General features: G+C 72.5%; 53 protein-coding genes, 6 pseudogenes and 1 riboswitch (2 of these 60 cut by a window edge). Of the genes and pseudogenes, 32 read left to right on the forward strand and 27 right to left on the reverse strand.

The annotated features are described in order from the left end of the window. Positions 1 to 305, reverse strand: partial view of an aldehyde dehydrogenase gene (locus tag ACFWXC_RS23635; protein ID WP_384481643.1) — the 5' portion only. 1144 nt of this gene lie to the left of the window's left edge; 305 of the gene's 1449 nt are visible here — the first part of the coding sequence; it begins with the start codon at positions 303 to 305; the stop codon falls past the left edge of the window. Between the two features lie 185 nt (positions 306 to 490). On the opposite strand from ACFWXC_RS23635, the gene ACFWXC_RS23640 reads away from it, so the two are divergent. The 11 genes from ACFWXC_RS23640 (at position 491) to hypA (ending at position 8759) form a co-directional block, all read left to right on the forward strand. After that, entirely contained in the window at positions 491 to 979 is a 489-nt protein-coding gene (locus tag ACFWXC_RS23640; RefSeq protein WP_384481843.1) for a TetR/AcrR family transcriptional regulator, read from the forward strand. Between the two features lie 69 nt (positions 980 to 1048). Further along, positions 1049 to 1870: a maleylpyruvate isomerase family mycothiol-dependent enzyme gene (locus tag ACFWXC_RS23645; RefSeq protein WP_384481645.1), complete on the forward strand. Its 822-nt coding sequence runs from the start codon at positions 1049 to 1051 to the stop codon at positions 1868 to 1870. 216 nt (positions 1871 to 2086) lie between these two features. Continuing rightward, positions 2087 to 2224: a hypothetical protein gene (locus tag ACFWXC_RS23650; protein WP_384481646.1), complete on the forward strand. Its 138-nt coding sequence runs from the start codon at positions 2087 to 2089 to the stop codon at positions 2222 to 2224. A 123-nt stretch (positions 2225 to 2347) separates the two neighbouring features. Then, positions 2348 to 3838 carry a hypothetical protein gene (locus ACFWXC_RS23655; RefSeq protein ID WP_384481648.1) on the forward strand — a complete coding sequence of 497 codons (1491 nt, stop codon included), beginning with the start codon at positions 2348 to 2350 and terminating at the stop codon, positions 3836 to 3838. Between the two features lie 3 nt (positions 3839 to 3841). Then, positions 3842 to 4930: a hydrogenase expression protein HypE gene (locus tag ACFWXC_RS23660; RefSeq protein WP_384481649.1), complete on the forward strand. Its 1089-nt coding sequence runs from the start codon at positions 3842 to 3844 to the stop codon at positions 4928 to 4930. 62 nt (positions 4931 to 4992) lie between these two features. Further along, positions 4993 to 6786 (forward strand): nickel-dependent hydrogenase large subunit, encoded by a 1794-nt coding sequence (locus tag ACFWXC_RS23665; RefSeq protein WP_384481845.1) that lies wholly within the window; start codon positions 4993 to 4995, stop codon positions 6784 to 6786. Further along, positions 6779 to 7327 (forward strand): NifU family protein, encoded by a 549-nt coding sequence (locus tag ACFWXC_RS23670; RefSeq protein ID WP_384481651.1) that lies wholly within the window; start codon positions 6779 to 6781, stop codon positions 7325 to 7327. Before ACFWXC_RS23665 ends, ACFWXC_RS23670 begins: the two co-directional genes overlap by 8 nt. Continuing rightward, positions 7324 to 7947, forward strand: coding sequence for a DUF5947 family protein (locus tag ACFWXC_RS23675; protein ID WP_384481653.1), 624 nt, complete (start codon positions 7324 to 7326; stop codon positions 7945 to 7947). The genes ACFWXC_RS23670 and ACFWXC_RS23675 overlap by 4 nt, the downstream gene beginning before the upstream one ends. Positions 7948 to 7976: 29 nt before the next feature. Next, positions 7977 to 8183, forward strand: a complete 207-nt coding sequence (locus ACFWXC_RS23680) for a hypothetical protein (RefSeq protein ID WP_362564035.1) — start codon at positions 7977 to 7979, stop codon at positions 8181 to 8183. Between the two features lie 59 nt (positions 8184 to 8242). Then, positions 8243 to 8413, forward strand: coding sequence for a hypothetical protein (locus ACFWXC_RS23685; RefSeq protein ID WP_384481655.1), 171 nt, complete (start codon positions 8243 to 8245; stop codon positions 8411 to 8413). Positions 8414 to 8420: 7 nt separating this feature from the next. Next, positions 8421 to 8759 (forward strand): hydrogenase maturation nickel metallochaperone HypA, encoded by a 339-nt coding sequence (hypA, locus tag ACFWXC_RS23690; RefSeq protein ID WP_384481656.1) that lies wholly within the window; start codon positions 8421 to 8423, stop codon positions 8757 to 8759. 51 nt (positions 8760 to 8810) lie between these two features. Here hypA and hypE read toward each other — a convergent pair whose 3' ends face one another. The 8 genes from hypE to ACFWXC_RS23730 all read right to left on the reverse strand — a co-directional run bounded on the left by hypE (position 8811) and on the right by ACFWXC_RS23730 (position 17916). Next, entirely contained in the window at positions 8811 to 9800 is a 990-nt protein-coding gene (hypE, locus tag ACFWXC_RS23695) for a hydrogenase expression/formation protein HypE (RefSeq protein ID WP_384481847.1), read from the reverse strand. A 67-nt stretch (positions 9801 to 9867) separates the two neighbouring features. Beyond that, positions 9868 to 10995, reverse strand: a complete 1128-nt coding sequence (gene hypD, locus ACFWXC_RS23700; RefSeq protein WP_384481658.1) for a hydrogenase formation protein HypD — start codon at positions 10993 to 10995, stop codon at positions 9868 to 9870. Further along, positions 10992 to 11282: a HypC/HybG/HupF family hydrogenase formation chaperone gene (locus tag ACFWXC_RS23705; protein ID WP_362564027.1), complete on the reverse strand. Its 291-nt coding sequence runs from the start codon at positions 11280 to 11282 to the stop codon at positions 10992 to 10994. Before ACFWXC_RS23705 ends, hypD begins: the two co-directional genes overlap by 4 nt. Positions 11283 to 11285: 3 nt before the next feature. Beyond that, the gene (gene hypF, locus ACFWXC_RS23710; RefSeq protein ID WP_384481660.1) at positions 11286 to 13649 is read right to left on the reverse strand and encodes a carbamoyltransferase HypF; all 2364 of its coding nucleotides are present in this window, start codon (positions 13647 to 13649) and stop codon (positions 11286 to 11288) included. Next, positions 13646 to 14368, reverse strand: a complete 723-nt coding sequence (gene hypB, locus ACFWXC_RS23715) for a hydrogenase nickel incorporation protein HypB (protein ID WP_384481661.1) — start codon at positions 14366 to 14368, stop codon at positions 13646 to 13648. The genes hypF and hypB overlap by 4 nt, the downstream gene beginning before the upstream one ends. Before the next feature lie 64 nt (positions 14369 to 14432). Then, positions 14433 to 15014 (reverse strand): hydrogenase maturation protease, encoded by a 582-nt coding sequence (locus tag ACFWXC_RS23720; RefSeq protein WP_384481663.1) that lies wholly within the window; start codon positions 15012 to 15014, stop codon positions 14433 to 14435. Further along, entirely contained in the window at positions 15011 to 16681 is a 1671-nt protein-coding gene (locus ACFWXC_RS23725; protein WP_384481664.1) for a hydrogenase maturation protein, read from the reverse strand. Before ACFWXC_RS23725 ends, ACFWXC_RS23720 begins: the two co-directional genes overlap by 4 nt. A gap of 20 nt (positions 16682 to 16701) precedes the next feature. Then, on the reverse strand, positions 16702 to 17916 hold the full coding sequence (locus ACFWXC_RS23730; protein ID WP_384481666.1) for an acyltransferase family protein: 1215 nt from the start codon (positions 17914 to 17916) through the stop codon (positions 16702 to 16704). A gap of 224 nt (positions 17917 to 18140) precedes the next feature. Here ACFWXC_RS23730 and ACFWXC_RS23735 point away from each other — a divergent pair, with 224 nt between their 5' ends. The 6 genes from ACFWXC_RS23735 (at position 18141) to ACFWXC_RS23760 (ending at position 24706) form a co-directional block, all read left to right on the forward strand. Beyond that, positions 18141 to 19487: an FAD-binding protein gene (locus ACFWXC_RS23735; RefSeq protein WP_384481668.1), complete on the forward strand. Its 1347-nt coding sequence runs from the start codon at positions 18141 to 18143 to the stop codon at positions 19485 to 19487. Between the two features lie 84 nt (positions 19488 to 19571). Beyond that, a complete protein-coding gene (locus ACFWXC_RS23740) occupies positions 19572 to 20318 on the forward strand; it encodes a nuclear transport factor 2 family protein (protein ID WP_384481670.1) in 747 nt (248 codons plus the stop codon). Next, entirely contained in the window at positions 20315 to 20656 is a 342-nt protein-coding gene (locus ACFWXC_RS23745) for a YciI family protein (protein WP_351734416.1), read from the forward strand. The genes ACFWXC_RS23740 and ACFWXC_RS23745 overlap by 4 nt, the downstream gene beginning before the upstream one ends. Then, positions 20653 to 21912, forward strand: a complete 1260-nt coding sequence (locus ACFWXC_RS23750) for an RNA polymerase sigma factor (protein WP_384481672.1) — start codon at positions 20653 to 20655, stop codon at positions 21910 to 21912. The genes ACFWXC_RS23745 and ACFWXC_RS23750 overlap by 4 nt, the downstream gene beginning before the upstream one ends. A 104-nt stretch (positions 21913 to 22016) precedes the next feature. Further along, the gene (locus ACFWXC_RS23755) at positions 22017 to 23183 is read left to right on the forward strand and encodes a serine hydrolase domain-containing protein (protein WP_384481674.1); all 1167 of its coding nucleotides are present in this window, start codon (positions 22017 to 22019) and stop codon (positions 23181 to 23183) included. Then, positions 23180 to 24706 (forward strand): alpha/beta hydrolase, encoded by a 1527-nt coding sequence (locus tag ACFWXC_RS23760; RefSeq protein ID WP_384481675.1) that lies wholly within the window; start codon positions 23180 to 23182, stop codon positions 24704 to 24706. Before ACFWXC_RS23755 ends, ACFWXC_RS23760 begins: the two co-directional genes overlap by 4 nt. A gap of 52 nt (positions 24707 to 24758) precedes the next feature. Here the strand turns inward: ACFWXC_RS23760 and ACFWXC_RS23765 are convergent, their stop codons facing one another. After that, a complete protein-coding gene (locus ACFWXC_RS23765; RefSeq protein ID WP_384481677.1) occupies positions 24759 to 25688 on the reverse strand; it encodes a pyridoxamine 5'-phosphate oxidase family protein in 930 nt (309 codons plus the stop codon). Between the two features lie 4 nt (positions 25689 to 25692). Further along, positions 25693 to 26325 carry a hemerythrin domain-containing protein gene (locus ACFWXC_RS23770; protein ID WP_384481678.1) on the reverse strand — a complete coding sequence of 211 codons (633 nt, stop codon included), beginning with the start codon at positions 26323 to 26325 and terminating at the stop codon, positions 25693 to 25695. Between the two features lie 232 nt (positions 26326 to 26557). Between ACFWXC_RS23770 and ACFWXC_RS23775 the strand changes: the two genes are divergently transcribed. Continuing rightward, the gene (locus ACFWXC_RS23775; protein WP_384481680.1) at positions 26558 to 28555 is read left to right on the forward strand and encodes a BTAD domain-containing putative transcriptional regulator; all 1998 of its coding nucleotides are present in this window, start codon (positions 26558 to 26560) and stop codon (positions 28553 to 28555) included. 208 nt (positions 28556 to 28763) lie between these two features. Here ACFWXC_RS23775 and pgm read toward each other — a convergent pair whose 3' ends face one another. Next, a complete protein-coding gene (gene pgm, locus ACFWXC_RS23780; RefSeq protein ID WP_384481682.1) occupies positions 28764 to 30404 on the reverse strand; it encodes a phosphoglucomutase (alpha-D-glucose-1,6-bisphosphate-dependent) in 1641 nt (546 codons plus the stop codon). Between the two features lie 131 nt (positions 30405 to 30535). Further along, positions 30536 to 30637: pseudogene (locus ACFWXC_RS23785) on the reverse strand (barnase inhibitor); the annotation flags it as partial. A gap of 153 nt (positions 30638 to 30790) precedes the next feature. Between ACFWXC_RS23785 and ACFWXC_RS23790 the strand changes: the two are divergent. After that, the gene (locus ACFWXC_RS23790) at positions 30791 to 30958 is read left to right on the forward strand and encodes a hypothetical protein (RefSeq protein WP_384481686.1); all 168 of its coding nucleotides are present in this window, start codon (positions 30791 to 30793) and stop codon (positions 30956 to 30958) included. 184 nt (positions 30959 to 31142) lie between these two features. On the opposite strand, the gene ACFWXC_RS23795 is transcribed toward ACFWXC_RS23790, so the two are convergent. The 6 genes and pseudogenes from ACFWXC_RS23795 to ACFWXC_RS23820 form a co-directional block, all read right to left on the reverse strand. Further along, positions 31143 to 31517 carry a hypothetical protein gene (locus ACFWXC_RS23795; RefSeq protein ID WP_384481688.1) on the reverse strand — a complete coding sequence of 125 codons (375 nt, stop codon included), beginning with the start codon at positions 31515 to 31517 and terminating at the stop codon, positions 31143 to 31145. A 110-nt stretch (positions 31518 to 31627) separates the two neighbouring features. Continuing rightward, positions 31628 to 32380, reverse strand: coding sequence for a CbtA family protein (locus ACFWXC_RS23800; protein WP_384481690.1), 753 nt, complete (start codon positions 32378 to 32380; stop codon positions 31628 to 31630). 21 nt (positions 32381 to 32401) lie between these two features. Continuing rightward, the gene (locus ACFWXC_RS23805; protein ID WP_351696601.1) at positions 32402 to 32623 is read right to left on the reverse strand and encodes a CbtB-domain containing protein; all 222 of its coding nucleotides are present in this window, start codon (positions 32621 to 32623) and stop codon (positions 32402 to 32404) included. Between the two features lie 35 nt (positions 32624 to 32658). Further along, a riboswitch (cobalamin riboswitch) is annotated at positions 32659 to 32801 on the reverse strand. Between the two features lie 69 nt (positions 32802 to 32870). Continuing rightward, positions 32871 to 33167: pseudogene (locus ACFWXC_RS23810) on the reverse strand (enoyl-CoA hydratase-related protein); the annotation flags it as partial. Between the two features lie 25 nt (positions 33168 to 33192). After that, positions 33193 to 34257: an enoyl-CoA hydratase/isomerase family protein gene (locus ACFWXC_RS23815; RefSeq protein WP_384481692.1), complete on the reverse strand. Its 1065-nt coding sequence runs from the start codon at positions 34255 to 34257 to the stop codon at positions 33193 to 33195. Then, positions 34254 to 34448, reverse strand: a pseudogene (locus ACFWXC_RS23820) (acyl-CoA dehydrogenase family protein); the annotation flags it as partial. The gene ACFWXC_RS23815 and the pseudogene ACFWXC_RS23820, both read right to left, overlap by 4 nt. An 83-nt stretch (positions 34449 to 34531) precedes the next feature. Between ACFWXC_RS23820 and ACFWXC_RS23825 the strand changes: the two are divergent. From ACFWXC_RS23825 to sigJ, 3 genes are all read left to right on the forward strand, one after another. Beyond that, positions 34532 to 35011, forward strand: a complete 480-nt coding sequence (locus tag ACFWXC_RS23825) for a MarR family winged helix-turn-helix transcriptional regulator (protein ID WP_384481694.1) — start codon at positions 34532 to 34534, stop codon at positions 35009 to 35011. A 79-nt stretch (positions 35012 to 35090) separates the two neighbouring features. Continuing rightward, a complete protein-coding gene (locus ACFWXC_RS23830) occupies positions 35091 to 35651 on the forward strand; it encodes a carboxymuconolactone decarboxylase family protein (protein ID WP_384481696.1) in 561 nt (186 codons plus the stop codon). Next, on the forward strand, positions 35648 to 36514 hold the full coding sequence (sigJ, locus tag ACFWXC_RS23835; RefSeq protein WP_384481698.1) for an RNA polymerase sigma factor SigJ: 867 nt from the start codon (positions 35648 to 35650) through the stop codon (positions 36512 to 36514). The genes ACFWXC_RS23830 and sigJ overlap by 4 nt, the downstream gene beginning before the upstream one ends. A gap of 180 nt (positions 36515 to 36694) precedes the next feature. Here the strand turns inward: sigJ and ACFWXC_RS23840 are convergent, their stop codons facing one another. Then, on the reverse strand, positions 36695 to 37027 hold the full coding sequence (locus ACFWXC_RS23840) for a hypothetical protein (RefSeq protein WP_384481700.1): 333 nt from the start codon (positions 37025 to 37027) through the stop codon (positions 36695 to 36697). Positions 37028 to 37240: 213 nt separating this feature from the next. Here ACFWXC_RS23840 and ACFWXC_RS23845 point away from each other — a divergent pair, with 213 nt between their 5' ends. Continuing rightward, entirely contained in the window at positions 37241 to 37606 is a 366-nt protein-coding gene (locus ACFWXC_RS23845) for a MerR family transcriptional regulator (protein WP_384481702.1), read from the forward strand. Positions 37607 to 37701: 95 nt separating this feature from the next. Here the strand turns inward: ACFWXC_RS23845 and ACFWXC_RS23850 are convergent. Beyond that, positions 37702 to 38209: pseudogene (locus ACFWXC_RS23850) on the reverse strand (VOC family protein); the annotation flags it as partial. 2 nt (positions 38210 to 38211) lie between these two features. On the opposite strand from ACFWXC_RS23850, the pseudogene ACFWXC_RS23855 reads away from it, so the two are divergent. The 5 genes and pseudogenes from ACFWXC_RS23855 to phsA all read left to right on the forward strand — a co-directional run. Then, a pseudogene (locus ACFWXC_RS23855) lies at positions 38212 to 38643 on the forward strand (amidohydrolase family protein); the annotation flags it as partial. A 129-nt stretch (positions 38644 to 38772) separates the two neighbouring features. Continuing rightward, on the forward strand, positions 38773 to 39969 hold the full coding sequence (locus ACFWXC_RS23860; protein ID WP_384481703.1) for an EfeM/EfeO family lipoprotein: 1197 nt from the start codon (positions 38773 to 38775) through the stop codon (positions 39967 to 39969). Then, complete coding sequence (gene efeB / locus ACFWXC_RS23865) at positions 39966 to 41201, forward strand: iron uptake transporter deferrochelatase/peroxidase subunit (RefSeq protein ID WP_384481705.1); 1236 nt, start codon at positions 39966 to 39968, stop codon at positions 41199 to 41201. The genes ACFWXC_RS23860 and efeB overlap by 4 nt, the downstream gene beginning before the upstream one ends. Before the next feature lie 176 nt (positions 41202 to 41377). Further along, complete coding sequence (locus ACFWXC_RS23870) at positions 41378 to 43210, forward strand: phospholipase C (RefSeq protein ID WP_384481707.1); 1833 nt, start codon at positions 41378 to 41380, stop codon at positions 43208 to 43210. 183 nt (positions 43211 to 43393) lie between these two features. Next, on the forward strand, positions 43394 to 45268 hold the full coding sequence (phsA, locus tag ACFWXC_RS23875; RefSeq protein ID WP_384481709.1) for an O-aminophenol oxidase PhsA: 1875 nt from the start codon (positions 43394 to 43396) through the stop codon (positions 45266 to 45268). Positions 45269 to 45340: 72 nt separating this feature from the next. Here phsA and ACFWXC_RS23880 read toward each other — a convergent pair. After that, positions 45341 to 46145, reverse strand: a pseudogene (locus ACFWXC_RS23880) (helix-turn-helix domain-containing protein). Positions 46146 to 46457: 312 nt separating this feature from the next. On the opposite strand from ACFWXC_RS23880, the gene ACFWXC_RS23885 reads away from it, so the two are divergent. Then, positions 46458 to 47264, forward strand: a complete 807-nt coding sequence (locus tag ACFWXC_RS23885; RefSeq protein ID WP_384481711.1) for a thioesterase family protein — start codon at positions 46458 to 46460, stop codon at positions 47262 to 47264. 1 nt (position 47265) lies between these two features. Here ACFWXC_RS23885 and ACFWXC_RS23890 read toward each other — a convergent pair whose 3' ends face one another. From ACFWXC_RS23890 to ACFWXC_RS23900, 3 genes are read right to left on the reverse strand one after another with little or no spacing between them, the layout of a single operon-like run. Beyond that, entirely contained in the window at positions 47266 to 47964 is a 699-nt protein-coding gene (locus ACFWXC_RS23890; RefSeq protein ID WP_384481713.1) for a hypothetical protein, read from the reverse strand. After that, positions 47951 to 48436, reverse strand: coding sequence for a DUF6114 domain-containing protein (locus tag ACFWXC_RS23895; RefSeq protein WP_384481715.1), 486 nt, complete (start codon positions 48434 to 48436; stop codon positions 47951 to 47953). The genes ACFWXC_RS23890 and ACFWXC_RS23895 overlap by 14 nt, the downstream gene beginning before the upstream one ends. A 38-nt stretch (positions 48437 to 48474) precedes the next feature. Further along, positions 48475 to 49098 carry a DUF6230 family protein gene (locus ACFWXC_RS23900; RefSeq protein ID WP_384481717.1) on the reverse strand — a complete coding sequence of 208 codons (624 nt, stop codon included), beginning with the start codon at positions 49096 to 49098 and terminating at the stop codon, positions 48475 to 48477. Between the two features lie 220 nt (positions 49099 to 49318). Here ACFWXC_RS23900 and ACFWXC_RS23905 point away from each other — a divergent pair, with 220 nt between their 5' ends. The 3 genes from ACFWXC_RS23905 to ACFWXC_RS23915 all read left to right on the forward strand — a co-directional run bounded on the left by ACFWXC_RS23905 (position 49319) and on the right by ACFWXC_RS23915 (position 53369). Continuing rightward, a complete protein-coding gene (locus ACFWXC_RS23905; RefSeq protein WP_384481719.1) occupies positions 49319 to 51607 on the forward strand; it encodes a tetratricopeptide repeat protein in 2289 nt (762 codons plus the stop codon). A 124-nt stretch (positions 51608 to 51731) separates the two neighbouring features. Then, on the forward strand, positions 51732 to 52427 hold the full coding sequence (locus tag ACFWXC_RS23910) for an alpha/beta fold hydrolase (RefSeq protein WP_384481721.1): 696 nt from the start codon (positions 51732 to 51734) through the stop codon (positions 52425 to 52427). 99 nt (positions 52428 to 52526) lie between these two features. Further along, positions 52527 to 53369, forward strand: coding sequence for an alpha/beta fold hydrolase (locus ACFWXC_RS23915; protein ID WP_384481723.1), 843 nt, complete (start codon positions 52527 to 52529; stop codon positions 53367 to 53369). 60 nt (positions 53370 to 53429) lie between these two features. Here ACFWXC_RS23915 and ACFWXC_RS23920 read toward each other — a convergent pair whose 3' ends face one another. Then, entirely contained in the window at positions 53430 to 54095 is a 666-nt protein-coding gene (locus ACFWXC_RS23920) for a TMEM175 family protein (RefSeq protein ID WP_384481725.1), read from the reverse strand. Positions 54096 to 54240: 145 nt separating this feature from the next. Beyond that, positions 54241 to 56026: the 3' portion of a M1 family aminopeptidase gene (locus ACFWXC_RS23925; RefSeq protein ID WP_384481727.1), read on the reverse strand. 59 nt of this gene lie beyond the right edge of the window; the window shows 1786 of its 1845 coding nt (coding positions 60-1845); its start codon lies off the right edge, out of view; the stop codon is at positions 54241 to 54243.

Here is a 56026-nt window from a genome sequence, read left to right on the forward strand (position 1 = left end):
CTGGTGAACCAGGCGGCCGAGCCGTTCTCGGCCGAGATGAGGTCGGCGATCCTCTCGGCGCCGGCCTCGCGCAGCGCGTTCAGACGCCGCACGACGGCGATGCGTTCCGCCGGTGCCGTGCGCGGCCAGGGGCCCTGGTCGAAGGCGGTCCGGGCGGCGGCCACGGCACGGTCGATGTCGGCGGGCCGGGCCTGCGCGGCGCGGCCGAGGACCGCCTGGTCGTGCGGCGACCGGATGTCCAGCAGGTCGGGGTCACTGGGCGCCTCCCAGGATCCGGCGATGAAGAGACGGTCGTAAGTGATCATTTGCCCTCTCCCGAGGATGTCGAGCGAAGCGACTGTTATCTGTCACATCAATGTAGCACTTACGACCGCGACAGCCTCACCTCCGAGTCATTAGACGAGGCAGGTTTCACACTCCGGGCTATGCTCGGCCCGTGAGAGCAGACGCAACACGCAACCTGGAAGCGGTTCTGACGACCGGGGCCCGTATGCTCGCCGCCGATCCGGCCGCGAGCATCGCCGCGATCGCAGCCGAGGCCGGCGTCGACCGGCGGACCGTCTACCGGCGGTTCGCGTCCCGCGAGGAGCTGCTGACGGCTGTCTACGAGGCGCGGTACGACGCGGTCGAGCGGGCCGTGGAGAACGCCAGGCTGCGTGCGGCTCCGGTCGCGGTCGCGCTGCACCGGTACGTCGAGGAGATCATCGGCGTCAATCGCAAGTGGCCGGTGGAACTCACCAGGCTGCGGGCCGACGACGCGATCCGGGTGCGGCGCGACGCTCTGATCGGGGAGATCGACGACTTCCTGCGGCGCGCCATGGACGAGGGGCTCCTCCGCTCGGATCTCCCGCTCGCGTGGGCGAGTTCACTGCTGCCGCAGCTGATGCACCTGGCCTCGCAGGAGTTGCCCGAGCTCAGCGCCGCCCAGGCCGCCGACGTGGTCGTCGACACCTTCCTGCGCGGCCTCGGCCCGCACTGACCGCCACAGGTCTTGTGGTGCGCTCGTACGTCTGATTGGGTACCGCCCGGTAGAACGGGAGCAACCGACATGGATCAGGCGGCAGGGCAGGACGTCCGCGGGGCGCTGCCCGCAGGGCTCGGGCAGGCGATACGGCAGGCGGGAGAGGACATCGCGGCCGTGCTGGACGGCGTGGCCGACACGAGTCTCGCCGTACCCGGGTCGCAATGGACGGTCGGCGAGGCGGCCGCCCATCTGGCGCTGGCCAACGAGCTGATGGCCGACCTCGCTCTCGGCAGGGAACGCCCTTACGGGGACGGCACGCCGCGGAGCCTCGCGGCGGCCAACGCCGAGTCGCTGGCAGCGTTCGGGGAGCGCCGGGCCGAGCCGCTCGCGGTGATGATCACCGAGCAGGCCGCGCGGTGTGTCGACGCGCTGGCCACGACCGCGGACGGGCCTGCGCCGGTCACCCCGCTCGGCTCGATGGACCGGTCCGTCCTCGCCTCCTACCTGCTCACGCACATGCTGGGCCACGGCTACGATCTCGCCCGCGCGCTGCGGCGTCCGCACATGATCGACGCCGAACGGGTCGCGCTGTGCATGCCGTTCATGCTCTCGGTGATGCCGACCGTGGCGGACGGTTCGGCGGTCGCCGGACTGACCGCCCGCTACACGATCCGGCTGCGCGGTGGCGGCGCCTTCGGCGTCACACTCGCCGACGGCGCTGTGCGGGTGGCTCCGGATCCGCAGGACCGCCCGGACTGCACGATCGTCATCGATCCGGTGGCCTTCCTCCTCATCGCCCTCGGCCGCCGCAACCCGTGGCTGGCCATGGCCCGGGGCCAGATACTCGCCACCGGCCGCAAGCCCTGGCTGGCCCCCCGCTTCCCCTCCCTCTTCATCGCCCCCTGACCACGCGGCGATCCGCCGGGGCTGAGGTCTTCGGACAGCCTGCCGTGGGGCGTAGGGGAAGCGGGAAGAACGACCGGTAATGCCGCTGCGCGCCGGGGAATCGGGGTCCGCCGGATCCAACGGCGGCCATACGCTCGTCGACCGGCTCGGCAGCGGCGGGATGGGCGTCGTCCATCGGGCCTCTGCACTGCGCGGGGACCGGGTAGCACCGCCAAGGTGGCCGACCCCGGGACCTCCGCCGAGGCCACCGGGCCGGGCCTGCCGCTGGTGAAGGACGCGATCGTGGCCCAGGTCGGCGGCATCGGCTTCTCGGTCCGCCCGGACCGTCCCGCGCAGGCCCCCTCCGCCGGCTGACCCGGCGTACGCCCAGGCACACCCCGTTCGGCCCAACCCCGCTCGCCCAGAAGAGGCGAGCGGGCGTGACCGATGTGACCGTGGTGGAAGGTATGGGCGCGCGCACGGATCCGAGGAGGCTGCATGGCCGAGGGACTGGTCGACGGCAGAGCGCCCCGCACTGCCCTGGTGGACGGCTCGAAGCCGCCTCCTGAGCGGTCCGGGCACTCCTTCGGGCAGCTGTCCGCCGTCGCCGATGCCGTCCTCTACGAGGGCTACCTGCTCTACCCCTATCGGCGGTCCTCGCCGAAGAATCGTTCCCGCTGGCAGTTCGGGGTTCTCTTCCCCAGGGACTGGGTGGAGGCCGACGGCCCGGTCCGCCCGGGCGTGTCGGGTTCGGCGGACTCCTGGTACCAGCGGACGGAGTGCCTGGTGCGGGTGCACCGGCCGGGCGCGGTCCTGCGGGTGCGGGTGCGGTACCTGCAGATGCAGCACAAGCAGGTCGAGGACGCGGACGGGCGGCCGGTCGAGTCGCTGACGTGCGACGACGGGACCGTGCACCTGACCTTCGAGGAGGCCGTACCGCGCGAGGCCGACCTCACGGTCGCCCTGGCCGAGGGCGAGCGCACCTTCCCGGTGGGCTCCCCCGCCGGCGCCGACACGGCGGCGCTGCCCTCCGGTGCCGGGCGGGTGGTCAGGCGCCGGGAGGAGGTGCGGGCGAGCACCACGGTCATGGTCGAGCGGCTCGGCGAGGGCCTCGTCCGGCTCCGGGTGCACACCGCGCACGAGGGGCGGACGGCGGATCCGCATGCCCCGCGCGACCGGGCGCTGCGCGGCGCCCTCATCGCCACCCACACCCTGCTCGGCGCCGAGGGCGCGGAGTTCGTCTCCCTGATCGACCCGGTCCCCGGCCTCCAGGAGGCCGCCCGGAGCTGCCGTAACGACTTCACGTTCCCGGTGCTCGGCGGCGCACCCCCCGCCGACGCCCCCACCGACGGCTCGGTCTCCGCCCTGCTGCTCTCCTCGCCGATCATCCTGCCCGACCATCCGCAGGTGGCACCGGAGAGCCCCGGGGATCTGCACGACGCCGGCGAGATCGACGAGATCCTCACCCTGCGCACCATGTTGCTGACGGACGAGGAGAAGCGGGAGGCCCGCGCCACCGACCCGCGGGCCGCCGAGATCCTCGACCGGGTCGACACCATGCCGCCGGAGGTCTTCGGACGGCTGCACGGCGCGATCCGTTCGCTGAAGCCGGCCGCCGGCCGTCCCGCCTGGTGGCAGGAGGGCGCCGACGAAGGGCTCTCGCCGGCCACCGACACCGTCCTGGTCGACGGCGTGCGGGTCGGCGGCGGCAGCGCGGTGCGGCTGCGCCCGCGCGGCCGGGGTGCCGACGCCCAGGACATGTTCCTGGCCGGACGGACCGCGACCGTGGCCGCCGTCTTCCACGACGTGGACGGCAGCACCCATCTCGCCGTCACCGTCGACGACGATCCGGCGGCCGAACTGCACGGCTGGTACGGCCGGTTCCACTACTTCCGGCCCGACGAAGTCGAGCCGCTCGGGGGCACCGACGTCCCGGACCCAGTGGCGGCACAAGAGCCGCCCACGGGACCCACTCCATCGGAGGCCTAGCGTATGAGCACCAAGAACGGCACCACCGCCGTCGGCGGCGAGCCCGGCGAAACCGTCGAGCACCAGGGGTTCGACGAGATCACCATCCTGTGGATCTCCGAGGGCATGAGCTGCGACGGCGACACCGTCTCGGTCACCGCGGCCGACCAGCCCTCCATCGAGGACCTGGTCCTCGGCCTGATCCCGGGCGTGCCGAAGGTCAACCTGGTCAACAAGGTGCTGTCGCCGAGCCTGGGCGGCGAGGACTTCCTCGCGCCGTACCGGAAGGCGGCGCGGGGCGAGCTGGAGCCGTTCATCCTCGTCATCGAGGGCTCGATCCCGAACCAGAACATCATCGAGGGCGAGGGCTACTGGACGTCCTTCGGCAACGACCCGGAGACCGGCCAACCGCAGACCCTCAACGACTGGATCGACCAACTGGCGCCCAAGGCCTGGGCGGTGGTGGCCGTCGGCACCTGTGCGACCTTCGGCGGCATCCACGCGATGGCCGGCAATCCGACCGGCGCCATGGGTCTCGCGGACTACCTGGGCTGGGACTTCAAGTCCCAGGGCGGGCTGCCCGTGGTGAACATTCCGGGGTGCCCGGTCCAGCCGGAGAACTTCATGGAGACCCTGGTCTGGGTGCTCTACCACGCCGCCGGCACCGCTCCCCCGCCGCCGCTGGACCACATGCTGCGCCCGCAGTGGCTGTTCGGCCGGACGGTGCACGAGGGCTGCGACCGAGGCTCGTACTACGAGCAGGCCTCCTTCGCGATGGACTACAACTCGCCCAAGTGCCTGGTCAAGACGGGCTGTTGGGGTCCGGTCGTGAACTGCAACGTGCCCAAGCGGGGCTGGATGGCCGGCATCGGCGGCTGCCCCAACGTCGGCGGTATCTGCATCGGCTGCACCATGCCGGGCTTCCCGGACGCGTTCATGCCGTTCATGGACGAGCCGCCCGGCGGCACCCTCTCCTCGCTCGCCATCAAGCCGTACGGGGCGGTCATCCGCCGGCTGCGCGGCTTCACCAACGACCTGGTCAACCACGAACCCAAGTGGCGCCACAACAAGCGCAAGCTCACCAGCGGGTACGCCCCGCGCTGGCGGCCCTGACACGCCAGAGTCCTCCCGCCCCCCACACACACAAAAGTCCCCCACAGCAAAGGCCAGCGACGCTGATGACAACCGAGGCCCGGCAGAAAGGGCGCAAGCCCGCGCAGATCGTGGACATGTCCTGGGATCCGATCACCCGGATCATCGGAAACCTGGGCATCTACACGAAGATCGACTTCGCCAACCAGGAGGTAGTGGAGTGCCACAGCACCTCCTCCCTCTTCCGCGGCTACTCCGTCTTCATGAAGGGGAAGGACCCGCGCGACGCGGGTTTCATCACCTCGCGGATCTGCGGCATCTGCGGCGACAACCACACCACCTGCTCCGACTACGCCCAGCAGATGGCGTACGGGGTGAAGCCGCCGCCGCTGGCCGAGCACATCGTCAACCTCGGCGAGGCGGCCGAGTACATGTTCGACCACACGATCTTCCAGGACAACCTGGTCTTCGTGGACTTCTGCGAGCAGATGGTCAAGGCCACCAACCCGAGCGTCCTGGCCCGCGCGCAGAAGACCCCCGCGCCGCGTGGTGACATCCACGGGTACCGGACCATCGCGGACATCATGAAGGCCTTCAACCCCTTCGAGGGCGAGGTCTACAAGGAGGCCCTGAAGGTCTCCCGGACCACCCGCGAGATGTTCTGCCTGATGGAGGGCCGCCATGTGCACCCCTCCACGCTGTATCCGGGCGGTGTCGGCACCATGCCCTCGCCGACCGTGTTCACCGACTACCTCAGCCGGCTGATGCACGTCATCGACTTCGTGAAGAAGGCCGTCGCCATGAACGACGACGTCTTCGACTTCTTCTACGAGGCGCTGCCGGGCTACGAGGAGGTCGGCAAGCGCCGGATCCTGCTCGGCTGCTGGGGCGCCTGGCAGGACCCGAAGGTCGTCGACTACCGCTACGAGAACATGGACCGCTGGGGCAAGGCGATGTACGTCACCCCGGGCATCGTGGTCGACGGCGAACTGGTCACCAACAACCTGGTCGACATCAACCTGGGCCTCAGGATCATGCTGGGCAGCTCGTTCTACGAGGACTGGGTGAACGAGGACCCGTTCGTCACCCACGACCCGCTGGGCAACCCGGTCGACATGCGCCACCCGTGGAACCAGACAACCCTTCCGGTGCCGCAGAAGCGGGACTTCGACGCCAACTACAGCTGGGTGATGAGCCCGCGCTGGTTCGACCAGCGCACCGGCGACCACCTGGCCCTCGACACCGGTGGCGGCCCGCTGGCCCGGCTGTGGTCGACCGCGCTGAACGGCATCGTCGACACGCCGTACATCAAGGCCACCGGCACCAGTGTGCGGATCTCGCTGCCCAAGGGCGAGAGCCTGCCGGAGACCACGCTGGAGTGGAAGATCCCGAAGTGGTCCAACACCCTCGAACGCGACCGCGCCCGGCCGTACTTCGTCGCCTACGCGGCGGCCATGGCCCTGCAGTTCCTGGACGAGGCGATGGGCCTGGTGCGGTCCGGCGACACCAAGGTGTTCGAGGACTTCGAGGTGCCGGACGAGGCGATCGGCTGCGGCTTCCACGAGGCCGTGCGCGGGGTCCTCTCCCACCACCTGGTGATCAAGGACAAGAAGATCGCCAACTACCACCCGTACCCGCCGACCCCCTGGAACGCCAGCCCCCGCGACAAGTTCGGCACCCCCGGTCCCTACGAGGACGCCGTCCAGGGCCAGCCGATCTTCGAGGAGAACGGCCCGGACGACTTCAAGGGCGTCGACATCATGCGCACGGTCCGCAGCTTCGACCCGTGTCTGCCGTGCGGTGTCCACATGTACACGGGCAAGGGCAAGACGCTGACCGTCACGCACTCGCCGACGTACGGGGCGAACCATGGCTGACGCCGGGCGGCTCGACGGCCCGGCGGTCGAGGCCCGGCTGGCCCGCCTCGACACGCTGCTTGAGGGGCTGGAGTCGGCCCCCGGCCCCACCGGCGGCTCGGCCGTCGAGGCGGTGCGCCTGCTGACCGAGGTCTACGGCGAGGCGCTCGCCCGTGTCCTGGAACGCGCGGACGCACCGCTGGCCGAGCGGCTCGCCGACGACGAGTTGCTCGACCATCTCCTGGTCCTGCACGACATCCACCCCGACTCACCCGAGCTCCGGGCGGCCCGCGCGGTCGAGCGGCTGCGCCCCGCCGTGCGCGAACGCGGCGGCGACGTCGAGTGGGCCGGTCTGGAGGGCCAGGTGGGCCGGGTGCGGCTGACCAAGGGCGGCGGTTGCGGCTCCGGGTGCGGCGGAGGTACTACGGAGGTGACCGACGTGGTCCGGGAGGCGGTGCTCGCCGCGGCCCCGGAGCTGACCGACGTGCAGCCGGTGCCCGAGGCCCCGGCCCCCGCCTTCGTCCCCCTGGACTCCTTGCGCCGGCCACAGGAGGCCCGGTGAGCACCGACGGAGCCCTGGCCCGCCTCATCCGCTCCGCCACCGACCAACGGCCGGCGGCGGAGGCGGAGGTGTGCGACCTGTGCGCCGCCCCGGTGCCCGAGAACCATCCGCATCTGTACGACACCGGGCAGGCCGAGGTCCGCTGCGCCTGCCGTCCCTGCGCCCTGCTGTTCCCGGGAAAGCCGGGACAGCCGGGAAAGCCGGGACAGGGCACCGACGAAGTGCAGTTCCGGCTGATCCCGACCCGCCGGGTCCGGCTCCCGAAGGTGGACACCGCGGCTCTCGGGGTCCCGGTCGGCCTGGTCTTCTTCGTACCGCGCGCCGACGGCTCGGTCACCGCCGAGGGACCGAGCCCGGCGGGTGCCATGCGCTGGGAGGTGGACGCGGCGGCCTGGCAGCGGGCGGTCGCCGGCTGCCCGCCCCTGGCCGGCATGGCGCCCGATGTCGAGGCGCTGCTGGTCAACACCGTCCACGGCCTGGACCACCACTGGATCGCACCGGTCGACGACTGCTTCCGCATGCTCGCCGTGATCCGCCGGGAATGGCGCGGCCTGTCCGGTGGCGGCCGGATGTGGCCGGCCGTGGAGCGTTTCTTCGAGGAGCTCACCGAGCGGCCTTGAGGAACGGCAACACAGGAAGGAGAAACCCCATGGGAAGCATCCGAGTCGGCCGAGCCCAGGCGAAGCCCGACACGCCGTCCCACGTGCCCGGTATGCACCAGGGCAACGAGGGACCGCACACCACCCAGACAGGGCACCACCCGGACGGCACCGCCGACGCGCGGCGCTCCACCGGCATCCACTGGAAGCGGCACGACACCCTGCTCGACGTCATGCCGAACATCCCTCCCGGCTGAACCGGACAAGAACTGAACCGGACGGCAGCGGACCGAGAGAGAACTGGGAGTCCCCCCACATGAGGCAACGAACAAGAGGTACGACGGCCCAGCGGGTACTGACCGCCGAGGTCGCCCTGGTGGGCGCCCTGTGCGTGGCGCTGCTCGTCACCGAGATCCCCAGCCTGCTGCGCGAGCTGAAGATCTGGCGCATCTCCGGCGGGCTGGGTGCCGGTCACCGGTATCCGTGAGCCGGGCGTGCACGAACTGTCCATCGCGACCGCGATCGTGGAGCAGGCCGGTGCATGGGCCCGCGAGGACGGGGCGGACACCGTCTCGGCGGTGTCCGTCCGGGTCGGCGAGCTGTCCGGAGTCGTACCCGACGCCCTGACCTTCGCCTTCCAGGTGGCCCGTGACGGCACCGCCCTGGCGGGGGCGGACCTCGTGGTCGAGCAGGTGCCCGCGCGGGCCTGGTGCGACCCGTGCGCCGAGGAGTTCGCGGTGGGCATGCCGCCGTTCTTCTGGTGCCCGCGCTGCGACCGGGCCTGCCCCGAGCTGCGCAGCGGCCGGGAACTGGAGATCACCGCCGTCGAATGACCCCGCCGGTGCCCGGGACGGACCTGGGCACCGGCGGGGTCTCCGCCCTGATCAGCAGATCCGCGGGAGCTGCTCCCCCAGCGGCAGGTCCACGACCCGGGTGCCGCCGAGTCCGGTCGCCACCACGACCATCCCCGGGTGGTCGGCCACGCACTCGCCGATCCGGGTCGCGCCCGCCCCCTGCGGATGGGCGCGCATCGCCTCAAGGACGGCCTCGGCCTCCGTCGGCGGGACGAAGGCGACAAGCCGCCCCTCGTTGGCGACATAGAGCGGGTCGAGCCCGAGGAACCCGCAGGCGTTGGCCACCGCGTCCGGTACCGGGACGGCCCGCTCGGTCAGTCGCACCCCTGTCCCCGAGGCGCGGGCGATCTCGTTCAGCGAGGCGGCCAGGCCCCCACGGGTCGGGTCCCGCAGGACGTGGATGTCCGGGGTGACGTCCAGCATGGTGGCGACCAGGTCGGCCAGCGGCGCGGTGTCACTGGCGATCTCGATCCCGAACTCCAGCCCCTCGCGCACGCTCAGCACGGCGACCCCGTGGAGTCCGATCGGCCCGCTGACGATGACCGCGTCACCGGGCCGGGCCCGCTGCGGCCGGATGTCCACCCGCTCGGGCACCAGGCCGACCCCGGCGGTGGTGACGTACACGCCGTCCCCGTGCCCGGCCTCGACCACCTTGGTGTCGCCGGTGGCGATGGTGACTCCGGCCGCCTCGGCCGCCGCGCCCATGGCTCGCGCGACGCGTTCGACGACGGCCAGCTCCACGCCCTCCTCCAGGACGAACGCGGCGGAGAGGTAGGCGGGCCGGGCGCCGCTCATCGCCAGGTCGTTGACCGTGCCGTTGACGGCCAGGTCACCGAGGCAGCCGCCGGGGAAGAACAGCGGCCGTACGACGTAGGAGTCGGTGGAGAAGGCCAGCCGGGCGCCGCCGAGCTGGAGGACGGCCGAGTCGGTCATCCCGGCGAGCAGGGCGTTGCCGTAGGCGGGGACGAAGACCTGCTCGATCAGTTCGGCGGAGAGGGCGCCGCCTCCGCCGTGGCCCATCACCACGACCGGCTGGTCGCGGATCGGCGCCGGACAGCTCCAGTTCGCCGGGTCGGCGACGGTCTGCTCAGCCAACGGGGTTCATCTCCTCGCGCGGGAGCGCCGGTTCGGACATCCGGCGGTAGAGGTAGTAGGCGGCGCAGGCGCCCTCGCTGGAGACCATGGTGGCGCCGAGCGGGGTGCGCGGGGTGCAGGTGGTGCCGAAGGCCGCGCACTCCGTGGGTTTGATGAGCCCTTGGAGGACCTCGCCGGCCCGGCATTCGGCGGGTTCCTCGGTGCGGATGCCGGTGACGTCGAAGCGGTGCTCGGCGTCGTACGCCCGGTAGGCCTCGCGCAGCCGCCAGCCGCTGGACGGGATGGGGCCGATGCCCCGCCAGGAGCGGTCGGTGACCTCGAAGACCTCCTCGATCATGCGGATGGCCGCCGGGTTGCCGTCCTCGCGCACGGCACGGGCGTAGGCGTTCTCCACCCGGTGCTCGCCGCGCTCCAGCTGAAGGACGGTGCGGCGGATGCCCTCCAGGATGTCGAGCGGTTCGAAGCCGGTGACGACGACGGGGACCCGGTGGCGTGCGGCCAGCTCCGGGTACTCGGCCATGCCCATCACGCTGCACACGTGCCCGGCGGCCAGGAAGCCCTGCACCCGGCAGCTGGGGGCGGTCATGATCGCCTCGATGGCCGGGGGGACCCGCACATGGGAGACCAGCAGGCTGAAGTTGGTCAGCCCGAGGCGCTTGGCCTGGTGGACGGCCATGGCGTTGGCGGGGGCGGTGGTCTCGAAGCCGATGGCGAAGAACACCACCTGACGGTCGGGGTGCCGCCGGGCGAGCTGCAGCGCGTCGAGCGGCGAGTACACCACGCGGACGTCACCGCCCTCGCCCTTGACCCGGAACAGGTCCCGGTCGGTGCCGGGCACCCGCAGCATGTCGCCGAACGAGCAGAAGATCACCCCGGGGCGGGCGGCGATCTCCAGCGCCTTGTCGATGCACTCCAGCGGGGTCACACAGACCGGGCACCCCGGACCGTGGATCAGCTCCACTTCCTCGGGGAGGAGTTGGTCGATGCCGTGCCGGATGATCGAGTGGGTCTGGCCGCCGCACACCTCCATCAGGGCCCAGGGCCGGGTGACGACGGACCGGATCCCGTCCAGCAGCCGGCGGGCCAGCTGGGGGTCGTTGAACTCGTCTAGATACTTCACCGGGCCTCGTTCCCCTCGGCCTGCCGGGCCGCCTGCTGCCAGGCGTCGCCGAACTCCTCGTCCAGCAGGCCCAGTTCCTCGAAGAGCTTGAGGGAGGCCAGGGCCGACTCCTCGTCGAGCCGCTGGAGGGCGAAGCCCACATGGACGATGACGTACTCACCGACGCGGACGTCGGACACGTACTCCAGACACGCCTGCTTCTGCACACCGCCGAAGTCGATCAGGCCGGTGAGAGGATCGGCCGTGTCGTCGATGCTCACCACTCTGCCGGGCACTGCCAAACACATGGGTCACTCCGTCTCGTCGCTGACTGCCGTACGTCGGCCGTCGTGGGGGCGTTGTCCGTGGGCCGCGACCACCAGTTGCCCGAGCGCCAGCCCGCCGTCGTTCGGCGGGACTTCGCGGTGCCGGACGACCGTGAACCCGTGGCCGTGCAGCAGGTCGGAACAGGCCTGCTCCAGAAGGGCGTTGGCGAAGACGCCACCGGTGAGGGCCACCGTGGTCAAGCCGGTGGACCGGCGCACGCCGCGGCACAGGTCCAGGACCGCCCGGGCGACACCGCGGTGGAAGCGGGCCGCGATCACCGGCACGGGGGTGCCGCGCCGCAGATCGGTGACGATCGCGCGCAGTGCCGGGGCCGGGTCGAAGCGGTCGCCGAACGGGTACGGGGCCGTCGCCTCGCCCCAGGCCAGGCAGGCCTGTGCCTCCAGTTCCAGGGCGGCCTGGGCCTCGTACCCGGCGCGGTGGCACACGCCCGCAAGGGACGACACGGCGTCGAAGAGCCGGCCCATGCTGGAGGTGGCCACACAGCCGGCCTGGCTCCGCAACTGCCTGTCCAGCAGCCTGAGTTCCTCGCGCGAGCAGGCGGCGACGCTGGGCAGGTCGGCATCCCAGGGGACGTCGGCCGCCCACAGCCGGGCCAGCGCCATCCGGCACGGGTTGGCGACTCCCGCGTCACCGCCGGGGAGCGGGGCCGGAGCGAGGTGGGCGAGGCGCCGGTAGCCGGTGTAGTCGGCGACGAGCACCTCGCCGCCCCAGACGGTGCCGTCGTCGCCGTACCCGGTGCCGTCGAAGGCGACGCCGATGACCGGTGTGGTGCCGTCGAGGCCGGCTTCTGCCATGGCGGCAGCGACATGGGCATGGTGGTGCTGGACGAACACCGGCTTCTTCACGGGGAGCTGAGCGGCTCGGCGGCGGGCCCAGGCGGACGCGTGGTAGCCGGGGTGGCGGTCGGCGGCGACCAGTTCGGGGCGGACTCCGGTCAGCCGGTGCAGATGCCGTTCCGCGCGGACGGCGGCCTCCAGCGTCGCCAGGTCGCCCATGTCGCCGATGTGCGGCCCGAACCAGGCCAGTTCGCCCTCGCCGACGCACAGCGCGTTCTTGAGGTCGCCGCCCACCGCGAGCACGGGCCGCACCGGGACGGGCAGCCGCAGCGGGCGGGGCACATATCCGCGGGAGCGGCGCAGGACCTGTTCGGTGCCGTCGGCGCGCACCCGCAGCAGGGAGTCGTCGCAGGGCGAGGCGATGGGCCGGTCGTGGGCGAGCCAGGCGTCGGCCAGTCCGAACAGCCGGGTCAGTGCCTCGTCGTCGTCCGTGACGATCGGCTCGCCCGAGCGGTTGCCGCTGGTCATCACCAGGACGCGGGGGCCGGGCGGGTCGCCGGGGAGGCCGAACAGGAGGGTGTGGACGGGGGTGTAGGGCAGCATCACACCGAGGTGGGGGCTCCCGGGGCAGACCCCGGGTGCCAGCCGTACGCCGTCGCGGGGCCGGAGGAGGACGATGGGGCGGCGGGGGCCGGTGAGCGCGGTCCGTTCGGCGGACCCGACCACGGCGATCCGCTCCGCCTCGTCCAGGTCCGCGCACATCACGGCGAACGGCTTGTCCCCGCGCGCCTTGCGGGTGCGCAGGGTCTCGACGGCCCGGGCGTTGGTGGCGTCGCAGGCCAGGTGGTAGCCGCCGATGCCCTTCACGGCGACGATCCGCCCGGCCGCGAGCAGCTCTCGCGCCCGTGAGAGGGCATCACCATCGCGAGCGGCCCTCACTCCGCTGCCCGCGGCGGGCACCAGCCGCAGCCGGGGCCCGCAGTCCGGGCAGGCCACCGGCTGGGCGTGGAAGCGGCGGTCGGCCGGGGCGTCGTACTCCCGGGCGCAGCCGGCGCACATGGGAAAGCCGCACATGGTGGTGATCGCGCGGTCGTAGGGCATGCCGGTGGCGATGGTGAAGCGGGGGCCGCAGTGGGTGCAGGTGATGAAGGGGTGCCCATGTCGGCGGTCGGCCGGATCGGCCAGCTCCCGCAGGCAGTCGGCGCAGGTCGCGGTGTCGGGCGGGAGTTGGGTGCGACCTGGGGACGACGGATCGGTGGCGCGGATGGTGAAGCCGGGGTCCGCCCCGGTGACGGGTACCTCCTCGACGCCGACGGCGGTCACGGTGGCCAGCGGCGGCTGCTCGGTGGCGAGCAGCTCGCGGAACCGCTGGACGCCGACCGCCGTTCCCTCGACCTCGATGAGCACGCCGTTCGGCGTGTTGCTGACGAACCCGGTGAGCGCGAGGCCGGCGGCGAGGCGGTGGACGTGGGGGCGGAAGCCGACGCCCTGCACGGTTCCGCGCACGGTGATGCGCCGGCGCACGGCCGTCGCCGTGGTGGGGGCCGTCACGAGGCGCTGGGCGCGTGGACGTGACCGTGCGGGTGCGGGGCGAGGGGCGGCCGGTGCGCGGGAGCACCGTCCCGTACGGCGAGCACCCGGTTCAGGACCGTGTCGACGCCCTCGCCGGTGCGGGCGCAGGAGCGGACGATCTCCACCCCGGGGTTGACCCGCCGCACCTGGTCGGCGAAGGCGGTCTCGTCGAAGCCGGCGGGCCCGGCGAGGTCGGTCTTGGTGAGCACGACCAGGTGCGCGGAGCCGAAGGCGGTGGGGTACTTCGCGGGCTTGTCCTCGCCCTCGGTCACCGCCATCAGCACGATCCGCAGCTGTTCACCGAGGTCGTAGGAGGCCGGGCAGACGAGATTGCCGACGTTCTCCACGAACAGCAGCGCGGTGTCCGGCGGCAGCCAGCCCTCCAGGTGGCCGCGTACCTGCCGGGCCTCCAGGTGGCACAGCCCGTCGGTCAGCAGCTGTTTCACCGGCGCTCCCGAACGGGCGAGACGCCTGGCGTCGTTCTCGGTGGCGAGGTCGGCGGTGAAGGCGGCGACGGGCACCTCCCGCTCCAGCGCCCTGGCCAGCACCCGGCCGAGCAGTTCGGTCTTGCCGCTGCCGGGGCTGGAGAGCAGGTTCACCACGCTCACCCCGCGCGCGGCCAGGTCGTCGCGCAGGCTCGCGGCCAAGCCGTCGTTCCTGGCCAGGACGGCCCGGGTGACCTCCTCGGACTGACACATGGGTGCTCCTCGATCGTTGAGTTCCGGAAGAACCGTCGGATCGGGTGGGTCCCGTCCTGGTCCGCTAGCGATCCTCCGCGCCGGTGGCGGCCGGGTGCGGGAGCCCGGCCGGGGCGGGGCCCGTGGATTCCTCCGGGCGGTCCAACGAGGGCGTGACCTGGGGATCGGCGAGCAGCGCCGGGACCAGCGCGTGCAGGGTTTCGACGGCCTGTTCGACCGCGTCCCGCACGGGCTCGCTCAGGCCGGGGGCGATGTCCTCGTCGCCGCGCGGCAGCTCCCCGGGCTCGCAGGCGAGCACGAGGACGCGCGGCAGGGGTTCGTCGCCGAGGTGGGCGGCGAGGGCGAGCACCTTCGCCGGATCCATGCCGTGTGCCTCGGGCGGGGCCGCCGGGGCGCCGTCGGGGAGGTCGGGCTCGATCAGGGAGAGCGTGCCGGGGCGCCGGCCGCGGGCGGCGGCGTCCACCAGCACGGCGACCGTCCAGCCGTCGAGCAGTTCGTAGGCGAGGTCCATCCCCCGGATGCCGTAGTCCCGGACCCGTACCTCGGGGGGCAGTGGGCGCCGGGCCAGGGCGCGGATCACCTCGGGGCCGAAGGAGTCGTCGCCGAGGAAGATGTTGCCGACGCCCGCCACCAGCAGCCGCGTCACCGGGCACCGCCGGGGACCTTGCGGACGAAGTCCGAGCGCAGCGAGTGGTAGTCGGCGGCCGGGTCGAAGAACAGGGCGTGCATCCGGTCGAGTTCGTCCTTCCGGTACGCGGCGAGCGGCCGTCGCGCCTCGTCGGCTTCGCGCGCCGCGGCCTTGGCGGCGATGCGCCGGCCGAGATCCGGGGTGCCGGCGAGCGCGGTCGCCAGTTCCTCGACCTCGGTGGCGAAGCGCTGTGCGGGGACCGGCAGCAGCCGGTCGACGAGTCCGGCCCGGGCCGCGGTCGCGGCGCTCACCGGCTGTGCCTCCTCGGTGAGCCGCCGGGCGGTCTCCGCTCCGGCGCGACGGGGCAGCGAGTACGTCCAGAACTCCGAGCCGTACAGGCCCATCCGCCGGTAGTGCGGGTTGAGGACGGCGCCGGTGCGGCACCAGACCTCGTCGGCGGCGAGGGCGAGCATGGCGCCGCCGGCCGCCGCGTTCCCGGCGAGCGCCGCCACGACCAGCCGGTCGGTGGTCCGCAGCACCGCCTCCACCAGGTCGTCCATCGCGTCGAGGTTGGCCCAGGACTCCTCGGCGGGGTCCGGGGCGGCCTCGATGACGTTCAGATGGATGCCGTTGGAGAAGAAGTCCCGGCGGCCGCCGAGCACCAGAACCCGGGTCGGCCGGGCGAGCGCGTACTCGTAGGCGGCGAGCAGGCGCCGGCAGTGGCCGGTGCTCATCGCGCCGCCGGGGAAGGAGAAGGTGACGAAGCCGACGTCGCCGCACTGCCGGTAGCGGATGTCGGTCCAGGTACGGCGGTCCGGGGGCAGTTCGAGCGGGGCGGGGCTGTCGGGGATGCCGGGGGTGGCGAGGACGTCGGCCGCGGGGCGGCGGAAGGGGGCGGGGTCGCCGGAGTTCTTGCGGGGGCGCAGCTCGGGGATCCACACGGCGCCGTCCCGGGTGGCCCGGCAGACCGCACCCGCGCGGGTCGCGAGCACCTCACCGGGACGGCCGCGCAGTCGGTCCTCGGGGTGGCCGCCGTGCAGGAACAGCTCCCGGCCGAGGAGTTCGTCGAGGACCCCCGGCTGCGAGTCGGCGCCGCGCAGTTTGCGCAGCACCGTCTCCGTGTCGTCGGCCGCCCAGTCGATCCGCCGCCGCGCCTGGCGGAAGACGTCCCGCCAGACGATCCGGCCGTGGATCGCGGGATCGCTCTGCGGCACCGGCTTGTACGAGCCCTCCGCATAGCGTCGTACGGCCTCGTGGACGGCGGTGAGGGCGGCGTCGGCGGCCTCGTTGCGGTAGAGGTCGCTCTTGCCGACCGGCTCCACGGGGAAGGGCTCGCTCGCCCAGACGGCGCCCGCGTCCACGGCCGCCTCGGCCTGGAGCACGGTCACCCCCCAGCGGGGTGCCTGCCCGGCGATGGCCCAGTCGAGCGAGGAGGGTCCGCGGTCGCCGGGCGGTCCCGGGTGCACGATCAGGCAGGTGTGGTCCCGGCAGATGTCCCCGGGGAGCGCGGTCTTCAGCATCGGCGCGATGATCAGCTCCGGGCGCCGGTGCCGTACCGCGGACCGGACGGCGTCGGGGCCGTGGCCGGCGAGGACGACGTCCACCCGGTGGCCGAGGTCGGACAGTTCGGCGTACACCCGTTGGGACAGGCTGTTGAACGCGCTGGCGACGAGCAGAATGTCCATGGTGCGGCATATTTGCCGCTTCAGCGGTTTCCGGAAAGCACCCCGGCGGCGTTTCGTCGGCCGTCCTGGACCGCTTGGCCCTCCCGTGCCCGGAACGCCCACTCCATGCGGGGCTCCATCACGAACCGGAAGACCCGGCGCACCGGCGGTGTGCACAGCAGGGTCACCGTCACGGCGGCGACGAGGGTGGCCGTCACCGCGCCGAGCGGGCCGTGCATCCAGGCCGGGTCGTACCAGTGGGCGGGCTTGGCGCTCTGCGCGACGAAGCCGTGCAGCAGGTAGCCGTAGAGCGTGCCGGCACCGAGGGTGGTGAACCAGGTGCGGCGGCCCGGCACCCAGGCGAGGAAGCAGGCGACCAGCACCAGGGAGCAGCCGAAGACGGCGAGGGTCATGACGGGCCCGTACCAGGCGGGCACGCCGAGCTGCTCGGCGCTGTCCCGGTGGAAGAACCAGCGGTAGCCCAGGTGCGGCACCGACCAGTACGCCACGGCGAGGGCGCACAGGGCGACGGGGACGGCCCACAGGCGCACGCTCCACCGGCGCAGAAGGCTGAAGTGCTCCGGCCGCAGGCACAGGCCCAGCACGAAGTACGGCAGGAACTGCAGGGCCCGCTGTAGATCGAGGTCGCTGCCGATCGACGGCGTGAGGCTCGCCAGCACGGCGACGGCGAGCGCGACGGGCAGCGGCCACCGCAGGAGCCGCCAGATCGGCGTCGTCAGCCGCCAGATGAACAGGGCGGCCAGGAACCAGGTCAGATACAGCGGGTCCAGCAGGCTGATCTCGCGGTCGGGGGCATGGTCGCTCCACCGGGTGAAGAGGGTGTAGGCGACCTCGAACACCACGTAGGGCACGACGACCCCGGTGACCAGCCGTTTGACGCGGGCGGGACTGGCGTCGAAGCCGCGGGAGAAGTAGCCGGAGACGATGATGAAGGCCGGCATGTGGAAGGCGTAGACGAACGTGTAGAGCGCGGTGACGGTCCGGCTGTCCGAGCGCAGCGGCTCCCAGGCGTGCCCGACGGCCACGAGCACGATCGCCAGGTACTTCGCGTTGTCGAAGTAGGCGTCCCGCCGGCCGGCGGGCGGGCCGTTCCGGGTGTCCGGGCCGTTCCGCGGGGCCGGGCGGGGCGGCGGGACCGGGGCCCGGTCCGCGTCCGCCGCCCGGGCGGGCGGCGCGTCGACTGCGGCTGCGGTCTCGCGGGAGCCGGACAGACCAGAACACCTCTCACACGACATGCGCTCCGGGGAGCGACGGGGGCTCTGTACACGAGGCCCTGCACGGGGCCGGTGCACGACGGCGGTACACGGGCGGTACTCCGGTGACGCTGCTCTCCGGAATCCGGCGGGGTAAACCCGCCGTGATGCTCCGGTGTCGATGCGGGAAACGACGTCCGGCTGCCGTGCCCCGGCACGAAAATGGTTCCGCCCGTGTCGACCGATGCCTCCTGGGAGCGTGCCGCGTGACGTCGTCGGACCGAGTCTCCGCGCCCGTCGGGGAACTGCTGGACACCCGCCCGGAGGTCCTGCGGGAGGCGGCCGACGACTTCGGCCACCTGGTGCGCCGACAGCCCCTGGGCGTGCTGCGGCCCCGGTCCGCCGCCGAGGTCAGGGACGCGCTGGTGTACGCGGGGCCGCGCGGGATCCCGGTGGCCGCGCGGGCCGGCGGTCACTCGCTCTACGGCCAGGGGCAGGCGCCGGACGGGATCGTCCTCGACCTGTCCGAGCTGAGCGCGGTCGGGCCGGTGGCCCGCGACCGGGTGGCGGTGCGGGCCGGGGCGCTGTGGCGGGACGTGCTGGCGGCCACCCTGCCGCACGGACTCACGCCTCCCGTCCTCACCGACTACCTCGGTGCCGGCGTCGGCGGAGTGCTGAGCGCGGGCGGGCTGGGCGGCGCCAGTCACCGGCACGGTCTGGTCGCGGACTCGGTGCTGGAACTGGAGGTCGTGACCGGAGCCGGTGAGCACCTGGTCTGCTCGCCGGAGCACCACGGTGCCCTCTTCCACACCGTCCTCGCCGGCCTGGGCCAGGTGGCCGTGATCATCAGGGCCACGCTCCGGCTGTCCCCCGCGCCCACCCTGGTACGCCGCTACTGCCTGTACTACTCCGATCTCGGCGCCTACCTGGCCGACCAGCACCTGCTCGCGACCGACCGGCGCTTCGACTACCTCGAAGGCCAGGCCCGCCCGGCCGAGGACACGTCCGGCGGCTGGACCTGCATGGTCGAGGCCGTCGCCGCCCACCAGGGCCCGACCCCGCCCGACGACCGGAGCCTCCTCGCGGACCTCGCCTTCGACTCGGCCGAGACCACGGACCTCGGACACGCCGAGTTCGCGCACCGGGTCGCGGCCGACGAGGAACTCCTGCGCGCGACCGGCGAGTGGCTGCACCCGCACCCCTGGCTGAACCTGCTGCTGCCCGAGGACACCGCCGCGTCCGTCGTGACCGGCATCCTCGCCGACCCCGGCTTCCGGGACCTGCGCGAGAACGGCGTGGTCCTGCTCTATCCCCTGCTCACCCGCGCCCTGCGGGCCCCGCTGTTCCGCCGCCCGCGCGGCGAAGTCGTCTTTCTGCTGGCCCTGTTGCGTACGGCCGCCCCGGGCGCGGCCGCTCCGATGGTGGCCGCCAACCGCACGGCGTACGAGGACGCGCGGGCGAAGGGCGCCGTCGCCTATCCGGTCAACGCGCTGCCGATGACCCCGGCCGACTGGCGGGAGCACTACGGCGACCAGTGGGACACCCTGGCTCGGGCCAAGGGCGTCCACGACCCGCACGGCACCCTGGGCCGGGGCCACGGGATGGCGCACTGAGAACTGCCGTCCGCCGGGGTGTCGATTCCAAGCGGCGCCGTTCGTCGGTGGGGTGTAGGAAGCACCTGAAGACCGGGAGGAACGATGAAATACATGCTGCTGGTCTGCGGCGACGACACCGCCGACGCCTCCGGGATGGCGCCGGTCGAACCCTGGGTGGAGGAGCACGGTGTCCGGCGCGGGTCCCGGCTCTACGGCCACCGGCTGCAGCTGCCCGACACGGCGGTCACCGTGCGGGTGCGCGACGGTGAGGTGCTGCGGACCGACGGCCCGTTCGCCGAGACCAAGGAGTACGTCGCCGGATTCGACGTCGTCGACTGCGACAGCCTGGAGGAGGCCGTACGGATCGCCGCCGGGCATCCCGTGGCCACCATCGGGGCCATGGAGGTGCGGCCGTTCTGGGACGAGGGGTTCGCCGAGGACGCCGAGACGGTGATCCGTCATATCGACGCCGAGCTCACCGAGGCCATCCGCGAGCGGGACGTCGAGCGGCTGACGGCCTGCTACGCGCCCGACGTGGAGACCTTCCAGCCCTCCGGCGTCGAGGCACGGTCGGGGATCGCCGCGTTCCGCAAGGCGGTCGAGGGCTGGTTCGCGACGCTCGACGGGCCCGTGCACCGCGAGGTGCTCGACCTGCGGGTGCGGCCCGGGGAGGGCAGTGCCTTCAGCCACGCCCTCGTCCGGATCCGCGGCACCCGCCTGACCGGGGAGCCCCTGGACCGGACGGTACGCGCCACCACCGGCTACCGGGACACCGGTTTCAGCTGGCTGATCGCCCACGAGCACGTGTCGGTGCCGCAGGCGGAGACGGCCGGGAAGGAGCGGTCATGAAGTACGTCCTGTTCATCTGCACGCCCGTCGGCGGCGAGGAGCTCAGCCCCGCCGAGATCGCCGAGGACCCGCGCTTCACCTCGTACATCCACGAGGTCCGCAGCCGTGACCTCGTCAAGGGCGGCGCCCGGCTGCGGCCGGCCGCCGACGCGACCACCGTGCGCGTCCAGGGCGACGAAGTGCTGCTGAGCGACGGGCCGTTCGCCGAGACCAAGGAGTACGTCGCGGGCCTCGACATCATCGAGGTCGCCGACCTCGACGAGGCCATCGCGCTCGCCTCCCGGCACCCCGCGGCGCTCGCCGGCGGCTCGGTCGAGGTGCGGCCGGTCTGGGAGTGAGTGGCACGGACGACGTCGAGAAGGCCGTCGCGGCCGCCTTCCGCGAGGAGTGGTCCCAGGTCGTCGCCACCCTGATCCGGGTGACCGGCGACTGGGACCTCGCCGAGGAGTGCGCGCAGGACGCCTTCGCCCAGGCGCTGGAGCGGTGGCGGCGCGACGGAGTGCCGCGCCGCCCGGGCGCCTGGCTGACCACGACCGCCCGCAACCGCGCCCTGGACGTGCTGCGCCGGGAGGCGGTGGGGGCGGCGAAGCTGCGGGAGGCGGCCGTGCTGGCACGGGACGAGGGACCGTACGACCCGGATCACGAGGGCGACGACAGCGGTGTCGCCGACGACCGGCTGCGGCTGATCTTCACCTGCTGCCATCCGGCGCTGCCGATCGAGGCGCGGGTCGCCCTGACCCTGCGCACCCTCGCCGGGCTGACCACGCCGGAGATCGCCCGCGCGTTCCTCGTCCCCGAGGCGACGATGGCGCAGCGTCTGGTGCGCGCCAAGCGGAAGATCCGCAACGCCGGCATCCCGTACCGGGTGCCGCCCGCGCATCTGCTGCCCGACCGCACGACGGGCGTCCTCGGCGTGCTCTACCTGCTGTTCAACGAGGGGTACGCGGCCACGGCCGGCGCCGACCTGATGCGGGCCGGGCTGTGCGCCGAGGCCGTCCGGCTGGCCCGGCTGCTGGCCCGGCTGATGCCCGACGAGCCGGAGGTGGTCGGGCTGCTCGCGCTCCTGCTGCTGCACGACGCACGCAAGGACACCCGGGTGGACGCGGCCGGCGATCTGGTGACCCTGGAGGACCAGGATCGCACGGCATGGGACCGCGCCGAGATCGACGAGGGGGCCGCCCTCCTGGAGGGCGCGCTGCGCCGCGGCCGCCCCGGCCCCTATCAGATCCAGGCGGCCGTCGCCGCCTGCCACGCCACCGCGGCGACCGCGGCCGACACCGACTGGGCGGACATCGCCGGCCTCTACGGCGAACTCCAGCGGTACGTCCCCTCGGCCGTGGTCCGCCTCAACCGCGCGGTCGCGGTGGGTATGGCCGAGGGCGGGGAGGCCGGCCTGGCGCTGGTGGCGGAGTTGGAGGCGGAGGACGACCTCACCGGTTACCACCTGTTGCCGGCGACCCGCGCCGACCTGCTGCGCCGCATGGGCCGGATGCGGGAGGCGGCCGAGTCGTACGAGCGGGCCCTGGCGTTGGTGGAGAACGCCGCGGAGCGCAGGTTCCTGGGGAAGCGGCTGACGGCGTGCCGGTCCGGGTAGGTACCGGGGGTTCGCCGCAGGCTCCGGCCGGGGGTTGCCCCCACTCCGAATGCGGCAGCCTGCTGGAATGATCGCGGGCCGGGCCGCGCCTAGCGTGATGGTCCATGGCAACCTTCTCCGTGAAGTCCGCCCTGGCGTTATCGGTGGCAGCGCTGGTGCTGGTGTCCGCTCCGGTGGCCACCGCACGGTCGTCACCTCCAGGGCCGTCCGGGCGCTGCGGTACCCATGACGACGTCCGCGGGGCGCTGACCACGCTCACCACCGACGATCACATCGCCGGAGCCTCGGTCCTGGCCGACGGCCCGTGCGGGCGCTGGGCCGAGACCGCCGGCACGGCCGATCTGCGCACCGGCCGCCCCATGAACACCTCCGACCGGCTGCGCGTCGGCAGCGTCACCAAGACGTTCACCGCGACCGTCGTGCTGCAACTCGCCGCCGAGCACCGGCTCTCGCTCGACGCCTCCGTCGACCGCTACCTGCCCGGCCTGATCCACGCCCACGGCCACGACGGACGGCACATCACCGTACGCCAACTCCTGCGCCACACCAGCGGGTTGCCCGACTACCTCGACGCACCCGAGTGGGAGCACCCGGAGCAGGTGCGCTACCGCCACTTCGAGCCGGGCGAGCTGATCGCGCAGGCCCTCGAACTGCCGCGCCCGCAGTCGTCATGGCACTACGCCACCACCAACTACCTGGTGCTGGGCCTGATCGTCCAGAAGATCACGGGCCGCACGCCCGAGGACGAGATCAGCCGTCGGGTGATCCGGCGCCTCGGGCTGCACGACACCTACTGGCCGGGAGACGAGACCCGGATCCAAGGGGCCCACTCGCACAGCTACTTCACCTCCGTCGACGGGCGGCGTGTCGACGGCACCGACTGGAACACGTCCTTCGGCGGTGTCGGTGGCGCTCTCGTCTCCACGCAGGGCGACCTCACCCGGTTCGCCACCGCGCTGCTCGGCGACCGGCTGCTGCCCGCGGCCCAACTGACCGAGATGGAGCGGACGGTGGCCACCGATCCGGACCGGCTGTGGCCGGGCGCCCGGTACGGGCTGGGCCTGATCTCGTCGCCGTTGTCCTGCGGCGGGGTGTGGTGGGGGCACGCCGGGACCGTGCCCGGTGGCCACCGGGCGCTGGTCGCCGTCGGACCCGGCGGCCGGAGCGTGGCCGTCGCCCTCAACCAGGTGCCGGACAGCCTCCAGGCCGAACTGGACTTCCAGGACCTCGTCGACAAGTCCCTCTGCGAGACCGGAAGGACCACCGCATGACAGGCTTCGCGGCCGCGGCCGCCCTGGCCCTCACCGGCGCGCTGGCCCTCGGCACCACGCCGGCCACCGCCACCGGGGCCCCTGACCCGCTCACCCGCTACCACCACCAGCACCTCACCTGGAAGAGCTGCGTGCGTGGCCCCGACGACGACACCGGCAAGGACCTCCAGAAGGCGGGCGCCCAATGCGCCGACGTCACCGTGCCGTTGGACTACGCCGACCCGGGCGGCCGTACCATCACCGTCGCGATCTCCCGGATCAAGGCGACCGACACCGCCCACCGCGTCGGCGCCCTGCTGCTCAACAGCGGCGGTCCGGGCGGGCAGACGCTCGGTGACCCGCCGTGGGTGCGCGAGTCGATGAAGGACACCGGCAAGCGCTACGACGTGGTCGGTGTCGACCCCCGTTTCGTCGGCCGCAGCACCCCGCTGGACTGCCACTGGCCCACCGGATCGCAGTTCCGCAGTCCGGGCCACGACCGCGCCGGGTTCGACCGGTCGACCGCCTTCGCCGAGGAACTCGCCCGCGCCTGCCAGAAGTACGAGGGCGACGTACTGCCGTACGTCACCACCCGGAACACGGCGAGGGACATGGACGTGATCCGTGCCGCGCTCGGTGAGCGGCGGATCTCCTATCTCGGTTACTCGTACGGCAGTTACCTCGGGGAGGTGTACGCCACGATGTTCCCCGGGCGCACCGACCGGGTCGTCCTGGACGGGGTGATCGATCCCGTCCGCTACAACCCCCGGCTGCTGCGCGGCGCGGAGTCCGCCAACCGGCACGCCCTGCGGGACTGGGCCGCCTGGGCCGCCGCCCGCGACTCGGCGTACGGCCTGGGCGGCACCCGGGACGCGGTGCTGGCGGTCGTGGACCGGATCCAGACGGCCGCCGAGCGGGCGCCGCTGCGGGTCGGCGCCTACCGGGTGGACGAGAGCGTCGCACCGCTCGTCGTCTTCAACGGCCTCTCCCAGGACAACGACCCGGCGTACGGCGACTTCGCGGCCGCCGTCCGCGACCTGCGTGATGCGGCCGACGGCAAGGCGGTCACCCCGGGTCCGTGGCTCGCCGACATGCTCGGCTTCCTGCTGACCGGATCCGAGTCGGAGTACGGCAGCGTGCAGACCTCCGTCCTCTGCGGCGACGTCGGCGCGCCCCGCGATCCGGAGACGTACTGGCGTGATGTCCAACATGCCCGCGCCCGGGACCCGTTGTTCGGACCGGTGACCAACGACATCGGACCGTGCGCCTTCTGGGACGCGCCGCGCGAGCGCCCGACGACGATCAGGGACGACCTGCCGGCCCTGCTCGTCAACGCGACCGGCGACCCGCGCACCACCTACCAGGGCGCGGAGGCCGTGCGCCGCGACTGGCCCGGCTCCCGGCTGGTGACCTTGCGCGGCGCGGACCAGCACGCGGTGTTCGGCGTCTACGGCAGCGCCTGCGTCGACGCAACGGTCAACGCCTACCTCGCCACCGGGCGGTTGCCGGCCACGGACGTCACCTGCGCCGCGACCCCCCACTGAGCGACAGCTCCGGGCCGTCCCTGCCGGGACGGCCCGGAGCACCACGCCCGGATCAGGCCCCGGCGCGCCGGCGCGCGTCCTGGGCGAGGGCCCTGAACTCCTGCCATTCCACCCGGGGCCGGGTCAGGCCGCGCTGCCGCAGATAGCGGTCGGTGGCCCGCCGGGTGCTGCGCAGCACGCCCACCGCGTCGCTCGCGCGGCCGGAGCCCATCGGCTCCACCACCTTGGCGGGGACCAGCACCGATCCCCCGCCGGTCTCACGCAACTCGCCGCGCACGAGGGCATTGTGCATGTGATTGAGCCGCTCGTCGTGCCGGTGCACCAGGAGGGAGGCGGGGCCTGGTGCGGCCGGGCAGTCGGCCGGCACGTCCACGGCGAAGCCCTCGGGTGTGGGCACCGGCCGGGCCCGCGCCAGCACCGGCGCCCCGGTGGCGTCGCGCGCGGCGAGCACCGCCGTCGGGAAGCGGGCGAGCTGCGCGGCGCCCGGCAGGTCACTGGCCGGCGCGGGCACGGCGGATGCGCCGGCCGCGGGCAACGGCGGTCGTACGACCACCTGTCGGGGTGTCACGGTGATCAGCAGCCGCAGGTAGTACCAGTCCATCACCAGCCGCATCGGAGCAGCGAGGTACGACCTGCTGTGCGCCTGCCGTTCGAACAGCATCCGCCAGTAGTCCTCGGCCCCCTGCGGCCCGGTCATGATCTCGTCGGGGCACTCGGCGTGACCGCCGACGAAGATCTGCGGGGCCTCTTCGAGGCCGCTGCCGGTCGGGTCCGAGAAGAGCAGGGCGACCCGGCCGTCCCGGCGGATGTTCAGCGCCTTATGCGCGAACGCCAGGGACGTGCTCAGCAGCAGCGTCCCGTCCGGGCAGCGCCACACGGCCGTCGGCCAGGCCAGCGGTGTGCCGTCCCGGCCCAGGGTGACGAACTCGCAGGTCCGGTAGGCGTCCAGGACGTCGAGAGGAGCGGAGTCGAGCAGGGTCACCGGTCTACTCCCCGTCCAGCGGCGCGCGCATGGTGCGGCGGTGGGCGGCGTACTGGCGGCGGCCGACGGCCCGCCAGAGCAGCCGGCCGACCGGCGGAACCTTGCCCAGGAAGTAGGCGCTCTCCTCAGGTGTCGCCTCCTCCAGGATCGCGCCGAGCGCCAGCAGCCGCTTGTTCTTCGGCAGCCCCGCCAGGCCCCGCTCTCCGACCAGGTCCCACTCGGGAACGGTCAGATTCTCCGCGACCAGCGGCAACACCGACCGCTCCTCCTCGTCGAGGTGCTCCAGGAGCGTGGTCCGGTGCGCGTCCAGCGCCAGCGCGAGTTCCTCGCCGGATATCCGGTCACCGGTGCGCTCCCATACGGGCATCCACTCGGACACGGCCGCCAGGGTGCGGTCGATCGCCTCGTGCTGCTCCGTCATCCGTGCCACGAGGTCGTCGTCGTGCGCGACCCGGGCCCGCAGCAGCGGCCAGATCAGCTCGTCCTCGGCGTGGTGATGGTGATGCAGGCCGAGGGTGTAGTCGCGCAGGGCGGCGACGATCCGTGCCGCCCGGGCCGCGTCGCCGTCCGGCACGGCGCGCACCAGCCGGGGCAGCAGCGCCGACTCGCGGCGGAAGACCCGGTGGACCACGACCATTTCGTGGGTATGAGGACGCTCGGCGGTGACAGAGGCGCCGTGACTGCTGTTGAGGGACACGCTTGCTTGCTCCAACGATCAGGTGTTCTGCGTGAGCCGCCCAGCATTCCGCGCCCCTCTTGGCGTCCGCTTGGCGCGCGACTCGGTGTCCGGCTCGGTGTCCGGCTCGAAGAGCATCGCGTTTATCGTCTGTTGACGGGTTGCACGTGCGGCTCGGGTAGATTCCCGCGCCGTGCTGCGTTTGCGAGTCCTGGGTCCGCTCGGCGCCGAAGTCGCCGGAACGCCGGTCGAGTTGGGCGCCCCGCGGCAGCGTGCCGTGCTGGCGCTGCTGATCGCGGCCCGGGGTGGTGTCGTACCGGTCGACCGGATGGCGGAAGCGCTGTGGCGGGGCGAGCCGCCGGCCAAGGCCAGCGTGTCGCTGCACGCCTACCTGTCCAATCTGCGCCGGTCCCTGGAACCGGGGCGGCCGCCACGTGCCCCGGCCGCCGTTCTGGTCACCGCGCCACCCGGATACGCGCTCAGGCTGGCCGGGGACGCGGTGGATGCCTGGCGGTTCGAGTCCTGGGTCCGCCGGGCCCGCGACGCCCCGGCCGCGGAAGCCCGCCTGCTGCTCGCCGAGGCGCTCGGCTGGTGGCGCGGGCCGGCCTTCGCCGAGCACGCGGACGAGGCCTGGGCCGCCGCCGAGGTGGCCCGGCTCACGGGGCTGCGTGCCGAGGCCCGTGAACTCGCCGTGGCCGCCGATCTGCGCACCGGCCGGGTGGCGCAGGCGGCGACCGACGCCGAGTCCCTCGTCCGGGACAGTCCCCTGCGTGAGGAGGGCTGGCGGCTGCTCGCCCTCGCGCAGTGGGCCTGCGACCGGCAGGCCGACGCACTCTCCTCGCTGCGCCGCGCCACCGCCGTGCTGCGCGACGAACTCGGCTGCGATCCCGGCCCCGCGCTGAGAAGGCTGGAGCAGGCCGTGCTCAACGGGCGGCTCGACGTCCTGCGCGCGGCCGTGCCGGAGCCCGACGACGAGCGGCCCGCACGCACCGCGCCGCAGCGTACGGGCCGCGGCCTGTTCGTCGGCCGGGGTGCGGAGCTGCGGGCCGTCGACACCGCCGCCCGGGCCGCCCGGCAGGGCGGCGCCGTGCTGCTGGTCACCGGCGAGGCAGGCGCCGGCAAGTCCGCGTTCCTGGACCGGGCCGCCGCCCGGCTGCGGCAGGACGGCTGGCGGGTGGCGACCGGCTGCAGCCCCGAGTACGAGGGCGCGCCGCCCGCCTGGGCCTGGACGGAGGCACTCGGCGCGCTCGCCCGCGAGGCGCCTCCGGCCAGACCGGAGGGACTGACGGTGCCGCTTCGGGAGCCGGAGAACGCGGCCGCCGCCGGGCGTTTCCGCATGCACCGTGTCTTCGCCGCCCGGCTGCGCGCCGCCGCCTCCGCGGCGCCCCTCGCCGTCCTGCTGGAGGACCTGCACCACGCCGACGCCGAGACCCTCGCCCTGGTCGAGGCGGCCGCCGCCGTCACCGGGGTCCCCTTGCTCACCGTCGCCGCCTACCGTCCCGCCGAGGTCGGCGAGCACCTCCTGCGGACCCTCGCCCGGCTCGCGCCGGGCGCCCCGCACCGGATCGCGCTCGGCGGCCTGCCACCGCGGGACACCGCCACCCTGGTCGACGCCGTCTGCGGAGCTCCGGTGGATCCGGCGACGGTGGCAGCGCTGACCGAGCGCACCGGCGGCAACCCCTTCTACGTCCTGGAGAGCGCCCGTCTCCTCGCCGACCGGGGCGCACCGGTGGCGCTCTCCGAGGTCCCGCAGGGTGTACGCGACGTGCTGCGCCGGCGCCTCGCCCTGCTGCCCGCCGCCGCGCGGGCCGTCGTCCAGCTCACCGCCGTGCTGGGTCTGGAGGCCGAAGTCGCCCTGCTCGTCGACGCCGCCGACGCGCCGGAGGAGGAGGTGCTGGCCGGGCTCGACGCCGCGCTCGCCGCCGACCTGCTGGCCGAACCCGGGCCCGGCCGCGTCCGGTTCGTGCACGCCCTGGTCCGCGACACCGTCTACGCCGACCTGTCCGGCGCCCGGCGCTCCCGGCTGCACACCCGGGTCGCGCGGCTGCGGCGCCGTCACCGCCCCGGCGAACTCGCCACGCCCGCCCACCACTTCGCCCGCTCCGGCAACGCCGCCGACACCCCACTCGCCGTCGACCACCCGCTGCCGGTGGCCGACGACACCCGACCGGACGGGCTGATCGAGACGTAGATACGGCTGCCCGGCGCACTCGGAAGCGGGCCGTCCGACGCGCCGCACAGACCCGGCCGAGCAGAGCTGGTCGTGGAGTCGGCGGCAGCGATCGGCACGTACGACACGGATCCGGCCGCCCATCCGGGCTTTGGCCACGCCGGACTGACCCAGCGGGCGCTGGAGACGGTGGTCCAGCCGGTCCGGCCACCGCCTCCGGCACGGGGCGTCAGCCGCCGAGCGCGGCCATCACCACCGCCTTGGCCTCCTCCTGTACCCGGGTCAGGTGGTCGGGCCCCTGGAACGACTCGGCGTAGATCTTGTACACGTCCTCGGTGCCGGACGGGCGGGCCGCGAACCAGGCGTTCTCCGTGGTCACCTTGATGCCGCCGATCGCCGCTCCGTTGCCCGGAGCCTCCGTGAGCACCCCCGTGACCGGTTCGCCCGCGAGGGTCTCGGCGGTGACCTGAGCCGGGGAGAGCTTGGCGAGGAGCGCCTTCTCCTCGCGGGTCGCCGGGGCGTCGATGCGGGCGTAGGCGGGTTCGCCGAAGCGGGCGGTCAGGTCGGCGTAGTGCTCGGACGGGGTCTTGTCCGTCACGGCCGTGATCTCGGAGGCGAGCAGGGCGAGCAGGATGCCGTCCTTGTCGGTCGTCCACACCGAGCCGTCCCGGCGCAGGAAGGAGGCGCCGGCCGACTCCTCGCCGCCGAACCCGATGGCGCCGCTGGCCAGTCCGTCGACGAACCACTTGAACCCGACCGGAACCTCGACCAGTTGACGGCCGAGGTCGGCGGCGACCCGGTCGATCATCGAGGAGGAGACGAGAGTCTTGCCGACGCCGGCGCTCGCCGCCCACTGCTCGCGGTGGCGGTAGAGGTAGGAGATGGCGACGGCCAGGTAGTGGTTGGGGTTCATCAGGCCGGCGTCGCGGGTGACGATGCCGTGCCGGTCGGCGTCCGCGTCGTTGCCGGTGGCGACCCTGAACTCGTCCCGCTTCTCGATCAGCGAGGCCATCGCGTACGGCGACGAGCAGTCCATGCGGATCTTGCCGTCCCAGTCCAGCGTCATGAACCGCCAGGTGGGGTCGGTGTACGGGTTGACCACGGTGAGGTCGAGGCTGTGCCGTTCGGCGATCCGGCCCCAGTAGGCGACGGAGGCCCCGCCGAGCGGGTCGGCGCCGATGCGCAGCCCGGACGCCCGGACGGCGTCGAGGTCGAGGACGCTCGGCAGGTCGTCGACGTAGACGCCCATGAAGTCGTACCGGACGGTGGTGGGCACGGCGAGCGCGCGCTCGTAGGGAAGGCGCTGTACGTCCTTCATCCCGTCGGCGATGATCCGGTTGGCGCGGTCCTGGATCCAGGAGGTGGCATCGGAGGCGGCCGGGCCGCCGCTGGGCGGGTTGTACTTGAAGCCGCCGTCGGCGGGCGGGTTGTGCGAGGGGGTGACCACGACGCCGTCCGCGAGTCCGGTGGTACGGCCGCGGTTGTGGGTGAGGATGGCGTGCGAGACGGCGGGGGTCGGCGTGTAGCCGTCGGCGCTGTCGATCAGGACGGTGACGCCGTTGGCGGCGAACACCTCCAGGGCGGTGACCTTGGCGGGCTCGGACAGGGCGTGGGTGTCGGCGCCCAGGAAGAGGGGGCCGTCGGTGCCCTGGCCGCTCCGGTATTCGCAGATGGCCTGGCTGGTGGCCGCGATGTGGTCCTCGTTGAACGCGGTCGTCAGCGACGATCCGCGGTGCCCCGAGGTGCCGAACGCCACCCGCTGGGCCGGGTCGGCCGGGTCGGGGTGCAGTGCGTAGTACGCCGTGACCAGCCGGGCCACGTCGACGAGGTCCTCCGGAGCCGCCGGCCGGCCCGCTCGCTCATGCGGCATGAGTCCACTTCCTCCGCAGTCGTTGATCGATCGCTGGACGCCCATCTTTCCTTGTCAGCGGCGGTGGACGCGAGTGCGGCACCGGCGCTGCCGCCGAAGACACCGCGGGTTCACGGCTGGTTCACAGCAGCGCCGAAGTAGCCGCCGGGTCCGTTGACCGCCTCGCCGATCACCCGCCAGAAGTCCTCCAGCGTGGTGATCCCGGTCCCGTCCAGTACATAGGTCGCCGTCACGGACCGCAGGATACGGCGGTCGTACGGAAGGGACCGGACGGTCGGCCGAACGGCTCCCCGACGGGCGCGGCGGACGTTCCGGAAAGTCTGCGGCGGCGCATACTGAACATCAGTCAACTACCGCGCCCCCGGGCACTCACGAGAGGCCGCACCGTGGAGAGCTCCCTCTCGCCCGCCGCCCAGGATCGCTACGACACCTATCTGGACCATGTGAGGCGCTGCCCCGACTGCCGCCCCGCGCGCTGCCGGACGGGCCAGGCACTGGTGCGCGCCTATCTCGCCACCACCCGGGCGGAGCGACCGGACGCCCGCAAGCACTGACTGCCTGCGTACCGTTTCGGCGCGCTGATGCCCAGCGCCTGGCGGTTCACTTCTGCGCGTGGACCGGTCGAGCGCGTCGGCTCCGGGTTCGCCCCGGATTCCCTGACCACGGAGGTGGCACGACCGGCTCCGCCGGGCTGTCCCGACGCGCCGGGCGGGATACGGCCGCCGTCGCCGACCGGCGTCAGGTGGCCGGGTCGCGGACCTGGCTGCGGGCCGGGGCGCGGTGGCGACGGAGCAGGTCCGCTATCGCGCAGCGCAGGCACTCGGCGTCCGGCGCATCGCCCGCGGCCGCCGCGGCCCGGCACTCCGGCGCCGGCGGGCCGTCCGGCTCACGGCAGTCCGGCTCGGGGCGGTCCGCCGGGTCGCCGACCAGGTTCTCCAGCTCGTTCAGGAGCTGTTCGGTCCGCTTCACCTGCTGGGCGAGCACCCGTACCCGGGCGCTCTGGCCGCCGATCTGCCGACGGCTGGCGACCAGTTGCTCGTACTCGCGGACAGTGAGGGCGACGGCCTCGTGGCCGCCGAGGGTGATACGGCGTGGCTGGGGGTGTCTGGCCACTCGGGTCCTCCGCTCCTCGCCTTGCTCGTCCCCGCCTGATGGGCCGGTTCCCGGAGAACGCGAGAGGGCCCCCGGATCGTTCCGAAGGGCCCTCGCGTGACGTGAATCGTTCAGTGGGCGGCGGGAACCGTCCGCCCGGCCGGGGCCGTCGCCGGCCTGGGGTTGAGCTGCCGTTCGGCCAACTCACCGAAGAGCAGGCCGAATCCGCCCCACAGCACCAGCTGGATGGCCAGCGCGGAGAGCCGGAACCGCCACAGCAGCGTGGCCGGGAAGTCCGCCGGCACCTCGTTGATGGTCGGCAGGAACTGGTACGCCAGCCCGATGACGACCGCGAACGCGGCCACCGCGACGACGGTCGCCCACCAGGTGCCGAGGCTCGGCCGGAGCCGCTTGCCCAGGATGGTCGCGGCGACCGCAAGCAGCACGCTGAGCACCATCATGAGGAAGTACAGCGTGGTCCGCTTGCCGATGGTGTCCGGGTCGCCCACCGACGGCGGGTTGGCCGGGTACTTCAGGAACGGCACCACGTACACGGCGAGCAGCGCGCTGCCGGACAGCAGCAGCGCCGTCGCCCGCGGCGAGAAGCGGCCCACGCGGCCGAGGGCGAAGCAGTAGGCGAGGGCGGCGATGCCGCCGAAGGCGACCCCGTAGAGCAGCACACCGGTGGCCAGGCCGGCGGTGGACTGGAGGGAACGGGAGACGACCTCCATCTCGTGCTCGTGCGAGTGGGCGTCCTCGAAGCCGATCGCCTTGTCTACGTTCGGTTCACCGAGGAGATAGGCGGCGACGAGGGCGAGCACGCCGGCGGCCAGGCCGGCGAGCATGCCCCGCACCAGGAGGTTTCTTACCGTTGCGGAGTTCATGAGCGTGCGGCGTCCCTTACGTCAGTGGCAGGGGAAGCCGAGGAGGTGGCGGGCGTCGTGCACCCACTCGTGGACGTCCGTGCCGTTGAACACGGAGGTGGCGCCCTGCTCGGCGCCGACGAAGTAGAGCAGGATGAGCATGAGGATGCCGAAGAAGACCGCCCAGGGAGCTATCGCACTCAGCGGCAGCTTGGCGGGAACGACGGGGGTGGTGGCTGTCGGCTGCGCGACGGTCTGCGCCATGGCAGAACCTCCTCTGGGAGTTCGCGTCCCATCTCGGTGGTGCATTGGACGACGGCTACGGGTCTGACTCACGAGGTCCCGGGGGCTCTCGCATACAGTGGCGCGACCGTGCCGGACTCTCACCGGCTTCCGTTCTGGCGTCGTCGATATCGGACAGACCGTACCGCGTGTCAGGGGCACGGCCAAGACCGCATGACCAGGCGTGATCTTCATCTCGCGCCTGGTGGCCGGTTCTGGGCATGCCGGGTCAGCGGTGACGGAACTCGGTCGGGCGTCTGCCGACGAAGGTGTTCATGCCCTCCTTCTGGTCGGCGGTGGCGAACACCGGGTGGAACGGCCGCCGTTCGAAGCGGACGCCCTCGGCGAGCGTCGTCTCGAAGGCCCGGCCGACGGCTTCCTTCGCCATCATCGCGACCGGCAGCGCCATGCCCGCCACCGTCTCGGCGACCGCGAGGGCCTCGCCGAGCAGTTCGCCGGCCGGCACCACGCGCGCCACCAGCCCGCTGCGCTCCGCCTCGGCCGCGTCCATGGTGCGCCCGGTCAAGCGGCCGGGCCTCGGTGAACTCGCCTCACCAGGCCGCCTCCGTGGTGGTGCCGGGTCCTGCGAGCCCCAGTTCGCGCTCGCCGAGCGGAGCGAAGAACCGGTCCACGTCGGCGTCGGTGACCTCGGCGAGGGTGGCCGGGGACCAGCGCGGGTTCCGGTCCTTGTCGATGATCTGGGCGCGGATGCCCTCCACCAGGTCGGGGGCGGACAGGGCGGCGCAGGAGACGCGGTACTCCTGATCGAGGACCCGCTCCAGCGGGCCGAGCCGCCGGGCCCGGCGCATCGCCGCCAGGGTGACCTTCAGGGCGGTCGGCGACCTCGACAGCAGGGTCTCCGCCGCCTCCTTCGCCGCCGGGGCGCCGTGGGCGAGCAGCCGCCGGACGATCTCCTCGACCGTGCCGGCGGCGTAGCAGGCGTCGATCCACTCCCGGTGGCGGGCCAGTTCGCCCACCGGCGCCGGTCGCACGTGCCGGGTGAGCGCCTCGCGCACGGGCCGGTCGGCGAGGTCGGCGATCAGCCGCCCGATCCTGTCCGAGGGGACACAGTGGTCGGCGAGTCCGCACAACAGGGCGTCCGCGGCGCCGATCTGAGCCCCCGTCAGGGCGAGATGGGTGCCCAGTTCGCCCGGGGCGAGGGCGAGCAGATAGGTCCCGCCGACGTCGGGGACGAAGCCGATGCCGGTCTCCGGCATGGCGACCCGGGAACGCTCGGTGACGATCCGGACGCTGCCGTGCGCGGAGACGCCGACCCCGCCGCCCATGACGATGCCGTCCATGATCGCCACATAGGGCTTGGGATAGCGGGCGATCCGGGCGTTGAGGTGGTACTCGTCGCGCCAGAACTCCGCCGACGCGGTGCCGTCCCCGGCGCGGGCGTCCTCGTAGATGCTCCGGATGTCACCGCCCGCGCACAGGCCGCGCTCCCCCGCGCCGGTGATGACGACGGTCTCGACGGCCGGGTCGTGCTCCCAGCCGGTGAGGGCCTCGTCGATGGAGCGGACCATGGCGTGGGACAGGGCGTTGAGGGCCTTGGGGCGGTTGAGGGTGAGGTGGGCCGCCCGGCCGGCGGTGTGCAGCAGGACGTCGCTCATCCGAACGCCTCCGTGAGGCCGCGGGCCACGATGACGCGCATGATCTCGTTGGTTCCTTCCAGGATCTGGTGGACCCGCAGGTCGCGGACGATCTTCTCGATACCGTACGCGCTGAGGTACCCGTAGCCGCCGTGCACCTGGAGTGCGCGGTCGGCGACCGCGTATCCGGTGTCGGTGCCGAACCGCTCGGCCGGTCGAAGAGGGACCTCTTCGGCTTGAAGCGTCAACCGACCCGTCGGCAGGATCACTTGAGGCGCAAAGCTAGGCTTTTCCCGTGATCACTTCCGAGCCGCGCCGGCTGACCGACGACGAGACACCGTCCTGGCTCGCCCTCGCCGGTGTGCTGGTCCGGCTCCCGGCGGAACTGGACGCGCAGTTGCAGCGCGACGCGGGGATCAGTCACTTCGAGTACCAGGTGCTGGCAGGACTCTCCGAGGCGCCCGACCGTACCCTGCGGATGAGCGAACTGGCGGTGTTCGCCCACGGGTCGCTGTCCCGGCTCTCCCATGTCGCCAGGCGCCTGGAGGACCGGGGCTGGCTGCGCCGGGAGCCGGACCCGGACAACGGCCGCTTCACCGTGGCGACGCTGACGGAGGCGGGCTGGGCCAAGGCCGTCGGCTCGGCACCGTCGCATGTGGCGACCGTACGCCGGCTGGTCTTCGACCCGCTGACCCGGGCGCAGGTGCGGCAGCTGCACGAGATCGGCCGCAGGATCCTGGCGGCGACCGAGGACGCCGGCAGGCCCCTGGGCTAGCTCCTGTCACATCCGCGCTCCGGGCGGTGTCTTCATGCCGAACAGGCAACGCACACCGGCAACGCATGAGGAGAACACCGTGACGCTGCGCATTCCGAAGGCCGAGCTCCCCGCCGGGCTCCAGGAGAAAATGGTCGAACAGCTCGGTGCCGTGCCCGAGAACGTCGAGGTGCTGTGGCACAGCCCCCAGGTCGCCCAGGACAACCTGGAGTTCGGCGGCAGGGTCGGCGCCTGGGACCGCGCCGAGGCGAGCCTCAAGTCGTTCGCGCACATGGCGGTGGCCGCGCAGGTCGGCTGCAGCTGGTGCCTGGACGTCGGCTACTTCCAGGCGCAGAACGAGAACCTGGACCTGGCCAAGGCCAGCCAGGTGCCGCGCTGGCGGGAGGCGGACGTCTTCGCGCCACTGGAGCGGGACGTGATGGGGTACGCCGAGGCCATGACGCACACCCCGCCGACCGTGACTGACGAGATGTACGCCGGGCTGCTGGACCGGCTCGGCGCGCCGGCGATGGTCGAACTCACCGCGTTCATCGCCTATGTCAACCTGGCGACCAGGGCGAACGTGGCGAACGGGGTCGGCTCGCAGGGCTTCTCCGACGCCTGCGCGATCCCACTGGCCAAGCCCGCCGCGACGGCATGACGGCCGACTCGACCGCCGAGGACCCGTTCGTCGCCCACCGCCGTCTGCTGTTCACGGTCGCCTACGAGATGCTCGGGTCGGCGGCCGACGCGGAGGACGTGCTCCAGGAGTCCTGGCTGCGATGGGCCGACGTCGACGGGTCCCGGGTGCGGGACCCGCGGGCGTATCTCGTCCGGATCGTCACCCGCCAGGCGCTCAACCGGCTGCGGACGCTCTCCCGCAGCCGCGAGGACTACGTCGGCGAATGGCTGCCGGAGCCGCTGCTGACCGGTCCCGACGTCGCCGAGGACGTCGAACTCGCGGACAGCGTCTCGATCGCGATGCTCACCGTGCTGGAGACGCTGGCACCGACCGAGCGGGCGGTGTTCGTGCTCCGCGAGGTCTTCGACGTGCCGTACGGGGAGATCGCCGAGGCGGTGGGCAAGTCGGCCGCCGCGGTACGGCAGATCGCCCGGCGGTCCCGCGAGCATGTGGCGGCCCGGCGGCCCCGGGTCCGGGTGAGCCGGTCGGAACAGCGTGCCGTGGTGGAGCGGTTCCTGGCCGCGCTGCGCACCGGGCGGGTGCAGGAGCTGATGGAGGTCATGGCACCCGACGTGGTCCTGATCGCCGACGGCGGTGGACAGGGCGATGCCGCGACCGCCCCGGTGCACGGCGCCGAACTGGTGGCCGCGCTGCTCGCCCAACCGGACCGCACGGTGTCGCCGCTCTGGCTCAACGGCGCGCCCGCCGGCCGCATCGAGGTCGGCGGCCGACTGGCGGCGGTGAGCGTCGAGGTGGCGGACGGCCGCGTCATCCGCATCCACGCGGTGGCCAACCCGCACAAGCTGACCCGACTCGACGAGCCGACCGGACTCACCCGCTAGGCCGGTGTGTTCCGGCGGACGGCACCGCCCGCCGGAACACCGGGTGCGCGGGGTCCCGTCCTCGTAGAGGATCACGGTGTCCCGGAGCATCCGCTCGACGCCGGCGAAGTCCCCGGTGTCGACCGGCTCCGCGTACCGTGCGATCAGGTTCGTCACCCGCCGTCGTATCCGCGATGGCGTTCATGGCAGCCGAGGGCAGGAGACGAAGCCGGTCCGCCGGGTCCACCGCCATGGCCACAGCTGGGCGACACCGAACGCCACCTCCACCACGAGGAAGAGCCACAGCAGTCGCGTGGCACCGTGGCCCAGCGCGTACGCCTGCCACAGGGCGAACTGGGCGCGCGCCACGCCGTCGAAGAGGCCGTGCGTGGGAAGCGGCTCGATGATCCGCAGGAGCGCCCAGACCACCACGACCGAGCCCATCAGGTTCGCGTACAGGGTCTGCATCGGGTCGAGTGCGGGCAGCACGCCCAGCCCGAGGGTGTCCCCCAGCGACGACAGTCCGTCGTGCACGAACGCATAGGTCCAGGGGGTCGCGAACCCCGCGGTGACGACGAGGTCGTACCAGGCGCTCGCACGGACGAGGCGCGGATAGGCGGGGTGGGTGGGGGGCGGAGAGACGGATCACGACGAGGCTCCTGCTCGATTCGTAGCGGCGACGCCTCACGCTAAACAGTGGAGTACTGTCCAACGTCAAGTCCCAGTGCGGCAGTCCGGCGGAGGGTCATGCGTATCGGAGAGCTGGCCGCGCGGGCCGGCCTGAGCAAGGACACCATTCGCTTCTACGAGAAGATCGGCCTCGTCACGGGCCGGCGCCTGGCCAACGGGTACCGCGACTTCCCGCCGGAGACGGTGCCCTGGCTGCACTACGTCCGTACCGCGCAGGCCCTCGGCTTCTCGCTGGCCGAGATCGGACGGCACTTCGAGGAGCTGAGCGAGGCGCCGGACTCGGCCGAGGCGCTGTCCGCGCTGTTCGAGGAGAAGATCCGGGTCGTCGACGCGCGCATGGCCGAACTCGCGTCCCTGCGGACCGAACTCGAAGCGCGCGTCGGCACCGGATGCCCCCTGCGGGCGGCGGAGCAGGCGGGCTGAGAGGGCCGCTCTCCTCAGCCCGCCGAGACCGACGGCGACCGGGGTTCTCGGAGGCGTCGGCGGCCCCCGGACGGGGGACGTGAGGAGCGGCGGTGTCAGGCGTCGGGGATGCCGGATCCGCTCAGTGCGGGCACGGTCCGCTCCGGGTGGGCCAGGGAGCGGGCGGCGAGGCGGAAGCGGTCCAGCCTGTCGATGATCGTCTGGCCGACCGGGGTGTGGCCCCAGACGCTGATGCCCTGGTGGGTGCCGGGTTTCCAGGTCGACTCGTCGATGACCAGGGGGTTCCAGCCGACCTCCCACTCGAAGCCCGATGGGGGTGCGGGCGTAGTAGGAGAGTTCCTTGTCGTTGGTGTGCTGTCCGACGGACAGGGCCATCTCGAAGCCGAGTTCATGTACACGCTGATAGCTGCGGGCCAGGTCGTCCAGGGAGGCGGCCTGGATGTTGAGGTGCTGGACGCGGGTGCGGACCGGGTCGATCGGCAGGCCCCGTACGGCGGCGATCGCGATCGAGTGGTGCCGCTCGTCGACCCGCAGGAAGCGGATCCTGAGCTTGACGCCGCTGATCGTCTCGTCGATGTGGTCGGTGAGGCGGGCGTCGAAGAGGCCACGCGGGCGGCTTCGTGCCGTACGCCTCGCACCGGACGGCCGTCGCCCTCGCCGCCGACACCGGGCGCAGTCCCCTGGACATCCTGGAGGACCTCCGCGGCTTCTACTTCGACACCGCGCTCTCGTCCAGCCCCGCCGCCCTGCCCACGCTGCTCGCCTTCGCCCGCCCCGGGCACGTGCTGTTCGGCAGTGACCGGCCGTTCGCGCCGGCCGCGGCCGGCCCGTACTTCGCCAACGGCCTCGACACCGGTGTCGAGGCCGGCGCCCTCGCCGCCGTCAACCGCACCAACGCCGAAGCCCTCTTCCCCCGCCTGGCCGGCATCCCCGCCCCCGCGCCCGCCTCCCGTCCGCTCCCGGCCCGGCTGCGGCGGTCCGTACAGCGCGCCGGCGCCCGCGCCCTCTTCAGGCTGGTCCAGCCCGGCACCGACTGAGGGGCTCCTCGGGAGGTCCGGTGAACCCGCAGGGAACTCTTGGTCATGGGTTTGCCTGGACGGCCGTTCGAATGCGAAGGCCTGCTTAGCATGAGGCGATCACGAACGGTACGACCCCGGGAGCTCGGGATGATGTTGTCCGGCCTCGGCTGGAGGTCCTTGCGTCCCTGGGCGGTCATCACGGTCGCCGTCGTCTGCCTGGTGGCCGGAGTCCTGGCGCTCACGCGCGACTCACGCCCCGCACACGCCGACCCGGCCGCCCTGCCGCACACCACGGTGGAGGTGTCCGCCAGCCGCTGCGGCCGGGGCTGGAGCACACCCACCCCTGGTGTCCAGGTCTTCGACCTGCGCAACCCGACCGACGGCCCCGCCGAGGTCCTCCTGGAGGACCCGAAGAGCCAGGCCGTCTACGGCGAGGTGGAGGACATCGGCCCCGGCACCACCCGGGAACTCACCGTCCGCCTCGGCAAGGGCAGCTACGCGTTCAAGTGCGTCCCCGACGACGCCGACGCCGTCACCGGGCCCACCGTCCGCATCGCCAAGGGGCGCAGCGGGCCGGCCGCGGCCCCGGTCACCGAGCACGATCTGATCCCGCCGGCGCTCGCCTACCAGAAGTGGATCGGCAGCGGCCTGTCCGACGTCGTACGGCTGACGACGACGCTGCGGGACGCTATCGACGGCGGCGACCTCGCCGCCGCCCGCAGCGACTGGCTGCCGGCGCACCTGGAGTACGAGCGGCTGGGCGCGGCGTACGACGCCTTCGGGGACGCGGACGGCGCGATCAACGGCACGGACGCGGGCCTGCCCGGCGGAGTGCACGACAAGGACTTCACGGGCTTCCACCGCATCGAGTACGGCCTGTGGCACGGCGAGTCCGCGAGCAGCCTGCGCGGCCCTGCGGCCGGCCTGGTGAAGGCGGTCACCGCACTCCGCGACGACTGGGCGGAGACCCGGATGGACCCCGCCCAGCTGGGGCTGCGGGCGCACGAGATCCTGGAGAACACGGTGCAGTTCGAACTCACCGGCCGTACCGACTACGGCAGCGGCAGCAACCTCGCCACCGCCCGCGCCAACCTCGACGGCACGGTGCAGGTCATGTCCCGGCTGCACCCCCTGCTGGCCACCCGGTACGCCGGTCTGCCGGCTCTGGAGAACGAACTGGACCGGGCCGGAAAGACGCTCGGCGGATTCGAGCACGACGGCACCTGGACACCCCTGGGGCAGCTGAGCCACCGGCAGCGCGAGAACGTCGACGCGGCGCTCGGGGACCTGGTGGAACGGCTGGCGTCGGTGGCGACCCTGTGCGACCCGCGGAGGACGGTATGAGCACCGACGAGACGACGGGCAAGGGGGGAGTCGGCCGCCGCGGCTTCCTGCGGGGCGCGGCGCTCGCGGGCGCGGGGCTGGCCGCAGGCGGCGCGGCCGCCCCGATCACCGACCCCACCGCGGCGACGCCGGCCATCGCGCCCTTCCACGGCGCCCGTCAGCAGTCCGCGATCGCGGCCCCGCGCCGGACGACCGTCTTCACCTCGCTCGACGTCACCGCCGGAAGCCGCGCCGAGCTGGCCGACCTGCTGCACACGCTCACCGAACGCGCCCGCTTCCTCACCTCCGGCGGCACCCCCGGCCCGGTGGGCGTCACCGCGCCGCCCGCCGACTCCGGCGTCCTCGGCGAGCAACTGCCGTCGGGGGCGCTGGCGGTGACCGTCGGCGTCGGCGCCTCGCTCTTCGACGACCGGTACGGGCTCGGGAAACTGCGGCCCCGTCGGCTGACCACGATGCCGGCCTTCCCGGACGACGACCTCAGGACCGAGTGGTGCCACGGCGACCTCAGTTTGCAGTTGCACGCGGACGACACCGACACCGTGCTGCACGCACTGCGCGACATCGCCCGGCACACCCGCGGCGGCATGCAGGTCCGCTGGCGGCTGGACGGGTTCACCAGCCCGCCCCGGCCGTCCGGCACCCCGCGCAACCTGCTCGGCTTCAAGGACGGCACCGCCAACCCTGAGACCGGCAGCGCCCGTGAGATGGACCGGCTGGTGTGGGTCGGCGCGGACTCCGGCGAGCCGGACTGGGCGGTCGGCGGCAGCTACCAGGTGGTGCGGCTCATCCGCATGCTGGTGGAGTTCTGGGACCGGGTCTCGCTGAGCGAGCAGGAGCGGATGTTCGGCCGCTCCCGCCAGTCGGGGGCGCCCCTGGACGGCGACGCCGAACACGACACGCCCGACTACGCCGCCGATCCCAAGGGCGACGTCATCCCGCTGGACGCGCACATCCGGCTGGCCAACCCGCGCACCACGGCCTCCGCCGACCAGCGGATCCTGCGCCGCGCCTACAACTACGACCGGGGCATGGACAGCAACGGCAACCTCGACATGGGCCTGCTGTTCAGCTGCTACCAGCAGGACCTGGCGCGGCAGTTCGAGACCGTGCAGAAGCGGCTGGCCGGCGAACCGCTGGTCGACTACATCTCGCCGTTCGGCGGCGGGTACTTCTTCGCCCTGCCCGGGGTGCGGGACCGGAACGACTGGTACGGGCGCACTCTGCTGACCTGAGCTTGTTCAAACAACTTCGTGGCCCGATCGGTCAATACCCGGTCAAGGTTTGCCCCAGCATCCCTGACCCGCTATTCATTCACCCGCCATCATGGCTCCGCCGCAGCGTCCGGAAGCGGGCGAAGCATCCCTGCCTGTACGACGCAGTGACGTTGATGCCCGAAGGGTGAGTCCGCATGGCCAGCACAGGAAGACGAACGGCGATCAGGAGTCTGGGGGCGCTCGCGGGCGCCGCCGCGCTCACGGTCCTCGGCGGTACCGCGCCCAGTTGGGCGGCCGTTCCCGCCGGACACGGCAGCGGGTCGTCTACCGCGACGCCGATCAAGCACGTGGTCGTGCTGTTCGACGAGAACATCTCCTTCGACCACTACTTCGCGACCTACCCGAAGGCCGCGAACACCGACGGCACGAAGTTCACGGCGTCCAAGAAGACGCCGAAGGACATCGACACCGTCGCGCACGCCGGGCTGCTGACGAAGAACCCGAACCAGTACGCGCCCAAGCGGCTCTCCTCGTCGCAGGCGATGACCTGCGACCAGAACCACTCCTACGGGCCCGAGCAGCTGGCCTACGACGGCGGCAAGGCCGACCAGTTCGTGCAGAACACCGAGGTCGACAAGTGCAGCGGCGGCCTGTTCGGCGAGCCGGGCCTGGTCATGGACTACTACGACGGCAACACCGTCACCGGGCTGTGGAACTACGCCCAGCAGTACGCGCTCAACGACCGCTCCTACAGCTCGGTCTACGGCCCGTCCACGCCCGGCGCGCTCAACCTGGTCTCGGGTCAGACGCACGGCGCGATCTCCGTCGACTCGGTCACCGGCAAGCAGACGTCGACGCCCGACTCGTACGCCATCGCCTCCCCGAACGCCAAGGGTGTGGGCACGGTCATCAACGACCCCGACCCGGCCTTCGACGACTGCTCCGACAAGGACCACACCAGCACCAGCGCGCTGGCCTCGCTGCAGGGCAAGAACATCGGTGACATGCTCAACTCCAAGCGCGTGACGTGGGGCTGGTTCCAGGGCGGTTTCCGTCCGTCGACCGGCTGGGACGGCAAGTCGGCCGACTACGCCAAGTGCGACACCACGCACACCAACGTCGGCGGCGCCTCCGTGGTCGACTACAGCCCGCACCACAACCCGTTCTCGTACTACAAGTCGACGTCCAACCCGCACCACGTGGCGCCGAAGAACGTGAACGAGATCGGTCACAACGGCCAGGCCAACCACAACTACGACCTGACCGACTTCACCGCGGCCGCCAAGGCGGGCAAGCTCCCGGCCGTCAGCTTCCTCAAGGCCGGCGAGTACCAGGACGGCCACGCCGGGTACTCCGACCCGACCGACGAGCAGCACTTCCTCGTCAACGAGATCAACGCCGTCCAGAGCTCCCCGGAGTGGAAGTCCACGGCGGTCGTCGTCGCCTACGACGACTCCGACGGCTGGTACGACCACGCCTACGCCAAGCCCCGCAACGGCTCCAAGGACACCACCGCCGGCTCCAACGGCAAGGCCACGGACAGCGCGGCCTGCCAGGCGGGCCCGGCCGCGTCCGGCGGCTACGCCGACCGCTGCGGCCCCGGCACCCGGCAGCCGCTGCTGGTCATCTCGCCCTACAGCAAGGTGAACAAGGTCGACCACACGGGGACCGACCAGTCGTCCGTCATCCGCTTCATCGAGGACAACTGGCGCACCGGCCGCATCGGTGACCACTCCTTCGACGCCACCGCGGGCTCGCTGACCAACATGTTCGACTTCCGGCACCCCAACAACAAGCAGGTGCTGCTGAACGCGAACGGCTCCGTCAAGCACGTCGGCCCGATCCACCACGTGGCTCCGGTCAGCACGCACATCACGCCGGGCCCGGCGATGGTGGACACGGCCGCGACGACCGGCTCCGGCGCGTTCCCGACACTCCCGGTGAGCCTCGGGGCGGGCGCCCTCCTGGCCGCCGGCGCCACGGGCACGTACCTGACCCTGCGCCGCAGGCAGCGCACCACGGCCTGACCTCCGCACAGTCCCACCACTTCGGCACGGTCCTCCTCCCCGGACCGTGCCGAAGTGCATGTGGACATGGCCGAAATCCTTCACCCTTTCGGGTGGAACGGGACATTCAGGGAACGTCGGTCATTCCTCGGGAGTCCTGTGAGGTGAAGGGACAGACCACAGAGCACACGGGGGTGTTCGACCTTGACCGACATCATCGACAGGATCACCGAGGACGGCGCGGGGGAAGGCGCGCAGGCTCCGGAGGAACTGGCGCCGTACGTGGCACCGTTGCCCGTCCCGCCCGTCCTGCGGCCCGGCACCGGCGACGTGCTGCGCGAGACGGAGATCGCCCTGCGCCCGGCCTGGGTGCGCCTGCACCCGCAGCTCCCGCCGACCCTGATGTGGGGGTACGACGGGCAGGTGCCGGGCCCGACCATCGAGGTGCGCCGCGGGCAGCGCGTCCGCATCGCCTGGACCAACCGGATCCCCAGGGGCAGTGAGTATCCGGTCACTTCGGTCGAGGTGCCGGGCGCCGCGCCGGGCACCGCACCGCCCAGCACCGAACCCGGCCGCGCGGGCGTCGAACCGAACAAGGACGTCGCCGCCCTGCCCGCCTGGACGGTGACCCACCTGCACGGAGCGCAGACCGGCGGGGGCAACGACGGCTGGGCGGACAACGCCGTCGGCTTCGGCGACGCCCAGCTCTCGGAGTACCCGAACGACCACCAGGCGGTGCAGTGGTGGTACCACGACCACGCCATGAACGTGACGCGGTGGAACGTGCACACGGGCCTGTACGGCACCTACCTCGTCCGCGACGACGAGGAGGACGCGCTCGGGCTCCCCTGCGGGGAGCGGGAGATCCCGCTGCTGCTCGCCGACCGGAACCTGGACACCGACGAGGACGGCCGGCTCAACGGCCGGCTGCTGCACAAGACGGTGATCGTCCAGCAGCAGAACCCGGAGACCGGCAAGCCGGTCACCACCCCGTTCACCGGCCCGTACACGACGGTCAACGGCCGCATCTGGCCGTACGCCGAGGTGGCCGACGCCTGGTACCGCTTCCGGCTCGTCAACGCGTCCAACGCGCGCATCTACAACCTCGTCCTGGTCGACGAGGACGGCAGCCCGGTCCCGGGCGTCATCCACCAGATCGGCAGCGACGGCGGACTGCTGCCCCGCCCGGTCCCGGTCGACTTCGACGACGCACTGCCGACGCTGACCGTGGCCCCCGCCGAGCGCTTCGACCTGCTCGTCGACTTCCGGGGCCTGGCCGGCAAGAAGCTGCGTCTGGTCAACAAGGGCCGCAACCAGGCGCCGGGCGTCCCCGACCCGGCCGGTGACGTGCGCTATCCGGCGGTCCTGGAGTTCCGGGTCGGGTGCAGCGGTGAGACGGACACCTTCGAGCTGCCCGAGGTGCTCTCCGGCTCCTTCCGCCGGCTCACGCACGACGTCCCGCACGGCCACCGGCTGATCGTGCTCACCCCGCCGGCCACCAAGGGCGCCGGCGGCCACCCGGAGATCTGGGAGATGGCCGAGGTCGCCGACCCCGGCGGCATCCAGGTCCCCGCCGAGGGCGTCATCCAGCTCACCGGAGCCGACGGCACGACGAAGACGTACCGCCGCACCTCCCGGACCTTCAACGACGCGCTGGGCTTCACCATCGCCGAGGGCTCCTACGAGCAGTGGAGCTTCCTCAACCTCGCGCCGATCGTCCACCCGATGCACATCCACCTGGCCGACTTCCAGCTCATGGGCCGCGACGCCTACGACGTCTCGGGCTTCGACCCGGCGGTGGGCGGTACGGCCAAGCCGATCGCGTACAACGCGGCGACCCAGCTCCCGCTGGCACCCAACGAGCTCGGCCACAAGGACGTCTTCCGGGTGCCGGGCGGCCAGATCCTGCGCGTCATGGGGAAGTTCGACGGCGCGTACGGCCGGTTCATGTACCACTGCCACCTCCTCGAACACGAGGACATGGGCATGATGCGGCCGTTCGTCGTCATGCCCGAGGAGGCGATGAAGTTCGACCACGGGGCGGGTCACGGCGGCCATGGCGAGGGCCACACGGGCTGACCCCTCGCTGCGGCTCGCGCCGGCACCCGAGGACGGTCCGGGTGCCGGCGCGACGCGTGCCGTCCCGTTCGCTCACCGTGCGGTACGCGGGTCCGCGGCCGGTGCGGAGGGGGCCGGTGCACCGGTGCCGGGGCGGGCAGGACCGTCCAGGGAGGCGAGCAGCCGCAGGCGGTCCTCGGAGTCACTGCCGGGGCGCGCGTGATAGGTGACCAGGGTCTGGCCCGCGCTGCCGGGGATCAGGAGCTTCTCGTAGTGCAGTTCGAGCGGGCCGACCTGGGGGTGCCGCAGCAGGCTGGTTCCGGTCGACTTGTGCCGGACGTCGTGGCGGGCCCAGATACGGGACCACGCGGGCGGTCATGGCCTCCCAGTCCGTGTGCAGCTCGCGCAGCTCCGGCAGCAGGAACGCGTCGAGGATCGTGTTGCGGCCCGGAGCGTAGGACGGTGAGAGGGCGAGGGCGAGCCGGTTCGCGGTGAGGACGTCCATGTACCTGCCGTGGACGTACGCCGGAGTCAGCGGCCAGGTGCCGATCAGTGTGCGGATGCCGTCACCGGCCTTCTCCGGTCTGCGTGCACGGCGGCCGCGGGTGGCCTGCGGAGCCGTGCCGAGCCCGATCAGGTAGGCGGTGGCCTCCTCGTCCAGCTGCAGCGCGCCGGCGATGCTGACCAGCACCTGTTCGGAAGGGTGGCGGTCGCGGCCTTGTTCCAGGCGCACGTAGTAGTCGGAGCTGACCCCGGCCAGGAAGGCGACCTCCTCACGGCGCAGCCCGGGTACCCGGCGCCTGCCGTCGTCGGGGATGCCCGCGTCGGCGGGCCGGACGAGTTGCCTGCGGGCCCTGAGATAGCCGGCCAGGGCACCCGGATCGCCGACGGCTGTCATAGGCCCAGGGTAGGCAGGACCCGCACCGCCCGGGTGGCCCTGCCACTCCTGGTCCCGAGCCGTCCTGGTCCGTGCACGGACGGCACCTCGCGGGCGCCGAGGTGACGCTCGCCGTGCGCCGGCCGGGCCCCGCGAACGCCGAGCGGCGGTGGGAAACGGCCTGCGCGGTCCTGCGCCGACCGCACGGCAGCCGGCGCGGGAGAATGAACCCGTGCCGCCCGCACAGTGATTGCACTGTGCACTTTCTCACGCGGTGAGATGCGCGCATGCCGGTAGCGTCGAGGGTGGTCACCCCGTAAGGAGAATCGTCCGTTGTCCCTCCCGACCGTGTCCCAGGGCAGTTACTTCGAGGCCGTCGACGACCGCCGCTACAAGCCGACGCCGCACGCGGGCGGGGCCTGGGCCCCGGACGAGCAGCACTTCAGTCCGCTGTCGGGGCTGGTCGTCCACGCCCTCGACCGGTACCGGGCCGCGGGTCCGGACAACGGTCTGCTGATGTCCCGGATCAGCTACGACATCCTCGGCCGCCTCGCCCTGGACGAGTGCGAGATCGAGGTGGAGACCGTCCGTCCCGGGCGGACCATCGAGCTTCTCGAAGCGGTCGTACGGATCTCCGGCCGCTCGGTCCTGCGGGCCCGTGCCTGGTACCTGGCCGAACTCGACACCGCCGCGGTCGCCGGCGGTCCCGACGACCGTCTCGTCCCGCCGGACTCCCTCGCGCCGTGGCCGGCGGGCGAGCTCTGGCCCGGCGGCTACATCGACTCCGTGGAGATCCGCCCGGTCGAACCGCGACGCCCGGGCCGTACGGCCGCCTGGATCTCCTCACCCCTGGAGCTGGTCGCCGGTGTTCCGGTCAGCCCGCTCGCCTCGTATCTCACCCTGGTCGACACCGCCAACGGCATCGCCGTCCGGCAGTCGCCCACCGAGTGGATGTTCCCGAACGTCGACCTGACCATCCACCTGCACCGCCAGCCCCGTGGCATCTGGACGGGGCTGGACACCAAGGTCACCTTCGGCCCGACCGGGCAGGGTCTCACCAGCACGGTCCTGCACGACGTGGACGGCCCGGTCGGACACGCGTCGCAGATCCTCACGGTCCGGCCGCTGCCGGGGGCGTAGGTCACCTGGCCGCGGGTCGCAACTGTGCTCCCTTGATGGACAGTCGGCCGCCGAGCTGCACGACCTGTGTCACGGTCGCCGAGACGAGGGTGATCGTGCGCGTGCGGGTGACCGGGCGCGAGAGCCAGCGGGGTACGGCCCCGGGGGTGACGGTGACTTTACGGCGCGCCGGGAGCGGGCTGCCGCCGAGGCCCGTGACCCTGCCGGACAGCTTGCGGACGTAAAGGGTGATCACACCGCGGGCGCCCTGGCCCTTGAGCGTCGAGGTCGTCGCCGGTCTGGCCCGCAGGCGCAGCGCCGCGCGGCCTCGGCCCGCGGTCAGGTCGAGGTCGACGGCATCCAGTGACCGCACCGTGAACTTCAGTGCCCGGACGGTACCCGTCGCGGTGTGCACCGTGGCCGTCCCGTGGAACCTGGCGCCCCGCAGCACGAGCCGGTCGGCGCGCAGCACCCAGGAGCCCTTGGCGGCGCGGGGCGGGTGCGCGCCGCGGCGTGGCGCGTCGGCGGGCGCCGCGGACAGGCCCACGCCCGGGTGCAGGGGCCCCGGGTACAGGGACAGGGACAGGCAGGACACCGCCGCCGCGCAGGCGAGCGGCCGCAGCGCACGGGCGAGCACGGAACGGGTCGTACTCGTACGGCGCGGGCGGCCGCGCCCGTCGGTGTGGGCGCTCCCGCCGGCGCGGTCGTCAGCAGCCGCCACTTGGGCCCTCCGGCGCCGGCACGGCCGTGGTCGCGTCCATGCTCGGCGGTGCCGACGGCTCCCCGGCCGTGGGCGGCAACCAGGCACAGGCCAGGGAGCCGCCGATCAGACCGGAGGCGACACCGAGGAAAAGGCCGCCGAAGTTCGCCACGGGGAAGGAGATGACGGCGAGCAGGAGGGTGGCGATCCCGGCGAAGACCCGCAGATGGGTACGGCAGCACAGCGCGACGCCCAGGACCATGAGCAGGATTCCGATCACCAGGGCCCCGGCGCCCGATGTGGTCGACAGCGCGAGCGGGATGCCGCCCAGGTCCAGTCTCGCGTAGGGCCAGTAGAGGATGGGCAGCCCGGCGGCGAAGGTGAACAGCGCGGCCCAGAAGGGGCGTTCGCCGCGCCAGGTTCGGAACCTGCGCCGGAACTCCGGTGCCGCGGCGAGCAGTTCGCCCGGTCTGGCGAAGGGTTTGGTGATCACGCGTCCTGTCCTGATCAGTGCTGTCGTGGTCCGCCGGGTCAGGGGCATGTGCGGTTGCCTGATTGGATGCGCACCCGCAGACCAGGGACGTTGAAGGTGCCGGCGGACAGCGCGAGCGTGTTCACCCGGACGTCGGTCAGGGTGACCGAGGTGGACTGGAGGGCGATGCCGTCCGGATTGAAGAACCGGGAGTCCCGGTCGCCGGACCTGACCGGGCCTTTGGAGACGGCGCCCTGGGCGACACCGATGTCGAGGCCGGTGAAGTTCGCGTCCGATGCCCCTTCGGCCGTCGCGTCGAGGAACAGGTCCGACGCCTCGGCCAGCTGGTGGTCGCCGCTGGTGAGCCGCAGGGTCTGTGTGCCGAGCACCGGAACGTCGACCGTGATGGCCTCGCACAGGCCGCTGACCTTCGCATGCCGGAAGCCGGTGACCACGACGGGGACGAGTTCGTGCTTCCTGGTCACGTCGATCATGCTGTAGAGACTGACCCCACGGGCGGTCAGCGAATCGGCGGTGACCTGGAACTTCTGGCCGGAGATGAAGAACGACGCGGCGAGCACACCCTCGGCCATGCCGATGCCGACGGTCGCGCACGCGGCGACGGAGGGCACCAGGACCACCGCGAAGAGCCGCCAGCGGGTTCTCCCGGTGCGGTGCGACATCCCGTCTCTCCTTCCGTCGTGAGGTGCGGCCCCGCCTCCTACCGGACAAGGCAGAAGATTTACCTTTTGTCAGGTTATGGATCCTAGGCTTCCGGGTCGGCCGACCGGCTGCACGCCAGGCCCGCCATACGAGTGATGCAAGTTCTGCTGGGCCCTTCGGGCGACGGGGCGGGGGCTCCACGGGCCCCGAGTAGGCTTACGGGCGTTCGAAGTGGGGCAAGTGCCCATATCGCCGAGAAGGAGCAGCCCGATCGACGAGCGTCCGACCTTCGCCCAGTTGCTGCGACGCCATCGCCGCGCGGCCCGTCTGACCCTGGAGCAGCTGGCCGACGTGTCGGGGGTCAGTGCCCGGACCCTGTCGGACATCGAGCGCGGCCGGAGCAAGGGGCCCCAGCAGCGGACCGTCACCGCCGTCGCGGACGCGCTCTCGCTGGCCTACGACGCCCGGCAGCAACTCCTGCAGCTCGCGAGGGACGCCCGGCTGCGGGACCACTGGACCCGTCCGACCGGGCTGTGCGAACTCCCCCGGTCCGTCGACGACTTCACCGGCCGGGCCGCCGAACTGGCCTGGGTCGACGCACTCGTGCAGAGCGAACTCGCGCCCGGCGTCGCCGTGGTGGGGCTCGTCACCGGCTCGGCCGGGCTGGGGAAGACCACCTTCGCCATCCGCGCCGCCCACGCCGTGCGGCCCGGCTTTCCCGACGGGGTGTACTTCCTCGACCTGTTCGGCATGTCCCAGCGCCCGCTGGCCGTCGACGACGCCCTGGCGCTGCTGCTGGGCGCGCTCGGTGTCGCGGAGCAGCAGTTGCCGGCCGACACCCACGGGCGTGCCTCCCTGTACCGCTCGCTGCTGCGGGACCGGCGGGTCCTCGTCGTCCTCGACAACGCCGCGTCCGAGGAGCAGGTGCGCCCGCTGCTGCCGGGCGGGGGCGCGGCCCGGGCGCTGGTCACCAGCCGGCGGCTGCTGTCCGGCCTGGAGGGCGTGCGCAGGCTCATCCTGGGCCCTCTGCAGATGCCGGAGGCCACCGAGCTGCTGACCGGCATTCTCGGCGAACGGTCCGCGACGGACGGGGAGTCGGCGCTCACCCGGCTCGCGCAGCTGTGCGGCGGGCTGCCGCTGGCACTGCGGATCATCGGCAACCGGCTGGTGAGCCGGCCCGGCTGGAGCGCCGACGAACTCGCCCACCGGCTGGCCGACGAGGAGCGTCGCCTCGACCAGTTCAGGGCCGGCGACCTCAAGATCGCCAACGCGTTCGGGATGTCGTACGAGCAACTCGCCCCCACCGCGCGGCGGATCTTCCGCAGGCTCGCCGTCGTGCCCGGGCGGGACTTCGACGCCGCCCTCGCCGCGGTGGCCGGCGGGGCCTCGGCCGAGGACGCCTGGGACGCCCTCGACGACCTCGTCGACCTGGGCCTGTTGCAGGACACCGCCGCGGGCCGGTACCGCTTCCACGACCTGGTCAGACTCTTCGCCCGTGACCGGTTGCAGCAGGAGGAGACCGCCGGCGAGAGCGACGCGCTCACCGAGCGGATCACGTCCTGGCTGCTGCGCACCGCCACGACCGCGGGCGCCCGGTTCGGGCCCGCGCACGGCCGCCCGGACGAGGAGAACACCGGCCTCGCCTCCCCCGCGTCCCCGGAGGAGGCCGACGGCTGGCTGCGCGCCAACGCGGACAACTGGCTGGGCGCGTTGCGGCTCGCGGCTGCCGACGGCCGGCACGCCGTGGTGCTGGACTGCGCCGAGGCGATGGAGTGGTACTCCGACCGGTGGCTGCACGGTCCGCACTGGAACGAGGTCTTCACCCTCGGCGCGCAGGCCGCCGCCGCCCTCGGTGACCGGGCGCGGCACGCGGCCCAGCTGAACCACGTGGCCTGGGTGCACGGGGTCCAGACCCGGGACGCGGAGGCCGTCCTGCGGTACACGGCCGAGGCGATGGACCTGGCCACCCTCAGCGGCGCGACGGCGCAGGTCGCGTGGGCGCACTGCTACGCCGTACCGGGGTACCGGCTGCTCGGGCGGCTCGACGAGGCCGCCGCGTCCGCGTCCCGGGCGGCGGAGATGTTCAAGGGCCTCGGTGACGCCGACGCCTACTGCTCCAGCCTCATCAACCTCGGTCTCTGCCTGCGGGATCTGGGGCGCTACCAGGAGGCGCTGGAGAGCCTGCGTGAGGTGGTCGCCCTGGCGAGCGACGAGGGCTCGGGGATGACCCCGGGCACCGCGGAGTTCATCCGGCGGCACACGCTGGTCCCGCTCGGCAAGTGCCTGGCGCTGCTGGGCCGTCGTGAGGAGGCCATCGCGGCGCTGGCCGAGGCCACCGCTCCCGGCGAGCGGTTCGACCCCAGCCACTGGCATGCCGACGGTCTGGAGAACCTCGCGGCCCTGCTGGCCGAGGAGGGCCGGACCGACGAGAGCCGGCAGGCCTACACGCGTGCGTCCAGGATGTTCGAGGCGCTCGGCGACGCCGAGGCGCACGCCCGCTGTGCGGACCGGGCGGCCGCCGCGCCGTGATCCACCGGACGGCGTGAAGTGCCGTGGTTCTGCGTGCTGTTCTGCGTGGTCCGCCCGGGCCGGCGCGACTTGACTGGGGCGCATCGGACAGGCGTGGGGCCTGTCCCTCCAGGTCAGGGGCATCATGACGACCATCAGGAACATCGTGCTCGTACACGGTGGCTTCGTGGACGGATCGGGCTGGCAGGGCGTGCACGAGCAGCTGACCGCCGACGGCTACCGGGTCGCGATCGTCCAGAATCCGACGCTGTCGCTCGCGGGTGACGTGGCCGCCACCCACCAGGTCCTCGACGACCTCGACGGTCCCGCCGTCCTGGTCGGCCACTCCTACGGCGGTGCCGTCATCACCGAGGCGGGCCACCACCCCGGTGTCGCCGCGCTCGTCTACATCGCCGCGTTCGCGCCCGACAAGGGCGAGTCGGTCAACACGCTGGTCTCCGACCCGGCGCCCGGCGCTCCGGTGCCGCCGATCCTGCCGCCCCGGGACGGGTTCCTGTTCCTGGACCGGGAGAAGTTCGCGGCGTCCTTCGCCGCCGACGTGCCCGAGGCGCAGGCGTCGTTCATGGCCGACTCGCAGGTGCCGTGGGGCCTGGACGCGGCCGGCGGGGCGATCACCGAGCCGGCCTGGCGGGTCAAGCCGTCCTGGTACCTGGTCGCGACCGACGACCGGATGATCCCGCCGCCGGTGCAGCACACGATGGCCGAGCGCGCCGGGGCGACGGTCAGCGAGACCCCGGGCAGCCACGCCGTCTACGTCTCGCGTCCGGCCTCGGTGGCGGCCGTCATCGCCCAGGCCGCCGAGGGCACCGCCACGTCCTGATCTGCGCCGAGGGTTTCCGGGCAGCGTACGACCGCCTCGCCGGACGGCCCCCCGGCCCGGCGAGGCGCACTTCCCCGCACATCACACAGGAGCCACTTCATGCAGGACCGTCCCACGTTCTCGCGCCGCAGCGTGCTCGCCACCGGAGCGGCCGTAGCCGCGACGTCGGCCCTCCTCACCCCGTCCGTGGCCACCGCCGCGACCACCGAGCGGAGCACGTCCAAGGTCAGGCCGACCGTCGTGCTGGTACACGGCGGCTTCGCCGACGCCTCCGGCTGGAACGGCGTCATCGCCGAACTCCAGCACGCGGGTTACGAGTGCATCGCGCCCGCCAACCCGCTGCGCGGCCTGCCCACGGACGTCCCCTACCTGGCCAGTGTCCTCGCCTCGATCGAGGGCCCGATCGTCCTGGTCGCGCACTCCTACGGCGGTGCCGTCATGACCAACGCGGCCGCCGGCAACGACAACGTCAAGGCGCTGGTCTACATCGCCTCGTTCGCCCCCGCCGAGGGCGAGCAGCTCGGCGTCCTGCTCAACAAGTACCCGGGCTCCCTGATCGCCGACGCGGCCGAGGCGGTGCCCTTCACCAACGCCGACGGCTCCACCGGAACCGACCTCTACCTGACGGCGGACAAGTTCCGGGCGGCCTTCTGCGCCGACCTGCCGGTGGCCACCACGCGGCTGATGCAGGCGACCCAGCGACCCTTCAGCGCTTCCTCGCTGACCGATGTCACCCAGGCGGCCGCCTGGCGCACCATCCCGTCCTTCGGCCTGGTGGCCGGCGAGGACAAGGCGATCCCGCCGGCCCTGGAGCGCTTCTTCTACGAGCGCGCGGGCGCCAAGAAGGTCATCGAGGTGCCGGGTGCGTCCCACGTGCCGATGATCAGCCACCCGAAGACCACGGCCCGCTTCGTCGAGACGGCCGTCAAGACCGTCTGCTGACCTGAGCCGGCCCTTCACGGCCCCGGCCCGCAGTCCGCGGGCCGGGGCCTCGCGCTGCCCTCAGTTCCCGGGCTCCGCCCCGGCCGGCGCCCCGGCGGCGCTCTCCGCGGGCCTGCGGTGCACGGCACGGACCGGGATCGCCAGCAACCACCAGTACTTGGCGAGGTTCGGTGACCAGAACGCCACTGGGATCGCCGTGGCGAAGACCAGGACGACCAGGAGGTTGCTGCGGACCGTCGTCCGCAGCCGCCCGGGGTCCGCGTCCGGGGTGGCCAGCGCGGGTGCGGTCAGCAGCCGCAGGTACATCGCGCACAGGAGGCCGAGGGACAGGGCGATCGCGCCCGAGTAGCAGGCCGTCGCCGTGGTCGTCTCGCCGTACTCGCTGAGCAGCTTGGTCGGGAAGGGCAGCGCGGCCACGACCGCGAGCAGGGCGAAGTACAGGTAGAGCAGCCAGCGGTCGACCTCGGCTATCAGCGTGAACAGGGCGTGCTGGGTCAGCCAGAGCACGCCGATGACGGCGAAACTCAGCAGATACGCGCCGATCGCGGGAAACAACTCGCGGACGGCGTGGGCGACTTCGGCGTCGTGCAGACCCTCGGGGACGGTGATGTCGAGGGCGAGCAGGGTGATGGCGATGGCGAACACGGCGTCGCCGAGCATCGCCAGCCGCTCCGGTGCCACGGAGACCTCGCGGCGACGGAGGGCAAGGGGACGGGACTGGTTCATGGAGGCGGTACCACGGCATTCCTCGGCGTACGGGACGACGGAAGGATTACCACACCGCGGTGTACGCCAGGAGCGGGAACAGCCCCGACGTGGGACGGCCTTGACCTACGGCCGTCCCACGCCCGGGCGTACGGGCCGGTGTGCGTCAGCCGATGATGCGGTGGGTGGTCCAGAACGACGTCAGGTCCGTGGTCGTGGCGGCCTGCGCGGCGGCCTTGAACTCGGCCGTGGTCGAGACGCCGTACCAGTGCGCGGTGGCGTAGTCCTTCAGGAGCTTGGCCATCACGGTGTCACCCAGGGTGCGGCGCAGATCGTGCAGGGCGCACTTGCCGTAGCCGTAGACGACGGTGGAGTAGCGGGAGGAGTGGGTGTCCCAGTAGGCCATCGAGTTGGTGATGTTCTCCGCGGACGAGGCCCAGGAGACGCTGTTCCAGCAGTTCGTGCCGGTGCTGCCCAGGGCCAGGTCGGTGGCGTAGTCGGTGAACGCCTCGTCCAGCCAGGGGCTGTTGTACTCGTCGTCGCCGACGATGCCGTAGAACCACTGGTGGCCGATCTCATGGGTGAGCGCCGTGGTGGAGACCAGGTCGAGGACGAAGCCGGGGTACTCCATGCCGCCGAACCAGAAGTTGTTGTCGATGACGGCGTCCAGCTCGCCGTACGGGTAGGCGCCGAAGCGTCCCGCGTGGGCGTCGACCGCGGACTTGGCCGTGGTGAGCATCGACTGGGCGCTGGACGAACTGATGCCCGACACCGAGTAGATGTTGATCGGGGTGCCCGCCGTCGACGTACCCGAGATCTTGGTGAACGGGCCCGCCGCCCAGGCGAAGTCACGGACCTTGGAGGCGGTGGCCGTGGTCACCGTGCGTCCGCTGGTGCCGGGGGTGTCGACCGAGGCGCCGGTGGCCGGGACCAGCAGGGTGGTCGGGTGGTCGAGGGTCACCTTGAAGTCGGCGGCCAGGGAGTAGAACGACTCACCGTTGTTGGTGTACGGGTCCAGGTGCCAGCCCGAGCCGTCCTTGACCGCGAGGACCGGCAGCGCGTTGCCGATCATGCTGAAGGCGCCGTCGTAGCCGAACCGGTCGGCGCCGCTCGGGACGGTGATCCCGAGGTCGAAGCCGATCGTGGTCGACTGACCCTGCGCCAGCGGGGTCGGCAGCGCGATCTGGAGGGCCGTGCAGGCGACCGAGAGGGCGCCCGCGGTGCCGCCGGTGACGTTGGTGACCGTGATCGGCGGCGCGGAGCAGGTGCCGTGGTAGTTGTCCCACAGCCGCAGGTACACCTCGGTGAGCGGAGTGGCCGAGGCGTTGGTGAAGGTCGTGCTCTCGTGTCCGGTCCAGACGGTACCGGCGGTGTTGCTGCTGAGACTGACGGTGTACGACGGGGCGGCCGGCGTGCGCGTCGAGTCGGCCGGCGGGGCGGTGTCGCCGGAGGTGTTGAGGGCGATGTCGTCGACGACGAAGCTCGTCTGGAGGCTGGAGTCCTCGACGCCGCTGAAGGCGAGGCTCACGGTCTGGCCGGCGAACGCCGACACGTCGAACGACTTCTGGACGTAGCCGGTGGCCTTGTTCAGGTTCGAGTACGTCGCCAGCGTCGTGCTGCCGATCTTCGCCGTGAGTTTGTCGTACGCGGTGGACGAGGTCGTCTCGGCGGTGTCGATGTGCAGCCAGAAGGTGAGGGTGGCACTGCTGCACCCGGACGGGACCGTGACGCTCTGGGAGAGCGTGTCGGTGTGCGTGCTGCCGACGCCGTCGAGCCAGGCGAAGCTCGTGCCGCCGTGGGCGCTCTGCCCGGTGCGGCTGGTGATCACACTGGTCGAGGACTGGGTCCAGGACGAAGTGCCGCTCTCGAAGCCGCCGTTGGCGACCGCCTGGGTCGGCGTGCAGGCCGCCTCCTCGGCGGCCGACGCCGTGCTGCCGGGGAGCAGGGCCGCG

Origin of the sequence: Streptomyces sp. NPDC058683, from assembly GCF_042716195.1 — a bacterium.
GTDB lineage: Bacteria > Actinomycetota > Actinomycetes > Streptomycetales > Streptomycetaceae > Streptomyces.

What these genes read in the sequence shown, in the direction of transcription:
- ACFWXC_RS23655 (WP_384481648.1), top strand. Translation starts at nt 2,348, where the DNA reads ATGGCCGAGGGACTGGTCGACGGCAGAGCGCCCCGCACTGCCCTGGTG.
- ACFWXC_RS23705 (WP_362564027.1), bottom strand. Translation starts at nt 11,282, where the DNA reads ATGTGTTTGGCAGTGCCCGGCAGAGTGGTGAGCATCGACGACACGGCC.
- ACFWXC_RS23800 (WP_384481690.1), bottom strand. Translation starts at nt 32,380, where the DNA reads ATGAACTCCGCAACGGTAAGAAACCTCCTGGTGCGGGGCATGCTCGCC.
- hypE (WP_384481847.1), bottom strand. Translation starts at nt 9,800, where the DNA reads ATGGGCCACGGCGGAGGCGGCGCCCTCTCCGCCGAACTGATCGAGCAG.
- sigJ (WP_384481698.1), top strand. Translation starts at nt 35,648, where the DNA reads ATGACGGCCGACTCGACCGCCGAGGACCCGTTCGTCGCCCACCGCCGT.
- efeB (WP_384481705.1), top strand. Translation starts at nt 39,966, where the DNA reads ATGAGCACCGACGAGACGACGGGCAAGGGGGGAGTCGGCCGCCGCGGC.
- pgm (WP_384481682.1), bottom strand. Translation starts at nt 30,404, where the DNA reads ATGCCGCATGAGCGAGCGGGCCGGCCGGCGGCTCCGGAGGACCTCGTC.
- ACFWXC_RS23815 (WP_384481692.1), bottom strand. Translation starts at nt 34,257, where the DNA reads ATGAGCGACGTCCTGCTGCACACCGCCGGCCGGGCGGCCCACCTCACC.
- ACFWXC_RS23900 (WP_384481717.1), bottom strand. Translation starts at nt 49,098, where the DNA reads ATGTCGCACCGCACCGGGAGAACCCGCTGGCGGCTCTTCGCGGTGGTC.
- ACFWXC_RS23645 (WP_384481645.1), top strand. Translation starts at nt 1,049, where the DNA reads ATGGATCAGGCGGCAGGGCAGGACGTCCGCGGGGCGCTGCCCGCAGGG.
- ACFWXC_RS23685 (WP_384481655.1), top strand. Translation starts at nt 8,243, where the DNA reads ATGAGGCAACGAACAAGAGGTACGACGGCCCAGCGGGTACTGACCGCC.
- ACFWXC_RS23740 (WP_384481670.1), top strand. Translation starts at nt 19,572, where the DNA reads ATGAAATACATGCTGCTGGTCTGCGGCGACGACACCGCCGACGCCTCC.
- ACFWXC_RS23870 (WP_384481707.1), top strand. Translation starts at nt 41,378, where the DNA reads ATGGCCAGCACAGGAAGACGAACGGCGATCAGGAGTCTGGGGGCGCTC.
- ACFWXC_RS23860 (WP_384481703.1), top strand. Translation starts at nt 38,773, where the DNA reads ATGATGTTGTCCGGCCTCGGCTGGAGGTCCTTGCGTCCCTGGGCGGTC.
- ACFWXC_RS23915 (WP_384481723.1), top strand. Translation starts at nt 52,527, where the DNA reads ATGCAGGACCGTCCCACGTTCTCGCGCCGCAGCGTGCTCGCCACCGGA.
- ACFWXC_RS23725 (WP_384481664.1), bottom strand. Translation starts at nt 16,681, where the DNA reads ATGGACATTCTGCTCGTCGCCAGCGCGTTCAACAGCCTGTCCCAACGG.
- ACFWXC_RS23845 (WP_384481702.1), top strand. Translation starts at nt 37,241, where the DNA reads ATGCGTATCGGAGAGCTGGCCGCGCGGGCCGGCCTGAGCAAGGACACC.
- ACFWXC_RS23770 (WP_384481678.1), bottom strand. Translation starts at nt 26,325, where the DNA reads ATGGTCGTGGTCCACCGGGTCTTCCGCCGCGAGTCGGCGCTGCTGCCC.
- ACFWXC_RS23745 (WP_351734416.1), top strand. Translation starts at nt 20,315, where the DNA reads ATGAAGTACGTCCTGTTCATCTGCACGCCCGTCGGCGGCGAGGAGCTC.
- ACFWXC_RS23760 (WP_384481675.1), top strand. Translation starts at nt 23,180, where the DNA reads ATGACAGGCTTCGCGGCCGCGGCCGCCCTGGCCCTCACCGGCGCGCTG.
- ACFWXC_RS23730 (WP_384481666.1), bottom strand. Translation starts at nt 17,916, where the DNA reads ATGTCGTGTGAGAGGTGTTCTGGTCTGTCCGGCTCCCGCGAGACCGCA.
- ACFWXC_RS23670 (WP_384481651.1), top strand. Translation starts at nt 6,779, where the DNA reads ATGGCTGACGCCGGGCGGCTCGACGGCCCGGCGGTCGAGGCCCGGCTG.
- ACFWXC_RS23755 (WP_384481674.1), top strand. Translation starts at nt 22,017, where the DNA reads ATGGCAACCTTCTCCGTGAAGTCCGCCCTGGCGTTATCGGTGGCAGCG.
- ACFWXC_RS23805 (WP_351696601.1), bottom strand. Translation starts at nt 32,623, where the DNA reads ATGGCGCAGACCGTCGCGCAGCCGACAGCCACCACCCCCGTCGTTCCC.
- ACFWXC_RS23660 (WP_384481649.1), top strand. Translation starts at nt 3,842, where the DNA reads ATGAGCACCAAGAACGGCACCACCGCCGTCGGCGGCGAGCCCGGCGAA.
- hypB (WP_384481661.1), bottom strand. Translation starts at nt 14,368, where the DNA reads ATGTGTCAGTCCGAGGAGGTCACCCGGGCCGTCCTGGCCAGGAACGAC.
- ACFWXC_RS23640 (WP_384481843.1), top strand. Translation starts at nt 491, where the DNA reads ATGCTCGCCGCCGATCCGGCCGCGAGCATCGCCGCGATCGCAGCCGAG.
- ACFWXC_RS23920 (WP_384481725.1), bottom strand. Translation starts at nt 54,095, where the DNA reads ATGAACCAGTCCCGTCCCCTTGCCCTCCGTCGCCGCGAGGTCTCCGTG.
- ACFWXC_RS23910 (WP_384481721.1), top strand. Translation starts at nt 51,732, where the DNA reads ATGACGACCATCAGGAACATCGTGCTCGTACACGGTGGCTTCGTGGAC.
- ACFWXC_RS23680 (WP_362564035.1), top strand. Translation starts at nt 7,977, where the DNA reads ATGGGAAGCATCCGAGTCGGCCGAGCCCAGGCGAAGCCCGACACGCCG.